The following is a 54,564-nucleotide window of genomic DNA, read 5'->3' on the forward strand; positions in this document are numbered from 1 at the left end:
AGGCACGGTTATGCGCATCGAACAGCATCTCGTGGGTCTGCAGCGGGTATGCCCGCACGAGGAAGGCCCGGCTGTGGCTGAGCTTGAAGTGCGCCACCTGCAGCTTGGTGCGCTCCCCGCCGATGACCGCCCAGTCCTCGCTCCAGTCAAACTGGAACGCCTCGCCAGGGCCGAAGACCAAGGGGACGAAGGTGCCTCGCCCGGTGGTTTGCTCGACCTCGTGGCGACGTACCTGCCACGCCCGTGCGAAGGCTGCCACGCGGTTGTAGGACCCCTGATAGCCGAGCGCAGCCAAGTCGGAGTGCATCTGCTTGAGGGTGCGCCGCTGCTTGCGCGACCTCGATGCCTCGCTCTTGAGCCACGTGCCGAGCTTCTCGGCGAAGGCGTCGAGTTTGCTCGGGCTGACCCGCTTCGCGTAGCTGGGCGCCGCTTCGCCCTCGCGCAGGTACTTGCGGATGGTGTTGCGAGACAGGCCCGTGCGTCGGGCTATCTCCCGGATGGACAGTTGCTCACGCAATGCCCAACGTCTGATGACACTCAGTGTCGCCACGTCAATCACTCCTGTGCTCCTGCCGCAAAAGGCAGCAGGTTAGGGTTCTTACGTGGGTCAGATTTAGATGGAAATCGCCGGGGTTAGTGGGTCACTTCTAGATGGAAATCAACACCGGACTCGCCGCTTGGCCGGCTTGCGCGGGCCGCGGCGCGCGAAACCACCTTGTCGCGCCCGCTGGTGGCGCGGACCCAGGAGGAGGCCAGCTTCTTCGACAAGGCCACGGACCAGTTGAACAAGCAGGCGCGCGAACTGGGCAAGAACCTCGGCATCCGCCCCGAGGAGCGCATGGAAAGGCAGCTCGTCGACAACCAGTTCGCCGCCCTGCGTGAAGTCGTTACCGGGCAGCCGGACACGCCCACCGGCGGTGGCAGCAGCGCAAGCGCTGCGAGGCCCGGCCTGGAAAACATCTCGGGGCTGATCAACGAGTTCTATACCGCGCTCGTGGTGGCCGACACCGCCCTCGGAACCAACAGCCTGCCGCCGGCGGGCAACGAGATCGGCGCGCGGCTGAAACTGGAGGCCGGCAAGCTGCCGGCGCCATTTCGGGAAGTGCTGACTGCGCTGGCCACCAGCGGCGCCGAGAAGGTGGCACAGGCTTCGGCCGACATCCTGCACAAGCAGGCGCAGGTGCAGTTCGATCGAATCATGGGCCAACTGGCGCAGCAGGTCGGCGATCCGTGCCGGCGCGGCGTCGAGGGCCGTTACCCCTTCGCCGCCGTGGCGCAGGACGCCTCCATCGATGATTTCACCCAGGTCTTCGCCGTGGGAGGGGCGGCGGATGAATTCTTCGCCAAGTACCTGGCGCCTTACGTCGATACCAGCGCGCGCCCCTGGCGCTACAAGAGCGCCGATGCACCGGCCGACCCGGCCGACGGCGGCTCGCAAGCGCTGCAGCAACCCGTCGCCACCGGGCCGACGCTGCTCGGCGAACTGCTCAAGCTGCTGCAGCAGGGCGGCCCCGAACTCGAGACCTTCTACCGCGCGCGCCAGATCCGTGACCTGTTCTTTCGTGATGCGGCCGGCAAGAAATTCGCATGGAAGCTCGATCTCAAGGTGATCGAGCTGGACCCCACCATCACCGACCTGCTCATCGACATCGACGGGCAGGGGCTGCGCTACGTTCACGGACCGGTCCAGCCCTTCCTGGTGACCTGGCCGGGCCCTCGCGGAGGCACCACCGCAGAGCTGACGGCGAACCCGCGCATCTCGCCCGCCACCTCGACGCTGATCGCCAACGGACCCTGGGCGTTTTTGCGATTGCTGGACAAGGGCCGCATCGTCGCCAGCGCGATGTCGGGGCGGGTGAACGTGGAGTTCCTGTTCGACGGGCGCAGGGCGCTGGTCGAGTTGAGCTCGGGCAGCCAGCCCAGCCCGCTCAACAGCGATGTGCTCAAGGGCTTTCGCTGCCCTGGCCGTGCCGCCTGAGGCAAGAGGTCGATACCCATGGTGACGCCAATGCATCGAACTGAACCCGAATGGGCGTTGGAAGTCGAGGCCCAGGCGCGGCTGCACCGGCCGTTGCCCGAATTCGACTTGCGCGAATTGGCCTCGAGGGATGAGGTGCCGAGCAGCGTGCCTTCACTTCGGGCGGGTGGTGGTGACAGCCCTTTCGATGTGCTCGACTCGTCTGCGATCGGCATCGTGGGTTCGCAGGCCACCGCTCCCTTTGCCGTCCTGGGCATCCAGGCGGCAACCGTTCAGCAGGCCGATGTTCCTGCGTCGGGGAGTTCCGATCCCGCCGGTGCGCTGATGGACGAACTGCACGACGAGTTCATTCGCGTGCTGCAAGACCCCGCCGAACTGGCGTCGAGGTCGCAATGGGCCGAGGGATTCGCCGGCACGGAAGGCGAACCGGCCCCTTCGCTGGACGCGCTGAGCCGTGAAGCCGCCACATTCGCGATGGCTCGCGACATCCTCATCCCCCCACAGACCATCGGCCAGGTCATCGATGGCTTCGATCCGGCCGGACCTTGCGACCCGCCTGGGCTGGACGCACCGGAAGACGTGCTGCGGCTCTTCGCGCCCGAGTCCAGCGCGAGCGGCAAGGGCAGGCTGCCCAGCCTCACCCTTCGCGAACACCACGCGCTGTCGCCGGACAGCCACCTCCACGTTGGCCAGGCAACGCAGTCCATGAAAGGGAAGCCGGAATGAACGAACCCAGATTGCCGCAATCGTTTCGGCGATGGTCCGACACCCAGCCGCTGGGCGTGCTTCTGTCACGTGCGGAAGCCGGCGTTCGCTCGCAGCCGCAGGACGCGCAGGCGCGTTGGCTGCTCTTCGAACTGCTGTGTGTGCTCGGGCAATGGGAGCGCGGATTGAGGCAGCTCCAGGTGTGGGCAACACTGTCTCGCGAGCACGAGGGCACGGCCCATGTCATGCGCGGGCTGCTTCGTGCCGAGGTGCAGCGGGCGCAGGTGCTGGCAGGCCTGGAGGCGCCTGCGCTGCTGCTCTCGAGCGCGTCGCAGGCCGCGCCCTGGATGAAGCAGCAGGCCGAGGCCCTGGAAGTCGGCGCGCAGGACGATCTGCTGGCCAGGGAAACCAGCGACATGCTGCGCGATGCCGCCCTGGCCCAGGCGCCCGATGTCCAAGGCGTGGTCGATGGCCGGGCCTTCGACTGGGTCACCGATTCGGACACCCGCATCGGCCCGGTGTGCGAACTGATCGCCTCGGGAGCCTACCGGTGGGTGGCCTTTGCCGACGTGGCGCGCATCGACAAGACCGAGCCCGCACGCCTGCTGGACCTCGTGTGGGCCCAGGTGGATGTGCTGCTGAGCGACCGCACCCCCATCAAGGCCTACATGCCCATGCGCTATCCCGTGCTTGCCAACGACCGCGATGCCCTGCTGCTGGGTCGCGAGACGATCTGGGACGAGACCAGCAGGACCTGCATCAGTGCCCGCGGCCAGAAGGTGTGGGCGACCGACAGCGGCGATGTGTCCTTGCTCGACCTCAGGCACTGTGAATTCGACAGGGGTTCGGCCAATGGCGCGGCCTGAAGCTGCCGTGGGCGATGACGGACATGGCGCGTCAGGTCCCGTGGCAACACATCCCGTCCATCCCGGCGTGCGCTCGCCCAGGCCGGGCGACGATCGTCTGGCGCGCGCGAACGCGCAACTGCTGCCCACGCTCTTCGACCGCCTGCGCGACGACGCGCCCGGCTGCAAGACCGAATCACCGACAGACTACGCGGTCTCCGTCGGCCAGCTTCGCGACGTCTTGCAGCGAGACCTGGGGTTTCTGCTCAACACCACGAACATCGAGGAGCAGATCGATCGCCTCCGGCATCCCGAGGCCGCGGCTTCGACCATCAATTTCGGCGTGCGGCCGTTGGCGGGCAACTACCTGTCCGAGCGCCGCTGGGAAGACATCGAGCGCCTCATCCGCGGTGCCATCGCCGACTACGAGCCTCGCCTGCTGCCCGACACCGTCACTGTGCGTCCTTTGGACAAGGACGGCGCGCCCGACCAATACAACGTGCTGCTCTTCGAGATCCGCGCCCTGATCGACGCAAGGCCCTATCCGCTGGAGCTGATGGTCCAAAGCTCGGTCGACCTCGAAAGCAACCGCATGACCATGTCTCGCGCAACGCGCGGGCCGCTGCGGCGGCAACGCTGACCCCAGGAAATCCATGGACCCCCTCCTGCTCGACTACTACAACAGGGAACTCGTCTACATGCGGGAGATGGCGAGCGAGTTCGCCGCCTCGCACCCGAAGATCGCCCGCCGGCTGGGCATGCATGGCGTGGAGGTCGACGACCCTTACGTGGAACGGCTGATCGAATCGTTCTGCTTCCTGTCCGCGCGCATGCAGATCAAGCTGGACGCAGAGTTCCCCCGCTTCACGCAGCGCCTGCTGGAGGTGCTGTATCCCAACTACCTGAGCCCGACGCCGTCCATGGCCGTGGCGCGCCTGCAGCCCAGCGTGCACGCGGGCGACTTCAGGCGCGGCATCGTGGTGCCGCGCGGCACGGCCTTCCATGCCCGGGTGCCGGCCGGCGAGCAGACGCCCTGCGAGTTCCGATCCGGCCAGGACGTGACCTTGTGGCCGGTCGAGATCGTGGATGCGAGGCTCACCGGCGCACCTCCCGACATCCCCGCGCTGGAGCGCTACGTTCCACCCCATGTGCAGGTCACCGGCGCCTTGCGGCTGCGGTTGCGAAGCGTCGGCGAGCTGCCCTTCGATGCGCTGGAGGGGCTGGACCGGCTGCCGGTGTACCTGGCGGGCAACGAGCAGGTGGCATCGCACCTGTTCGAACTGCTCCACACCTCGGCCGTGGCCACGTTCACCGGCGAGCCCGGCAAGCTGGCGCAGCGCCCGCACGTGGTCACCGATGCACCGCTGGTCCATGAAGGCCTCGCGCCGGGGCAGGGGCTGCTGCCGCTGGACTGGAACGCCTTTCACGGCCACAACCTGCTGCACGAGTACTTCGCGTGCCCGGAGCGTTTCTACTTCTTCACGCTCACGCAACTGGCACCCGGCCTGTCGCGCATCGCGGGCATGGAGGCTGAAGTGCTGGTGCTGCTGGGCCGCCCGCCTGGTGCCCTGGCTGGCCTGGTCGACGCCAGGCAGTTCGCGCTGTACTGCACGCCACTGGTCAACCTGTTCGAGCGCCGCACCGATCGTGTCGAAATGGACACGGCCCAGCCGGAATTCCACCTGGTGCCCGATCGATCGCGGCCGCTGGATTTCGAGGTCCATGCCGTCAAGGCCATCGCGGGGCAGGAGTTCAAGACCACGGCGCCGCTGGATTTCCGGCCGCTCTACCAGACCCTCAACCAGGACGAGGGAAACCACGGCCGCTACTTCTCCGTCAGGCGCGAGGGCCGGCTGGCCTCCAGCGCCGCCCGCAAATACGGCACCCGCACGCCCTACATCGGAACCGAAGTCTTCCTGTCGCTGGTCGACCAGCACGAATCACCTTATGCGGACACCATCCGCTACCTGTCGGTGACCGCCTTGCTCACCAACCGGGACCTGCCCTGCCTGGTTCCGCGGGATGGCGTGAACGACCTGGCGCTGGCCGACTCGATTCCGGTGACCAGCGTGGGCCTCATCCGCCCACCCAGCCGCCCGCGCCCGCCCTTCGCGCAAAGGGAGATTGCCTGGCGACTTGTGCGCCAACTCAATTTCAACCACCTGCCCCTGGCCGACATGCCCCACCGCGAGGGAGCCCAGGCGCTGCGCGACATGCTGCGGCTGTTCGTGGCGGCGGACAACGACGCGCAGCGCCGGCAGATCGAGAGCCTGGTGGGTTCGCGCATCGAGCCGGTCACTCGGCGCCTGCCGGGCGGCGGCCCGCTGGTCTACGGCAGGGGCGTGCTGTGCACGTTGAGCGTGGACGAGGAAGGGTTCTCCGGCACCAGCCCCTACCTGTTCGGCCTCGTTCTGGAGCACTACCTGGCACGCCACGTGAGCATCAACGTGTTCACGCAGACGGCGCTGGAATCCATGCAGCGCGGAACCGTGGCGCGCTGGCCGGTGCGCATGGGCGCCCGGGGAATCGTCTGATGCAGCGCACGCGCGACCATGCGGCGGCGGCGCTGACCGATGTGCTTGCGCGCATGCGCCGTGCGCCCTGGCTGTTCAGCTTTACGGCCTTGATGCGGCGCATCGGCGCACAGCATCCGGAATTGCCTCGCATCGGAACGGCGGCGCGTCCGCAACAAGAGCCCTTTCGCCTGGGGCAGAAGGCCGCATTGAGCTTTGCTCCGCGCGAGATTGCAGAAGTGGTGCTTCCCGCCAACGGCGTGGACGCGCTGCACGACCCTTTGCCTCCAGCACCCACGGGCAACAACCCCGCACTGCCGCTGGTCCGCCTGTATGGCCTGGGCATGCTGGGGCCCAACGGTCCGCTGCCCCTGCATTTCACCGAGATCGTCCGCGACCGCAGCGAGAACCACCACGACGGAACGCTCGCGGACTTTCTGGACCTGTTCCATCACCGCTATCTCACGCTGCTTTATCGGGCCTCGGCGCAAGGGCAAGCGGCGGCCGGCCTGGACCGGCCGGAAGAGGAGGTCTTCAGCGCCTACGTGGCAAGGCTCACGGGCCACGACCCGCAGGAGATCCGGCCGAGCGCCTGGCCGGCCCATGCGCGGCTTGCGGCATCCGCGCACCTGTGCCGCGATGCCCGCCATCCGGACGGTCTGGCAGCCACCCTGGCGCGATTCTTCTCCGTGCCGGTGCAACTGCTGGAGTTCCAGATGCATTGGATCGAACTCGACGAAGTCGACCAGACCCGCCTGGGCCAGCCCAGTGCTTCCAGCGTGCTGGGCAGCGGAGCGATTGCGGGCGAAGTGGTGCCGGACAGGCAGAGCCGGTTCCGCCTGGTCCTCGGGCCGTTGAGCCTGGAGCAGTACCTGCGCTTCACCCCGCAAGGGCGTGACTTGCCGCTGCTGGTCGAGGCCGTGCGAGCCTTCATCGGCTTCGAATTCCTCTGGGACGTCGAACTGCGGGTGCTCGTCGACGACACGCCGCCTGCGCGGCTGGAGGAGGGGCAGAAGCTGGGCTGGTCCACATGGCTCGGCCGGGCCCCGGATGCGCCCCTTCGCCAGGTTCGCGAGAGTCCTTCGGAGGTGCGGCATGCCGTTGGCATGGTGTTCGAGCCGGAGCGCTACGTGGGCGCGAGATTGGCCGTTGCCGCTGCGCCGTGAGATTCGAAAAGCTTTGCCTCCCCATCGACAGGATCCTCCAGAGCCATGCACCAAGCCCAGCCCATCGACAAGGACGCCCCCTGCGGTCCGAGCCTGGAGTACGACGCCGAATACGCCATGCTCCAATCCCGCCTCATGCCGCGCGCCGAGGCGCAGTATGGCAACTTCGTCAGCACGCCGGACCCGGTCAACTGGGCAGAGGTGGAGCGCGACTGCCGGCGCCTTCTCCTGCGCACGCAGGACATCAACGTTCACGTGTGGCTGTGCCGGGCGCGCACACGGCTCGCCCAGTCGAGGGGGCTGGCCGAATCGCTCGCCGCGCTCGCGGCGGCGTTGGCGGCCTGGCCGGACGCGATCCATCCGCAACTCGTCATTGACGGCCATGCGGAACCTTCCTTGCGAGCCAACGCGCTGGCGGCGCTGGCCGACCCTGAGGGGCTGGCCGGCGACGTGCGCGAGATTGCCGTGGCGACCAGCACCGCCTTGCGCCTCACGGTGGGAGAGGTGGAGCGTGCCCTGTCGGTTCCTCGCTCGATGGATGCCTTGCCTGCGGACTCGGTGCGGCGGCAACTGGCAGCCCTGCAAGGCGCGGCTGGCGACGATTCCGCCGTCGCCTTACTGGCACAGGCGGGGCGATCCCTCAGGGAGATTCAAGCCTGGGCCACGACCTCGCTGGGCGAGGCGGCGCCTTCCTTGCAGGGCACGGCGCGCTTGCTCGAGCCCTTCGCCGGTGCTTCGCACGGCCGTATGGAAGGGGGGAGGGCACTGTCAGGCGAGCGGGACGGCACGCAACCTGCATCGGCTTCGGAAGCAGCGGACGTCAGGACGCCTGCTCATTGCAACGACGCGCTGGAAACGCGCGGCGACGTACTGCAATCGATCCGTGCGGCCCGCACCTGGTTCGAGCTTCACGAGCCCAGCAGTCCCGTCGCCGTGCTGCTCTTGCAAGCCGAACGCATGGTGGGCAAGCGCTTCTCCCAGGTGGCCGACTCGATCCCCCTGGAACTGCTTCGCAAATGGGAGGCGGAGGCGCAAGCCGAGGCAGAAGGTTTGCCCGCATGAGCGCGGACGCGATCTACCTCGCGCTCGCCGGCGGCGCGCTCGTTGCGTTGGTTGCGGTGCTCAGCATCCGTTTCCTTGTCGAGCGGACGCGCGCCGATCTGCGCTCGCAAGCGTCGGCGCTTGCATCCGGGCTTCAGACCACGATCGATGCGCGCGTGCTGGCGGCGGTCCGAGACATCGTCGATAGCGAGATGACTACGCTGAGGCAGGAGCATGCAGCAGATGCTCGAAGCCTTCGCCAGGAACTCGACAGCCGCCAGCTTGCATGGCGGACTCAGCTGGACGCCGAGCTTCTTTCAATGCGTCTGGCAGTGGAGCGACAGCCCCCAAAGAACGCCCCACCGACGTACTCGCAAACCCTGCCGACACCGACACCGACACCGACACCGACACCGACACCGACACCGACACCGACACCGACACCGACACCGACACCGACACCGACACCTATGGCGCGGTCGGATGTTCATGCGACTACCGCACGACCGACCGCGCCGCCGCGTTCCACACTGTCGGCAAGGCCCCCAGAAATGCTGCACGCACCGCTGCCTCGGGCGCAAGCGTCGGTCGATCCGCCGGCGGCGCGGCGCGAACTCAGCGACGAGGAACTGGATGCGCTGCCGCCAGAGCTGCCCGCACCAACGCGCCCGCGTCGGGCATTGCCAGCACCGAAGAAGCCGCCATTCCGAAGCCTCTAGCGTCCTCGTTCCGTTGGCGCCGTCAACAGAAGTGCCGGAAGGCGCTCAGCAGGTCACCCCACCGTCGATCACCATGCTCTGCCCGGTCATGAAGGCCCCCGCCTTCGACGCGAGGAAGACCGCTGCCCCGGCGATCTCGTCCGGATCGCCGATGCGGCGCAGCGGCGTGTTCTCGGTGCGCTTGCGCAAGATCTCCGGGTCTTCCCACAAGGCGCGCGCGAAGTCGGTCTTGATGAGTCCCGGGGCGATGCAGTTGACCCGCACGTTGTGCGGACCGTATTCCACCGCAAGATTGCGCGCGAGCTGGAAGTCGGCGGCCTTGGACACGTTGTAGGCACCGATCACCGGCGAGCCGCGCAGGCCGCCGATGGAGGACACGATGATGATCGAGCCCTCCTTGCGCTCGATCATCTGCGGCGCCGCGGAACCGATCAGCCAATGGTTGGCGATCACGTTGTTCTCGAGGATCTTGCGGAACTGGTCGTCCTCGATGCCGCTCATGGGCCCGAAGTAGGGATTGCTGGCGGCGTTGCAGACGAGGATGTCGATGCGCCCGAGCTGCCGGGTGGTCTCGTCGACCAGGTGCCGCAACTCCTCCTTGGACGAGATGTTGGCGGGAATCGAAATGGCCCGCCCGGGGCCGTGGGCGGCGTTGATGGCGTCGCGTACCTCGGCGCAAGGCTCGGGCTTGCGGGACGAAATCACCACCTGCGCGCCGTGCTCGGCGAGCCGCTGCGCGATCGCACGGCCGATGCCGCGCGACGATCCGGTCACAATGGCGACCTTGCCTTCTACTGAAAATAGCGACATGGCGGGTGGCTCCTGAGTGATGGCGTTTCGAAGCAGACCGGAACGATAGCAAACGGCGCCGCACGGCGCCTCAAGCATCCGCGAAGGTATCGAACAGCAGCTTGCGCAGCCACTGGTTCCCCGGCTCGCGATGAAAGCGCGCATGCCAGAAGGAGTTGATGGCCACCTGCGGCAATTCGGCGGGATGCGTGCGCCACACCAGCCCGAAAGGCTCGGCCAGGCTCTGCGCCAGCTTCTCCGGCACGGTGGCGATCATGGGCGTGGAGCGCAGGATATGCCCCACGGCCACGAAGTGCGGCACCGTCAGCCGCACCCGGCGCACGATGCCCTGGGACGCGAGCAGTTCATCCACCTGGCCATGCCCGGTGCCCGCGGCCTGGATCAGCACGTGCTCGGCCGCCGCGAAGTCCTTCAGCGTGAGCCGGCTCTTGGCCGCGAGTGGGTGCGCGGCGCTCAGCAGGCACACGTAGCGCTGCATGAATAGGCGCCGCTGGAAGAAGCCCGCCTTGAGCTGCGGCAGCAGGCCGATGGCCAGGTCCACCTGCCCGGCCTCCATGGCATCGCGCAGGTTCACCGAGGTGTTGCGCACGGTGCTGATGGTCACGCCAGGCGCCGCGCGCCACAGCACATCCATCAGTTGAGGCGTGAAGTAGATCTCGCCGATGTCGGTCATCGCCAGCGTGAAGCTGCGGCGGCTGGTCGCGGGGTCGAAGGCGGTGTGCTGGTTGAGCGCGCCGTGCAGCGCGCTCATGGCCGAAGCCACTGGTTCGGCCAGCTGCAAGGCCAGGGGCGTGGGCTCCATGCCGCGCGCCGTGCGAAGAAAGAGCTCGTCGCCCAGCAGCCGGCGCAGCCGCGCCAGTGCGTTGCTCACCGCCGGCTGAGACAGGCCCAGCGTCTGTGCCACCGCCGACACGCGCTTCTCGGCCAGCATGCGGTCGAACACCAGGAGCAGGTTGAGATCGATCTCGCGCAGTTCCATTTGCACATTCACCCGAGTGATCTTGGTAATTCACAAAATTCTATTGGCAAATGTGCATGCGATCTCCAAGATGCGCCGCAGGAGACAGCACGATGAACGAAGACAGAACGACGAGGGCGCCGATCCAGGTGTTCCCCGAGCACATCCGCTGGGAATCGGAGCAGACCAGCCGCATTCCCTTCATGGCCTACCAGGGCCAGGCGCAGCACGAGAAAGAGCTCGAGCGCTTCTTCTACCGCAAGCACTGGTGCTACGTGGGTCTGGAGGCGGAGATTCCCAACCCTGGCGACTTCAAGCGCACCAGCATCGGCGAGCGCTCGGTGATCCTCACGCGCGACATGCAGGGCGAAGTCCACGTGATCGAGAACGTGTGCGCGCACCGGGGCATGCGCTTTTGCCGCGAGCGCAGCGGCAACCGCAAGGACTTCACCTGCCCCTATCACCAGTGGAACTACTCGCTCTCGGGCGACCTGCAGGGCGTGCCCTTCCGGCGCGGCGTGAAGCAGGACGGCCAGGTGCACGGCGGCATGCCCGCCGACTTCAGGAACGAGGACAACGGCCTGACCAAGCTCAAGGTGGCGCGGCGCGGCGGCGTGGTGTTCGCCAGCTTCGACCACGACATCGAATCGCTGGAGGACTTCATCGGCCCGGTGGTGCTGCAGTACTTCGACCGCCTCTTCAACGGCCGGCAGCTGAAGATCCTGGGCTACAACCGCCAGCGCATCCCGGGCAACTGGAAGCTGATGCAGGAGAACATCAAGGACCCCTACCACCCGGGCCTGCTGCACACCTGGTTCGTCACCTTCGGCCTCTGGCGCGCGGACAACAAGTCGCAACTGCGCATGGATTCGCACGGCCGGCACGCCGCAATGATCTCCACGCGTGGTGCGTCGGGCAAGGCGGCGCAGGTCACGCAGGTCTCCAGCTTCAAGGAGAGCATGCAGCTGAAGGACCCGCGCTTCCTGGACATCGTGCCTGAGCCCTGGTGGGACGGGCCCACGGCGGTGATGACCACGCTGTTCCCCAGCGTGATCCTGCAGCAGCAGGTGAACAGCGTCTCCACCCGCCACATCCAGCCGGTGGGCCCCGACGCCTTCGATTTCGTGTGGACGCACTTCGGCTTCGAGGACGACAGCGAGGAGATGGCGCAGCGCCGCCTGCGCCAGGCCAACCTGTTCGGGCCGGCTGGCTTCGTGTCGGCGGACGACGGCGAGGTCATCGAGTTCTCGCAGCAGGGCTTCCGGCAGAAGCCCTTCCACCGCACCATGGCCGAGCTGGGCGGACGCGAGGTGGAGGACACCGAGCACATGGTCACCGAGACGCTCATCCGCGGCATGTACCGCTACTGGCGCGAGGTGATGGAGGCGCCGCAATGAGCAGCAACCCCAGCAGCGACACCGACTACCTGCAGCTCGCGCGCCTGTACGCCGACTACGCGCACGCGGTGGACTCGGGCGATTGGGACCTGTGGCCCACCTTCTTCATCGACGATTGCAGCTACCGCCTGCAGCCGCGCGAGAACCACGAGCGCGGCCTGCCGCTGGCCACCCTGTCCTTCGAGAGCCGGGGCATGCTGGAAGACCGCGTCTACGGCATCCGCGAGACGCTGTTCCACGACCCGTACTACCAGCGGCACGTGGTGGGGCTGCCGATCGTGCACAAGGTGGAGGCCGACGGCACGATGCACAGCGAGGCCAACTACGCGGTGTTCCGAACCAAGCTCAGCGAACCCAGCACGGTGTTCAACGTGGGCCGCTACATCGACCGCGTGGCGCGCACCGACGCAGGGCTGAAGTTCGCGTCACGCCTGGTGGTGTACGACAGCGAGCTGATTCCGAACTCGATCATCTATCCCATCTGAAGCAAAAGAACATGAGCACCCACGATTCCTGGGTCGAGGCCGCGGCGCTCGACGAACTGCCCGATGACGATGTGAAGGGCGTGCAGGTGCAAGGCCTGGACCTGGCCCTGTACCGCGTGCAGGGCGAGGTCTTCGCCACCGACGACATGTGTACCCATGCGCAGGCCCGCCTGTGCGAAGGCTTCCTGGAGGGCCACGAGATCGAGTGCCCGCTGCACCAGGGCCGCTTCGACATCCGCAGCGGCAAGGCGATGTGCGCGCCGCTCACCGAAGACCTGCGGGTCTATCCGGTGAAGATCGAAGCAGGGCGGGTGTTCATCGCGCTCGACTGACTCGGCAATCGCTTCTACATGCCCCAGCGCAATGCCGCCGTGTGGACTGGCGCATCCCACAGCGCCAGCTGTGCACCGTCGAGGGCGCTCACCGTCACGGAGCAGCCCGCCATCTCCAGCGACGTGACGTAGGAGCCGGTCAGGTGCCGCGCCACCTTGACCTGGTGGCCGGCCAGCACCTTGTGCACCGCGTTGACCATCAGGTACAGCTCCAGCATCGGCGTGCCGCCAAAGCCGTTGACCAGCAGCAGAACCTCCTGGCCCGGCTTGAGCGACAGGTCCTTCAGGATGGCTCCGGTGAGTTCCTGCGCGATGTCGTCGGCGCTGGCCAGCTTGATGCGCCGCCGGCCCGGCTCGCCGTGGATGCCCACGCCCATTTCCATTTCGTCCGCGCCGATCTGGAACGTGGGCTTTCCGGCCGCCGGCACGGTGCAGGACGTGAGCGCGACACCCATCGAGGCGGTCGCCTTGTTCACTGCATCGCCCAGCTGCTTGAGCCTGCGCAGCGGGTCGCCGCGTTCGGCGGCGGCGCCGAGGACCTTCTCGACCACCAGCGTGCCGGCCACGCCGCGCCGCCCGGTGGTGTAGGTGGAGTTCTCCACCGCCACGTCGTCGTTGACCAGCACTGTCTCGTTGTCGCAGTCGACCATTTCGGCGGCCATCTGGAAGTTCATCATGTCGCCGGAGTAGTTCTTCACGATGAAGAGCACGCCGGCGCCGGTGTCGACCGACTGGGCCGCCGCCAGCATCTGGTCGGGCGTGGGCGAGGTGAAGACCTGCCCGGGGCAGGCCGCATCGAGCATGCCGTGGCCGACAAAGCCGGTGTGCAGCGGCTCGTGCCCGGAGCCGCCGCCGGAGATGAGCGCGACCTTCCCGGGCTTGGCTGTGCGGCGCCGCACGAACTGGCTGGCCTCTCCCAGCATGACGATGTCGGCGTGTGCCGCAGCGAAGCCGTCCAGGGATTCGGACAGCATGGCTTCGACGTCGTTGATGAGCTTTTTCATGGTGCGTGGGCCTTCGGCAATGGGAGGGCTTCGATCAGGCGGACAGCGAAGATGGTCGGGCGCTCGCGGGGGCATCAAGGCTTTCACAGATCGCGCCGATGATCAATGCCGTCGAACGCGAACCCGGATCCACGTGGCCCAGCGCCCGGTCACCGAGAAAGGATGCGCGCCCCTTGATGGCTTCCAGCGCCGCGGTAGCCTCGGCCGCGGCGAAGGCGCAAGTGCGTACTCGCTCGGTGAGGTGGTCGCCGCCTTCGGCCAGCAGCCTCTGCACGGGGTCGAGCACGTCCAGCAATGTCTTCTGGCCGACCTGCGCCTTGCCCAGGCGCGTCAGTGCCTGGATCGCGGCGTCGAGCGCGCTAGCCAGGCCCGCCGCGGTGGGCGGGGCGGGCAGCTCCTTGCCCAGCGTCACGAGCAGGGTGCCGAACACCGGCCCCGACGAGCCGCCGATGGTGGACATGCAGGTCATGCCCATCGTGCGCAGGGCATCGTTGAGCGGCTGCCCGGCCAGCTCGGCGAGCTTGCCCTGGATGGCGAGTGCTCCGCGCCGCATGTTCAGGCCATGGTCGCCGTCGCCGATGGCCTGGTCGAGGGCGGTGAGTTCGTCCACATGGTCGATGAGCGTCTGCGTGGCGCTGCGGATCAGGTCGTTGGCGTCGGCTTTCATTTGAATCTCCCGGATGTTGGACTCATGCTGCGGCGCCCACGCGCCGTCCTCCGGCGTCGAACCACAGCGGCTGCACGAGTTCAATGCGCACGGCGTCGTCGGGCTCGAAGCTTTCGCCGCCGGGGGCGGAGACGATCCATTCCTGGTCGCTGTCCTCGGGCGCCACGTGCACCAGGTGCAGGTCGCTCAGGCGCTCGATCCGGCGCACGCGGGCGGCGCGGTGCGCGTTGTCGTCCGAGCGCCGGTGGATGCGCAGGTGCTCCGCGCGAACGCCTACCGTCACCGCATCGGCCGGCGCGTTCACGGCGGGCACCAGGGCACGGGCGAACAGGTTGATGCGCGGCGAGCCCAGGCGCGTCGCGACCTGGCTGGTGCTGGGGTTCTCGTAGATCTGGCGCGGCGTCCCCACCTGCACCAGCCGGCCGCCTTCGAGCACGCCGATGCGGCTGGCCATGGTCATGGCCTCGATCTGGTCATGCGTCACGTAGAGCATGGTCGCCCCCATGTCCTGCTGGATGCGCTTGAGCTCCAGCCGCAGGTCGTTGCGCAGCCTGGCGTCCAGGGACGAGAGCGGCTCGTCCATCAGGTAGAGCCGCGGGTCGCGCACCAGCGCACGGCCGATGGCCACGCGCTGCATCTGTCCGCCCGACAGTCGGGTCGCGGGGTTCTTCAGCTTGTCCTCGATGCGCAGCAGGCGGGCCACCTCGTTCACCTTGGCGCGGATCTGCGCCTCCGGCGTGGGCCGCAAGGGCGAGCGCAGGGGAAAGGCCAGGTTGTCGTAGACGCTGAGGTGCGGATAGAGCGAGTACTGCTGGAACACGAAAGCCACGTCGCGCAGGGCCGGCGCGACTGCGCTCACGTCCTGCCCGCCGATGTAGACGTGGCCGGCGTCGGGCTGCTCCAGCCCTGCGACCAGGCGCAGGGTGGTGGTCTTGCCCGCGCCGCTCGGGCCCAGCAACACGAAGAACTCGCCGCTGGGCATGTCCAGGTGCAGGTCGGCCACCGCCTGCACTGCGCCGAAGCGCTTGCCGATGCCTGTGAGCCGGAGTTCAGCCATGGCGGGCTCCCGTGCGATGCGTGCCGCGCAGGGCGTCGTCGCGCGCCGTGCGCAGGGCGCGGCCGCTGGCAACGTCGAACAGGGACACGGCCTGTGCATCGAAGGCCAGCCCCATGTGGTCACCGCGCCGTGCGGGCGTGGAGGCCTCGACCTTGGCGCGCACCGTGGCCCCCTGGGCCGTGGCCAGCGTCACGACCGTGCGAGTGCCCAGGTACTCGGTGCCCAGCACCTCGGCCCTCAGCGCCGAGTCGTCGGAGAAGCGCACATGCTCGGGCCGAACGCCGGCCAGCAACGGGCGTGCCGACACGTCTTCGCGAACCTGTGGAACGCCAAGGCACGCGGGTCCAATCTGGATGGCGTCCTCGCCGGTTGTCAGCGCTGCCTCGAAGGGCAGGAAGTTCATGGCGGGCGCGCCGATGAAGTCGGCCACGAACACGCTGGCGGGGCACTCGTAGACCTCGCGCGGCGCGCCCAGCTGCTCGATCACGCCCTCGTTCATGATGGCGATGACGTCGGCCATGGCCATGGCCTCCATCTGGTCGTGCGTCACGTACACCGTGGTGGCACCCAGGCGGTCGTGCAGGGCGCGCAACTCGCGGCACATCAGTTCGCGAAACTCCGCGTCGAGGGCGCCCAGCGGCTCATCCATCAGGAAGGCCTTGGGCTGGCGAACGATGGCCCGCCCCAGCGCCACGCGCTGGCGGTCGCCGCTGGACAATTGCGACACCGGCTTGTCCAGCAGGTGCGTGATGCGCAGCGTGCGCGCTGCCGACTCGACCTGGCGCGCGATCTCGTCCTTCGCCATGCCCTGGGACAGCAGCGGAAAGGCGATGTTGCGTCGCACATTCATGTGCGGGTAGAGCGCGAACATCTGGAACACGAAGGCGATGTCGCGCTCCGAGGCGCGCTTGAAGCTCACGTCCTCGTCGGCGAGGAAGATCTGGCCCGAGGTGGGAAGCTCCAGCCCGGCGATCATGCGCAGGGTGGTGGTCTTGCCGCAGCCCGAGGGGCCCAGCAGGCAGAAGAACTCGCCGTCGTGCACCGCGAAGCTGGAGTCGCGGACCGCGGTGAAGTCCGCGAATGCCTTGTGCAGGTGATGGACGCGGATCTCGGCCATGTTAGCCCTCCCGCCGGCCCGCCCCTGGCGCGGGCTGCGCCCCCTTAAGGGGCAGGAGCGAAGCGAAGTTGGGGGTCATTGTTCAATCCGGAAACTTCGAGACGACCATGAACATCGCCGTGCCCGCCAAGGTCGTCAGGAACGACCAGGTGAACAGCGCCATCGCGAGCGGCTGCAGCATCATCAGCAGCCCGGCGGCGATCACCGCGCAGGCCAGCATCTCCATGGGGCCGCGCCGCAGCCATCGGGGCCAGCGGCGCGAGATGTCGTAGGCAGGCCGGCTCATTTGCGCACCGCCCCGAAGGTGATGCCGCGCAGCAGGTGCTTTCGCAGCAGCACGGTGAACACCAGGATGGGGATCAGGAACAGCGTGGTGCCGGCGGCCACCGCCGGCCAGTCCTGCCCGCCCTCGCCGATGATGATCGGGATGAAGGGTGGCGCCGTCTGCGCCGTGCCCGAGGTGAGCAGCACGGCGAAGGCGTATTCGTTCCACGCGAAGATCAGGCAGAAGATGGAGGTGGCCACGATGCCGGTGGTGGCTTGCGGCAGCACCACCTTGCGGAAGGCCTGCAGCCGCGTGTAGCCGTCGACCATGGCCGCCTCTTCGTACTCGCGCGGGATCTCGTCGATGAAGCCCTTGAGCAGCCACACCGCCAGAGACACGTTCACCGCGCTGTACAAGAGGATCATGCCCAGGCGCGTGTCCGACAGCCCCAGCTCGCGGTACATCAGGTAGATGGGAATGGCCACCGCGATGGGCGGCATCATGCGCGTAGAGAGGATGAAGAAAAGCAGGTCGTCCTTGAGCGGCACCTTGAAGCGCGAGAAGGCATAGGCCGCCATCACGCCGAAGCCCACCGACAGGATGGTGGAGCCGAAGGCGATGATCAGCGAGTTGACGAAGCGCGGCACGTAGTTCGACGGCCCCGCGATCACCATGTTGTCGGCGCGCGCGACCTTGTCGCAGGTATCGGTGGCCGGCGGCAGGGCGGCGATGTATTCGGGCGTCTGGCGCGAGCGCGTGGTGAAGAGGTTGCAGTAGCCCTGCGGCGAAGGCGTGAACAGGACCTTGGGCGGGTAGCTGATCGAATCCGGCGGCGTCTTGAAGCCGGTGAGGATGATCCACACCAGCGGGATCATGGTGAGCAGCGCATACAGCACGACCACCGTGCCCGCGAACCACCGCGTGCCGGCGCGCGGCTCGACCACCGAATGCGCGGTGCTGATGCCGTGGCTTGTCATGCTGGGCCTCCCGGTTTCACCGGTTCTTCACGTGGTTGAGGGCCTTCACGTAGATGTTGGCGAGGCCGAACACCGCTACGAAAAGGATGATGGCGAAGGCGCAGGAGTAGCCCGTGCGCCATTTCTCGAAGGCCTCGCGCTTGAGCGTGATCGACGCCAGCTCGGTGGCCGAACCGGGCCCGCCTGAGGTCAGCAGGTTGACCATGTCGAACATCTTGAAGTTCTCGATGCCGCGGAACAGCACCGCCAGCATGATGAAGGGCAGCACCATGGGCAGCGTGATCGACCAGAACTGCCGCCAGGGCGAGGCGCGGTCGACCTCGGCCGCCTCGTAGATGTAGTCGGGAATGGAGCGCAGGCCCGCCAGGCAGATCAGCATGACGTAGGGCGCCCACATCCAGGTGTCCACGATGATGATCGCCCAGGGCGCAAGCTTCACCGAGCCGATCATTTCGAAGGAGGAGGGCGGCACGCCCGCGAGGAAGGCCACCGCGTAGTTGAACAGGCCCGTCTGCGGCTGGTAGAGGAAGGCCCAGAAGTTGCCCACCACCGCCGGCGACAGCATCATCGGGATCAGGATCACCGTGGTCCAGAAGCCGTGTCCGCGGAACTTGCGGTCGATCAGGTAGGCCAGCGCGAAGCCGATGAGCGTCTGCAGCAGGATGGTCCAGAACAGGAAGTGAGCGGTGGCCTGCATCGCCGCCCAGATGTCCGGGTCGGTGAGCACCGACACGTAGTTGTCCAGCCCCACGTTCACCACGTTGGCGTTGGGCCGGTTTGCCCGGTAGTTGGTGAAGGACAGCTTGATCGTCCACGCCAGCGGGAAGATGTTGATGGCCAGCAGCAGCACCATCGTGGGCCCCACGAAGAGCCAGGCGAGCGCCTTGTCGGACAGCCCGCGCAGGCGCAGCGCCACGCCCGGCGGCGTTGCCTGCGCCGCGCGGGAGGCGAGCGCGGGCGGGCCTTTCATGATGGGCGGGCGGATGGCGCTCACGGGCTTCTCGCTTACTTGGCCGCCTTGCCGTCGTCCTTGAAGACCTTGCGCCAGTCCACCACCAGGGCGTCGAGCGCTTCCTTGGCGGTGCCCTTGTCGGCCACCACGTAGTCGTGCACGCGCTTTTGCATCGAGAGCATCAGCTGCGCATACGAAGGCTCGGCCCAGAAGTCGACCACCATGCCCATGGAGTCGAGGAAGGCCTGGGCGAAGGGCGAGCTCTTGGGGTAGGCCGGGTCGTCCAGCACCGCCTTGGCGGCCGACGAGCCGCCGATCGCCTGCCACTTCTTCTGCACATCAGGGCTGGCGAACCACTTGATGTATTGCAGCGACTCGTTGCGGTTGGCCGAGTAGGACACCACCGAGATGCCCTGGCCGCCCAGTTGCACGCCCTTGGTCTTGTCCGACGGGTTGGTGAAGAAGCCGATCTTGTCGCCTCCCACGTTCGGGTCCTTGTACAGGCCGGGGAAGAAGGCGAACCAGTTCATCATCATCGCCACCTGGCCCGACTTGAAGGCATCCAGGCCTTCGCTCATGTAGGCGTTGGTCATGCCCGGCGGCGTGCTGCCCTTGTAGAGCGCCTTGTAGAACTCCAGGCCGCGTACCGCGTCGGGCGAGTTGACGAAGCCGTCCATGGCGTAGGGCTTCTTGGGGTCCTCGTACTTGAAGCCGAAGGGATAGAGCACGTTGGTCACGCCCATGGTGATGCCCTCGGACCCGCGCTCGGTGAAGATGTAGGCGCCGTAGACCTTCTTGCCGTCGATGGTCTTGCCCTGGAAGAACTCCGACACCTGCTTGAACTCGACCCAGGTCTTGGGCGGCGCCAGGTCGCGGTTGTGCAGCTTCTTGAACTCGGCCTGCAACTCGGGTTTGGCGAACCAGTCCTTGCGGTAGGTCCAGCCCACGGCGTCGGCCATGGCCGGCAGCGCCCAGTAGTTGGGACTGTTCTTCGGCCACTCCGCGTAGCCCACCACGGTGGCGGGCGCGAAGTCGGTCATCTTGATGCCTTCCTTGGCGAAGAAGTCATTGAGCTTGACGTAGTGGCCCTGTTCGGCCGAGCCGCCGATCCACTGGCTGTCGCCGATGATCAGGTCGCACAGCTTGCCCTTGGAATTGAGCTCGTTGAGCATGCGGTCGGCGAAGTTCGTCCAGGGCACGAACTCGAACTTCATCTTCACGCCGGTCTTGGTGGTGAAGTCCTTCGACAACTCGACCAGCGCGTTGGCCGGGTCCCAGGCGGCCCAGCACAGCGTGATGGTCTTGTCCTGGGCATGCACCGAAGTGCTTGCCAGGCCCAGGGCGGTGACTGCGGCCAGGGCGACCATCCCCGGCAACAGCTTTTTCGGGAGCAGATTCATGAGAAGTCTCCAAAAGGTTCGGGTTCAGGGCACTTACCGGGCAGCCGCGCCTTCGTTTCCTCAGTGAAGGTTCTCGGCCGTCAGGATCTCGATTCGCGGCTGCACCACGTTGAGTGCGCCGCGCACGTTCTCGCAAAGGGCACGCAGCACGCGCGCCGCGGTCAGTACGCAGTAATGGATGTCCTGGTGCAGGACGTAGGAAAGGTGGTTCGCACCCAGCAGCGAGGCGTGGGCATCGGTGAAGTCGTGCGCGACCATGCCTGCGCTGGCCGTGAGCCCGGCCTGTGCCAGGGCGCGCGCGACGCCCTCGCTGCCTGAGCCCACGTTGTAGATGCCGGCCACGCGCGCGGGCTCGACGTCGTCGCGCAGCACCTGCAGCAGCGCCTCGCAAGCGCCCTCGTCGTCGGGCGGCAGGTCGGCGGTGCGATGCATTCTGATTTCAGGAAAGCGCTCCTCCAGCACCTGGGCGAAGCCGATGCGCCGCTCGATCTCGGAAGAAAGCCGCGTGGCCTGCGAGGACAGCAGCAGCACGTCGCGGTGCTTCTCCTGGCCGGCCATGCGCCCGAGCAGCAGGCCGGCGGTGCGGCCGGCCGCGCGGTTGTCCGCGCCGATGCAGGTCTCGCGCATGGAGCCGGCCACGTCGGAGAAGAGCGTGACCACGTGCACGCCGGCGCGCACCAGCTCGTTCACCGCCCGCTTGATGGGCGGCAGGTCGGGCGCCAGCAGCGCGATGCCCTCGCAATCGCCCACCTCGGCCAGCTGCTCGGCAAAGCGCGCCGGGTCGCTGGTGTCGATGCGATGGGTGACCTCGGTGATGTGGCCATGGCGGAAGTCGCTCGCGGCCTGGGCGATCTGCCGTTCGACCAGCCCGAAGAAGGGTGTCTCCTCGGCCGGCAGCACGAAGGCGAAACGTGCGTTGGCGCTCTTGCGCGGGCGCCCCGGCTGCTGCTGTGGAGCGCCCAGTTCCTCCACCACCTGCTGCACCCGCTGCACGGTCTCCGCGTTCACGCCGGCACGCCGGTTGAGGACGCGGTCCACCGTGGCGGTGCCCACCCCGGCCTTGCGGGCGATGTCGGCGATGGTGGGCGCGGAGGACATGGTTGATGGGGATTTGATGTAGGCCATGCTATTTACATCAATAATTAAATCAATCAGGGTTTTGGAGCATTGGCCTCTTCGCGCCGCGCAGCGGCCGCGAAGGGTGTGTCGTTGTCAGGAAGAAGAGGGCGCGGGGCGCTGGATCATTCGGCGGGCCAGGCCGCGCCGTCGCGCAAGACGTGCCAGCGGGCAGCATCCACGCCCGCGAAGGCGGCGGCGTAGCGCGGTGCGGCCTTGTCTTCGTCCGTTACATCGCGGATCACCACAGCCTCGATGCGCTGCGGATGCTGCCGGGCCACCGCGCCGTAGATCTCGGGATCGAGTTCGCCGGAGTCGCCCACCAACGCGAAGCGCCGCTGCGGAAAGTCCTCCATCAGACGCGCGATGCCCGAGAGCTTGTGTGCCCGCGATTCGCCTTCGCCGGGGATCAGGGAGCGCAGCGTCGTGCTCTCGCGCAGGTGCATGCTGCCCAGGGGATAGCCGGCCTCGCGCAGGAAGCCCTGCAGCGCAGGCAGCAACTGGATGGGGCTGGACGACAGGTAGTGGAAGCGCGTCTGCGGATTGCGCGCCATCCGCTGGTAGTGCTGTGCCATGCCGGGCGCGGCTTTGAAGCTGCGCGCGAAGGTGTTGAGCAGCATCTGCTGCTGGTCGCGCACCTGCGTGACCTTCACCGTGTCGTCGATGTCCGAGATGACGGAGAGGCCGGTGGCCGGCACCAGGAGCGCATGGCCATCGACATCGGCGCGCGGGCCCGGTGTGCGCGCCCGGAAGTTCAGCCATGGGGCGGTACGCGGGTCGGCCTGCATGTCGACCGTGGCGCGCAGGCTGGTGCGGCCGGCCGCGTCGCTCGAGGGCATCCGCACCAGCGGTGCGCCGTGGCCGAAGTCGATTTCCAGCACCGTGCCTTCCTCGGGCTCGGCATGGAAGAGCGCAGTACGCTGAGCGAAGCGTAGGCGCGCGGCCGGGCTCATGTTGCGCAGCTTCAGCCCCAGGTAGCGCGCCAGGCCCATGTCCAGGACCTTGAAGCGGTTCTTTTCGTGGATCCAGGCCTGCAGGTCGATTTCGATCTGCCCGTTGTCGAGTTCACGCGCGGTGCTGGGAAGGAAGAGCACGTCCTCGTCGGGCTCCAGCGGCTCGGCCTTCGCGTGCGCGGGTGCGGCGGGCAACGCGGCGGCAAGGAGCGCCCCGAGTGGCAGCGCCGTCAGAAGGCGACGGCGCGGAAGATCTGCCGTGTCCTCGGCTGGCTGTCGTGTGCGGCGTCCGTCCTCAGGCGTCCGCGCGCTCATAGGTGACGAAGCTGAAGGGCAGCCCGTCCTTGGCGGCGGTGTGCGCGCTGCGCGCCGTCTCGCGCCAGCCGTCGCCCAAGGTCGGGGCAAAGGTGTCGCCCTCGAAGTCGCGCTCGATCTCAGTGACCTCCGCGCGCTGCGCCAGCGGCACGGCCTGCGCGTAGATTTCGCCGCCACCGATGACCCAGAGCTCGGGCGCGCCGGCGCACAGCGCGATGGCCTCGTGCAGGCCGGCGGCGCATTCCGCGCCTTCGGCCTGCCAACCGGCCTGGCGGGAAATCACGATGTTGCGGCGGCCCGGCAGCGGACGGAAGCGCGGGGGCAGCGACTCCCAGGTCTTGCGGCCCATCAGCACCGGCGAGCCGCTGGTCTGCTGCCGGAAGTGCGCCAGGTCCTCCGGCAGGTGCCAGGGCATATGGCCGTCCTTGCCGATCACGCCGTTGCGGGCGCGCGCAAAGATGATGTTGATGCGCGGCATGGGCGTCACACCGCGACCGGCGCCTTGATGGGGGGATGCGGGTCGTAGCCCTCGATCTCGAAGTCCTCGAACTGGTAGTCGAAGATCGACGCGGGCTTGCGCTTGATCTTGAGCGTGGGGTAGGCCCGCGGCTCGCGCGAGAGCTGCAGCGCCACCTGCTCGGCGTGGTTGCTGTAGATGTGGCAGTCGCCGCCGGTCCAGATGAAGTCGCCCACGTCCAGGTCGCACTGCTGCGCGATCATGTGGGTCAGCAGCGCGTAGCTGGCGATGTTGAAGGGCACGCCCAGGAAGATGTCGGCGCTGCGCTGGTAGAGCTGGCAGCTGAGCTTGCCGCGCTCGCCGGGCGCCTGTGGCGGCGCGACATAGAACTGGAAGAAGGCGTGGCAGGGCATCAGCGCCATCTTCGACAGGTCCGCCACGTTCCATGCGCTCACGATGATGCGGCGCGAGTCGGGGTTGCTCTTGAGCGTGTCGATGACCTGCTGGATCTGGTCGATGTGGCCGCCATCGGGCGTGGGCCAGCTGCGCCACTGCACGCCGTACACGGGACCCAGGTCGCCGTTCTCGCGCGCCCACTCGTCCCAGATGGTGACGCCGCGCTCCTTGAGCCAGTTGTTGTCCGACGAACCCGTGAGGAACCACAGCAGCTCGACGATGATGGACTTCAGGTGCACCTTCTTGGTGGTGACCAGCGGAAAGCCCTCGTTGAGGTCGAAGCGCATCTGGTGGCCGAACACGCTCTTGGTGCCGGTGCCGGTGCGGTCCGCCTTGAACACGCCCGTCTGGTCGACGTGGCGCATGAAGTCTTCGTATTGGTGGCGGATGGGGCGGGTGGTCATGTTCTTCTTCAGTAGGAACCGAACAGGGTGTCGAGTGCGTCCTGGATGTCGAGTTGCCTGCCGGCCAGGCTGGCGATGGGCCGCCGAAGCTCGCCCGTGGGCACCGCACCGATCGATGCCGTGTCCATGACGACCGGCTTGCCGGCCACCTCGAACTCCGGGTTCAGGTTGCGCACCCTGGAGTTGAAGCGCTGGCTCGCGTAGAGCGGCACCACGACGCGGGTCTCGAGGATGCTCAGGAAATCGTTCTGCACATCCAGCATGTAGGGAACGGTGTTCCGGTCGGAGGCATCGGGATTGGCGTAGACGTCGAAGCGCGCCATCTCAGCCCTTCTTGCCGTCGCCCAGCCCGCGCGCGAAGTTGCGGTACTTGGCCAGGGGCAGGCCTTCCCTGGCGATGCGGGCGTTGTAGGCCTGCATGGCTTCCTTGTTCTCCTCGGCCCACTTTTCCCAGTAGCGACGCTTGACCTCTTCGGCCAGCAGTTCGTCGACCGTCTGCGACACGTTCATGCCCAGCTCGCGTGCCATTTCCAGCACCTTGCTGTTGAGCGAGAGATTGGTCGCCTTCTTGGGCGCGTTGTCGAAGCGGAGCATGGCGGCGTCCTGGGGATGGATCGTGCGCATATTTTACGCGCATGCCCCATGCCTGCGGTCTCAGTCCTGCAGCACCCGCCCCGGATTCAAGGTGTTCTTCGGGTCCAGCGCGCCCTTGATGGCGCGCATCATCGACAGGGCCACCGGCGACTTGTGCTTGACGAGCTTGTGCGCCTTGAGCGAGCCGATGCCGTGCTCGGCAGAAATAGACCCGCCGAAGCGCTCGACCGAGTCGTAGACCAGCGTATTCACCCGCTCTTCCTCGTTGACGAGGAAGGCGCGGGCATCGCCGTCGGCCGGTGCCTGCACGTTGTAGTGCAGGTTGCCGTCCCCCAGGTGGCCGAAGTTGACCAGGCGCACGCCCGGGATCTCCTTTTGCAGCAGCGCGTCGGTCTCGGCCACGAAGGCCGGGATGCGCGAGACGGAGATGGAGATGTCGTGCTTGATGTTCAAGCCCTCTTCGGCCTGCGCCAGCGGAATGCTTTCGCGCACATGCCACAGGGCCTTGGCCTGCGAGAGGTTCTCGGCCACCACGGCATCGCTGACGCAGCCGTCCTCGAAGGCCTTTTCCAGCAGGGCCTCGAAGCGGCCTCGCGCGTGGTCTTCGGATTCGTTGTCGGAGTTCTCCAGCAGCACGCACCAGGGCGACGCGCCTTCGCCTTCGGCGACGAAGGGCACGCGCTGCGCCGGGAAGTGCTTCGTCACCAGGCTCAGCGCAAAGTTGCCCATCACCTCGAAGCCGGTGAGGCCGGCGCCCAGGTACTGGTGCGCCAGGCCCAGCAGCTTCGTGGCCTGCTCCAGCGAGGGCACCGCGGCCCAGGCCGTGAGGCGCGCTGCCGGCAGCGGGTAGAGCTTCATCGTGGCGGCGGTGATCACGCCCAGCGTCCCTTCGCTGCCGATCAGCAGGTCGCGCAGGTCGTAGCCGGTGTTGTCCTTGCGCAGGCCGCTGGTGCCTTCCCAGATCTCGCCCTGCGGCGTGACCACTTCCAGGCCCAGGCACAGCTCGCGCGCATTGCCGTAGCGCAGCACCTGCGTGCCGCCGGCGTTGGTCGCCAGGTTGCCGCCGAGGGTGCAGCTGCCTTCGGCCGCCAGGCTGAGGGGGAACAGGAAGCCCGCGTTGCGCGCGGTGTCCTGCAGGCTCTGCAGCACGCAGCCGGCTTCCACCGTCACCGTGAGGTTGGCGGCGTCGATCTCGCGCACCGCGTTCATGCGCGTCAGGCTCAGCAGCACCTGCTGGCCGCTCGCATCCGGGATGGAGCCCACCGCCAGGCCGGTGTTGCCGCCCTGGGGCACGATGGAGACGCCCGCTGCCGCGCATGCCTTGACGACCTCCGCCACCTGCTGCGTGCTGCCCGGCCGCACCACGGCCAGCGCCTTGCCGCGCTCGCGCTTGCGCCAGTCCTGCTCCCAGGCCGTGAGATCGCCTTCGGTCAGCACGTTGTGCTCGCCGGCGATGCGGCGCAGTTGCTCGATCAGCTCGGTGTGCTTGTTCGTCGTCGTCATGAGGAAGTGACTGCCGCGTTGTTCCGTTCTGTGTCCTGTCGAAGCTGCGCGTCGGCATGGGCGAGCCGCGTGCGAACGTGCCACGCGCAGGCGACGAAGAGCAGCAGGCACAGCACGATCTCGATGCCGGCCAGCACGCGCCCGGCGGGTTGCATGTCGCTCCAGGCGCGCACCACGCCTTCGGTGAAGTAGATCCAAACCAGCAGGCTCACCCAGCGGTAGGTGTACATGCGGCGCTTGATGAGCCCGGCCAGCGGCAGCACCAGCGGCAGCACCTTCAGGGCCAGGAGCGATCCGCCCGGACGCAGCGGCGCGAGCCACAGCTCCCAGGCCAGGCCCAGCACGATCAGCCCGGCCAGGCTGCCGACCGCCAGCGCCCGCGTGGCCGCGACCGCGCGCTCGTTCGACGCCGGTGATGCCGGTGTTGCCGGCTTGCCGGAGGTGGATTTGCGGGGGAGGGGAGCGGTTGGCAGAGGCATGGCAGGAAAGACCCGGTGGCATGATAGCGACCCATGAATCGCCACTCGCTCTGGAGGGAGCTGTCTCACTTTCCGTGGCGCAACACCGCCGCCGTGCTGGGCGAGCGCTTCCGCGAAGACCGGCTGGGTCTTTCGGCCAGCAGCCTGACCTTCACCACCACCATCGCGATGGTGCCCTTCTTCACGGTGGCACTGGCGCTGTTCACCGCCTTCCCGATCTTCGCCAAGATGCAGGGCCGCGTGCAGCGCTGGCTGGTCGACAGCCTCATCCCCGAGAACATCAGCCGGCAGGTGCAGGGCTACCTCACCCAGTTCGCCAGCAAGGCGGGCGGCCTGGGGGTCCTGGGCCTGGTGGTGCTGCTGCTCACGGCCTTTGCGCTCATCCTCACCATCGACCGCACGCTGAACAACATCTGGCGCGTGCGCGAGCCGCGGCCGCTCGCGCAGCGGGTGCTGGTGTACTGGGCGGCCGCGACGCTGGGGCCGGTGGTGCTGGCGCTGAGTCTTTCCACCACCTCCTACGTGTTCGCGGCCTCGCGCGGGCTGGTGGATGACGCCGGGCTCAAGCTGGCATTCGATTTCCTGGAGTTCCTGTTGCTGGCCGGCGGCATGGCGGCGCTCTACCACTACGTGCCCAACACCGAGGTCAAGTGGGCCCACGCATGGGCCGGCGGCTTCTTCGTGGCCGTGGCCATCGAGATCGCCAAGCGGCTGCTGGCCCTGTACTTCGGCCTGGTGCCCACCTACTCGGTGCTGTATGGCGCCTTCGCCACCTTCCCGATCCTGCTGGTGTGGATCTACATCGCCTGGCTCATCGTGCTCTTCGGCGCCGTGATCGCGGCCTACATGCCCAGCCTGCTGGCCGGCGTGGCACGGCGCGGTGGCACGCCGGGCTGGTCGCTGCAGCTGGCCATCGAGGCACTGCAGCACCTGGCCTCCGAACGCGACACGCCGCGCAAGGGCCTGGGCGCCGCGCGGCTGGGCGAACGCATGCAGGTGGACGCCCTGCAACTGGCGCCGGTGATCGAGACCCTGGTCGAGCTCGATTGGATCGGCCGCATGGCGGAAGAGCGGCTGGACGAGGACCCGCGGCTGGTGCTGCTGATCAACCCCGAGACCACGCCCATGGAGCCCCTGCTGCGCGAGTTGCTGCTGGTTCGCTCCGACGTCCTCACGGCCCTGTGGGACAAGGCCCCGCTGGGCAAGCTGTTCGTGGGCGAGGTGCTGTCGATGCCGCGCGCGCTGCTGCCCGCGCCGAAGACAAACTAGGGCCTGTTAACACTAATTGCCAAGGCTCGGATCTTCCTTGAAACTGAGCTCATGGAGATCACACCAGCGCAGTTTGCCCAGATAGAAGACTGCTTGCCGACGCAGCGCGGCAACGTGAGTTTGACGAACCTTCAGGTGTTGAACGCGATCCTGTACGTGGCTGAACACGGCTGCAAATGGCGCGGCTTGCCCAAGCGGTTCGGCAACTGGCACACGATCTACACGCGCATGAGTCGCTGGGCAAAGTCCGGTGTGCTCGCTCGTGCCTTCGAGCAGTTGCAGCAGGCCCAAGTGGTGCGGATCAAGATCGAGGCGGTGTCGTTGGACAGCACCAGCATCAAGGTGCATCCGGACGGCACGGGCGCTCGAAAAAAAACGGTCCACAAGCTATCGGCAAGTCCCGTGGTGGATGGAACACGAAGATCCACCTCATCGCCGCGGACGCGCGCACGACTGTGAAATTTTCGCTGTCGCCTGGCCAAGCCCACGATGCCACCGAAGCCGGGCATTGCTCGAGCGACTTGAGCCGCCCAATCGGCCATTGCACCTGCTGATGGGATCGCGCTTATGAGGGCAACGAGACGCGTCAACTCGCACTCGACCTGGGATTCATCCCCGTCGTACCGCCCAAGAGCACGCGCATAGAGCCCTGGGAATACGACCGCGCTATGTACAAGCGCCGCAACGAGGTCGAACGCCTGTTCCGTCGGCTCAAGGGCTACCGCCGCATCTTCTCTCGCTTCGAGAAGCTCGACATCATGTTCACCGCGTTCATCAACTTTGCACTCATCGCTGATGGATTGCGTTTGTGTTAGCAGGCGCTAGACCGATCGCGATACGGCTGCCGCCGACCGGGCTTTGCGCCGAGAGTCAAGCTCGCGCGCGCGGCCGGCCCCACGCACGCGCGACCTGCCTCGCCAAGGCGTCGCACTCCGCCTCGAGCGCGGCTTCGAAGCGGGCGACCAGCGCATTGCCCGGCCGGTGCGCCGGCCGCACGACATACACGCGAAACGGCTGCGACAGCGTCAGCGGCCGCACAACGAGCCCGTGCGCGGGCATCGCCCCGGCGCCGGCCACCGCCAGCGCCGTCAACGGGTTGACGATGGCTACGCCGAGGCCGTGGCGCACCATCGCACAGACGGCGACCGCGTTGTCCGTCTCCATCGCGAGCTGGCGCTCGACGCCGGCGTCGGCGAACCAGCGGTCCACGCCCTGCCGGTAGCGGTCGCGCGGATGGAAGCTGACGAACGGCTCCCCCGCGAAATCCCTAGCCTCCAGCCGCCGCCGGGCCGCGAGGGGATGGCCGGCCGGCAGCACGGCAACCTCGTCGAGTTCCAGCAGCCGCCTCGCGTGCGCGCCCGCGAGCGCGCCGTCGTGCTCGACCAGGCCGAGGTCATGCGCCTGCGCGGCGAGCCGTTCCTCGAGCGACGGCGACTCCACCGGATCGACCGACACGCTCACCCCGGGATGCGCCTTCTGGAACCGCGCGCAGGCGCCCGGCAGCAGCGCATGCGCGAACGCCGGCAGGCAGGCGAGCGAGAGCTGGCCCTGCGCGAACTGGCGCAGCCGCACGGCCGTGTCGGCCACGCGCTCGAGGCCGGCATACGAGCGCTGCACCTCGTCGAACAGCGCGTACGCCTGGGCGGTCGGTTGCAGCCGGCCGCGCACGCGGTCGAAGAGGGTCAGCCGCAGCAGGTGCTCCATGCGCGCGAGCTCGCGGCTGACCGTGGGCTGGGACGTGTAGAGCGCGGCCGCGGCACCGGTGACGCTGCCCGCCGTCATCACCGCGCGGAACACCTCGACGTGGCGATGGGTCAGCGCGGGCAAGGTCGGGCTCATCTAGCAACCATATCAAAAATGAATGATGCGGACAATTCAAAGCACTGGCCTGAATCCCCTCGAGAAGGCACCATCGCGGAATGACCAAGCTCCAGCACCCCGCTCCCGCCGCGATGACGCCCGCGCTGCTGCAAGGCCTCGCCGAGACGCACGCCACGCCGCTGTGGGTCTACGACGCCGAGACAATCCGCGCCCGCGCGGCCCGGCTCACGATGTTCGACACCGTGCGCTTCGCGCAGAAGGCATGCTCGAACACGCACGTGCTGCGCCTGCTGCGCGGCCTCGGCGTGCAGGTGGACGCGGTCTCCGCCGGCGAGATCGAGCGCGCGCTGCACGCCGGCTACGACGCGCGCGATGAACATGCGGGCATCGTCTTCACCGCCGACGAGATCGACGCCGTGACGCTCGCCCTCGTGGCCGAGCACGGCATCCCAGTCAACGCCGGCTCGGCCGACATGCTGGACCAGCTCGGCCGAGCCCTCGGCGACCGCGCGCGGGGCCACCGCGTCTGGCTGCGCATCAACCCGGGCTTCGGCCACGGCCATAGCCGCAAGACGAACACGGGCGGCCAGCACAGCAAGCACGGCATCTGGCCCGCCGACATCCCCGCCGCGCTCGAGGCCATCGCTTGCCATGGCCTGCGGCTGGTCGGGCTGCACATGCATATCGGGTCGGGGGTGGACTACGGCCACCTCTCGCAGGTCTGCGACGCGATGGTGCGGCACGTCCAGGCAGTCGTCGCGCTCGGCCACGAAGTGACGGCGATCTCGGCCGGCGGCGGCCTGTCGGTCCCCTACCGGGTCGGCGACCCGACGGTCGACACCGCGCACTACTTCAGCCTGTGGGACGAGGCGCGCCAGCGCATCGTCGCCCAGCTGGGCCACCCCGTGCGGCTCGAGATCGAGCCGGGCTGCTTCCTGGTCGCCGAGTCCGGCGTGCTGCTCGCGCAAGTGCTGTCGGTCAAGGACATGGGCGCCAATCACTTCGTGCTGTGCGACGCCGGCTTCAACGACCTCGTGCGGCCCGCGATGTATGGCAGCCATCACGCCATCAGTGTGCTCGCGCATGCCGGCGTGGACGCGCGGCGCGACCCCGGCATCGCCCACAAGGCGCGGCCCACGGTGGTCGCCGGCCCGTTGTGCGAGTCGGGCGACGTGTTCACGCAGGACTCCGGCGGCGTGGTCGAGCCGCGCGCGCTGGCACCGGCCGAGGTGGGCGACCTGCTGGTATTCCACGACACCGGCGCCTACGGCGCGTCGATGAGCTCGAACTACAACACGCGGCCGCTGGCGCCGGAGGTGCTGGTGGACGGCGGCCGCGGCCGGCTCATTCGCCGGCGGCAGACCGTGCGCGAGCTAATCGCGCTTGAGGACTGACGCGTTGACCTGTCCCGCCAAACCCCACTAGGGCCGGTTTTTAGTATTAACAGGCCCTAGAGCTTGACGCGGCCGCGCAGGATGTCGCGGTACATCGCCCAGTCGCCCATGAAGCTGTAGAGCGGGCGCTTGAAAGAGGCGGGCTTGTTCTTCTCGAAGCCGAAGTGGCCGATCCAGGCGAAGGCGTAGCCCACCACGACGGTCGGGATCAGCCACCAGGCGTTGCCCGTCAGGACGAAAGTGGCCAAGCACACCAGCGACAGCGTCGAACCCACGAAATGCAGTTGCCGGCAGGTGCGGTTGCTGTGCTCGCTCAGGTAGAAGGGATAGAACTCGGCAAAGTTCCTGAAGCTGCGGGGATCGACTTCGGCGCCGGCGGCGGCATGCGCGCTGGTGGATGTGCTCGTGGCGGTATTCATCGTTGTCTCCTGTGGCTCGCGTGGGCTTTGCCCATAATAGTGATGCGGCCCTCAGGTCGCCAAGCCCGCAAACCCTTCCATCGTCCCATTGCAACCTGTGAGCGCATTGCCAAACACCGGAGCCGCCGCCGCTGCCGACGACAACGCCCTGTGGGTGGTGTGCCTGTGCGCCGAATGGTGCGGCACTTGCCGCGACTACCGGCCGCTGCTGCAGGAGGTGGCCCGCAAGCACCCGCAGATGCGCTTCGCCTGGGTCGACATCGAGGACCATTCGGACATCTCCGACGAGTTCGAGGTCGAGACCTTCCCGACCTTGCTCATCGCCGGTCGCGACGGGACGCGCTTTCTCGGGCCGCTGCTCCCGCATGCGGAGACCTTGTCGCGCATGCTCTCGTCAGCGCAGCCGGTGCAGCCTTCCTCGCCGGAAGTGGCGCAACTGCTGGCGGCCATCGAGCGCTCGCCGGCGGACTTCGAAGTTCGATAGTCTGCGGTTGGGCGAGGTCGTCCTGCGACCTTGCCCCAGCTACCGCTAGTCGACGGAAAACTTGTAGACGTTCGCAGGCTCCACGAAGTTCGCTTCGCGAAGCGCCCCGGTGGGCGCGAAGGCGTTGTTCGCCTTGATTGCGTATTCCCTGAAGCTGACGCCTGCCGGCACGTCCTGGCCGTCGACAAGGTGGAGTACCGCTACAACGGCGACGCATGCCCATCCCGCTGCAAAGTAGGCCGTGGTTCCCCTGCCCAGGTCTTCTCTGTTGGCCGCTTCGCCCGGGAATGCATGCGTCGCCTTGAAGCGAACGCGCCGACCGTCCACGGACAGGACGCCGGGCCGGACTTCTACGCGATGTTTGCGCCCAGCCGTCTCGCCCGCCCCGGCAAAGCCGAGGGTTTCCGTACCAGGCACTGCGTAAGGCTCGAGTTGAACGGCCGTGTGGAGCTTGAACAGCGTGCTTTCCAGCGTCGAGTAGTACGCCTCGTATCCGTCGAACGGTGCCTGGCCGGCCATGGCCATGCCCGGGAGGCAGAGCAAAAGTGCAGTAATTCTTACCGACACGGTTCACCGGAGCGCGCGACGGGCTACCGCGCGCCCAGGAATTCCGCCAGCGCAAACAGCACCCCGTCCGGCGCCTCGGCCATCAGCGCATGCCCAGCCTGCACCGTCACCACCTTCGCATCCCGTGCCCGCGAGATCAACGGCTTGGCCGCGGACGCCAGCGTCATCTGGTCGCCCTTGCCCAACAGGAACAACACCGGGCATTTGAGCGCGTCGATGGCTGCCTCGCCGTTCGCGTAGTTGTTGCAGGCGTTGAAGCCGACGTGGAACACGTTGGCCTCGCGGTTGCTGTTCAGCACGCGGCGCATCAGCGCACGCGAACTGCCGTACAGCCAGGTGCCCGGGCCCAGGGAGGAGGGCGGCGGCGCCAGCATCGAGTGCGAGAAGGTGTTGACCATGGCGATCGCCTTCTGCGGCTCGTTCAGCGAAGCCTCCAGCAGCGCCGGCGACACCTTCATCGGATAGGCCGTGCCCACCATCGCCAGGTGGCTCACCCGCTCGGGCGCACGCGCAGCGGTCTCCAGCGCGATCAGCGAGCCGAAGCTGTGGCCCACCAGCGCCGCGCGCTTCACGCCGGCCGCGTCCAGCAGGCCGATCACGGTCTGCGCAGCCTCTTCCACGCTGGCCGGCGGCTTGCCGCCGCTCTTGCAATGGCCCGGCAGGTCGATGGCCAGCACGTTCCAGCCGTGGTGCGCGAACCAGCGGCTCTGCAGGATCCACACGCTGTGGTCGTTGAGCACACCGTGAATGAACACGACGGTGGGTCTGGCCGCGTCGAAGGGCTTGCCGCCGGTATAGGCGTAGAGGCTGTTGCCGTTGACGGTGATGTTCATGCCGCCTTCTCCGCCGCCTTCAGGGCGCGCTTGAGGTCCTCGATGAGGTCGGCCGGGTCTTCCAGCCCGATCGACAGTCGGATCGTGCCCTGCGTGATGCCGGCGCCGGCCAGCGCCTCGTCGCTCATGCGGAAGTGGGTGGTCGAAGCCGGGTGGATCACCAGGCTGCGGCAATCGCCCACGTTGGCCAGGTGGCTGAACAGGCGCAGCGCCTCGATGAACTTCTTGCCCTGCTCGCGGTTGCCCTTGAGGTTGAAGCTGAACACCGAGCCCGCGCCCTTGGCGCCGTGGCGCAGCAGCTTGCCGGCCAGCGCGTGGCTGGGATGCGAGGGCAGCAGCGGATGCCCCACGTGCTCCACGAAGGGATGGGTGGCCAGGAACTCGACCACCTTCTGCGTGTTGTCGATGTGCCGCTCCATGCGCAGCGGCAGGGTCTCTATGCCCTGCAGGATCAGCCAGGCGGTGTGCGGGCTCATGCTGGCGCCGAAGTCGCGCAGGCCCTCGCGCCGCGCGCGCAGCAGGAAGGCGCCCACCGTGCTCTCTTCGGAGAACACCATGTTGTGGAAGCCCTCGTAGGCCTGCGTCAGCTCGGCGAAGCGGCCCGAGCCTTCCCAGTCGAAGCTGCCGCTGTCCACCACGATGCCGCCGATCACCGTGCCGTGGCCCGACAGGAACTTGGTGGCCGAGTGGTAGACCAAGTCCGCGCCCCAGTCGAAGGGCTTGATCAGGTAGGGCGAGGTGAGGGTCGAATCCACCAGCAGCGGCACGCCGGCCGCGTGCGCGATGTCGCTGACTGCCGGGATGTCCAGCACGTCCAGCCCGGGATTGCCCACCGTCTCGCCGAATAGCAGCTTCGTGTTGGGCCGGATGGCGGCCCGCCAGCCGTCCAGGTCGCCCGGCTTGACGAAGGTGGTCTCGATGCCAAAGCGGCGCATCGTGTAGTGCAGAAGGTTCTGCGAGCCGCCGTACAAGGCCGTGCTGGCCACGATGTGCGAACCCGCGCCCATCAGCGTGGCCACCGACAGGTGCAGCGCGGCCTGCCCGCTGGCCGTCGCGATGGCGCCGATGCCACCTTCCAGCGCCGACACCCGCTGCTCCAGCACCGCGTTGGTCGGGTTGCTGATGCGCGAATACACATGGCCGGCGCGCTCCAGGTTGAACAGCGAGGCCGCGTGGTCGCTGGACTCGAAGACGAAGGAGGTGGTCAGGTGGATCGGGACCGCGCGAGCGCCGGTGGTGGGGTCGGGTGCGGCGCCCGCGTGCAGCGCGAGCGTGTCGAAGCCGGGGTCGGAATAACCGGGCATGGGAGCCTTTCAGGAAAAGGGAATGCGCGAACGACCCGTTACGTCTGCAAGACTGCACCGGTGTCGTGGACGTGCCAATGTGCGGACATTGTGTGGGATTTGTGGGCTATATTTGAATCGGCATCAGCCCACAAGAGAGGAGCACTCCCCATGAAAGTCAGCGACATCCTGCGCGTGAAGGGCAACACGCTCTTCACCATCACGCCCGACGAACCTCTGGCGGATGCCGTCAATATCATGGCCGACAAGGACATCGGTTCGCTGGTGGTGATGGACCATGGCGACCTGGTGGGCATGCTCACCTTCCGCGAGGTGATCCTCGCCGTCGTGGCCAACGGCGGCTCGGTGGGCACCACCCTCGTGCGCAAGGCCATGGACGACCATCCGGTCACCTGCACGCTGGAGACGGACCTCGACGAGATCCGCCGCATCATGCTGGAGCGCCATGCCCGCTACATGCCGGTCATGGACAAGCGCATGCTGATGGGCGTGGTGAGCTTCTACGACGTGGCCAAGGCCGTGGTGGACAGCCAGAACTTCGAGAACAAGATGCTCAAGGCCTACATCCGCGACTGGCCCGCGGAAGAAGAAGACGAGAAGAACTGAGGCCGCCGCACGGGCGGCCCCGTCCGTCCGTCATTCCTTGATGTTGGCCGCCTGGACGATCTTCTGGTTGCGGGCGTACTCCGCCTGCACGAAGCGGCCCAGGTCCTCCGCCGAGCCACTGCCCGGCACCGCCCCCTGCTCCTGCAGCTTGGCACGCACTTCCGGGTCCTTCAGCACCGCATTGAGCTCCTCGTTCAGCCGCTTCACGGTGGCCGGCGGCGTGGCCGCGGGCGCGAAGATGCCGGTCCAGCTGACCATCGAATAGCCCTTCAGGCCGGGCATCTCGTCGAAGGCCGGCACGTTGGGCAACGCCTCCAGCCGCTTGCTGCCGGTCACGCCCAGCGCCTTGACGCGGCCGCCGGTGATGTGAGGAATGGCGCTAGTGCTCACCAGCATGGCCAGGTCGACCTGGTTGCCGATCACGTCGGAAGCGATCTGCGCGCCGCCATGGTACGGGATGTGGGTGACGTAGATGCCGCTCTTTTCCTTGAGCAGTTCCATCGCCAGCTGCAGCACCGTGCCCACGCCCGAGGTGGCGTAGTTGAGCTTGCCCGGCGAGGCCTTGGCCAGCTTGACCAGGTCGCCGTAGTTCTGCACCGGCAGGCCCGGGCGCGCCACCAGCACCATGGGCGCGGTGTTGAGCATGCCCACCGGCGCCAGGTCCTTGAGCGGGTCGAACTTGAAGGCCGCCGGGTTGATGAGCTTGCCGATGGCGATGGCGCTGTCGGGCCCCGCCACCAGGGTGTAGCCGTCGGGCGCGGCGTTGATCGCCTTGGCCACGCCGATGGCGCCGCCGGCGCCGGTCACGTTCTCGATCACCACCGACTGCTTGAGCCGCTCGCCCAGCCTGGTGGCGACCAGGCGGGCGTTGAAGTCGACGCTGCCGCCGGCCGAGTAAGGCACGATCAGCGTGATGGGCTTGGCCGCCGGCCAGGCTGGCTGTGCGAACGCGGCCCCGGGGAGGGCAGCGGCGACCAGCAGGGCGGCCAGGGCAATGGGTTGCTTGATCGAAGGCATGGTGTGGCTCAGGTTCCGGACATGGACGGGGTGGGGGTGTCGAGCGAGGAGCCATCGCGCAGGGCGTCGAATTCGGCGGCCCACTCGTCGCGCCATTTGCGGCGCCGGCTGTCGGCAATCCAGGCGCCGTCCAGGCCGTTGAGCATGAAGCCGCGCAGGTCGTCGAGGCCAAAGCCGAAGTCCCGCACCATCATCGCCCAAGCCTGGGTAGGCGTGACCTTGTGCAGGGTCGGGTCGTCGGTGTTGGGATGGATGCGCAGGCCCAGGCCGGGCATCTTGCGGATGGGATGGTCCAGCGCCCAGCGTTCCGGCGGCAGGGTGCGCAGGTAGTAGGAATTGGTGGGCACCACGGTGAAGAGCACGCCGCGCTCGGCACACTCGCGCGCGAATTCGGGCTGGTCGACCACCGTGTAGCCATGATCGATCCGGTCCACCTCGAGCAGTTCGACGGCGGTGCGCACGTTGGTCCAGGGCATGCCGAACTCGCCGGCGTGCGCCGTCGTCTTCAGGCCACCCTGGCGGGCTCGGCGGTAGGCCTCGAGGAACATCTCCGGCGGCCGGTCGTTCTCGCGGTAGTCGATGCCGATGCCCACAACTTCCTCCTCGCGACGGTGCGTGAGCACCCAGTCGACCATCTCGACGGCCGCCTCGGGGCTGGCCTCGCGGTCGATGGCGGCGATCAGCCTGCCGCTGATGCCCAGGTCGTGCCGTGCGTCCTGGATGGCGCGCACGATGGCATCCTGGGCCACCGGGTAGGCGATTCCCGAGGCATGCACCGTGCCGGTCGGGTTCCAGGAGAACTCGGCATGGCGAACGCTGTGGCTGGCGGCATCTTCCAGGTATTCGTAGGTGAGCTGGTACAGGTCGTCCGGCGACCGCACCAGTTCCGCGTCGAGCGCGCGCAGCACCCGCAGCACGCCCACCGGCTTCTCGCCACGCGTGTAGAAGCCCTCGATTTCCTCCTGCGCCAGGGGCGAGCCGGCGCGCGCGTTGAGCGCCTCGAAGGTGGCCTTGCGCACGGTGCCGAAGAGGTGGCAGTGCAGCTCCACCTTGGGAATGGCGCGCAGGAATTCGTCGAGTGCAGCAGGGGGCATGTCCAAAGTCTAGGCAGCGGGTCGGTTCAGGAGAAGTTTTGAATTTCTATAATTTCATTCATTCGACTGATAACCACCAGCCATGCCCGCCCAGCCACTACGAGCCCTCACGCTGCGCCAACTGCAGTGCTTCTCGGTGCTGGTGCAGGAGGGGCACTTTGGCCGCGCGGCGCAGCGCCTGTCCATCACCCAGCCGGCGCTGAGCAACGCAATCAAGCAGATGGAAAAGCTGCTGGGCGCCGAACTGCTCACGCGCACCACCCACAGCCTGGCGCTGACTCCCGTCGGCGCCGAGGTGCTGGCCCGCACCGACTTCCTGGTCAACACGGTGGATGTGGCGCTGCGCGACATCGAGAGCACCGTGCGCCGTGGCCGCGCCTTCGTGGGGATCGGCGTGATCCCTTCGGCCAGCGACGGCGTGGCCACTGCGGTGGCCGAGTTCCTGCGCGAGAGCGGGCGCGAGCTGGAACTGGCCTGGCGTGACGCTCCCTCGACCACCCTGCTGGCCGAGGTGCGCAGCGGCCAGCTGGACTTCGCGGTGGCCGCGATCACCGAGGCACCAGGCGGCGGGCTGGCCAGCGTGGAGCTGTTCCGCGATCCGCTGGTGCTGGTTCTGCGGCGCGACCATGCCTTGGCCGATCTGGAGGAGGTCGCCTGGGAGGCGGTGGGCAATGAGCGCCTGGTGCTGTTCGAAAGCGGCAGCATGCCGGCGCTGGGCATCCCCGCGCGGGCGCAGTTCGCGCAGGGCGCAGAGCCGTATCGGGTGGGTTATTCCGAAACCCTCTACGCCCTGGTGCGCGGCGGGCTGGCGCTGGGGCTGATGCCGCGCCTGTACACCGCCTCGCTGCGCGATCCGCAACTGGTGGTGCGGCCGCTGGCCCGGCCACGCGTGGAGCGGCGGGTGGTGCTGGTGCATCCCTCGGGCGCCACGCGCAACGAGGTGGCGAAGGAACTCATCGACTTTCTGCGCGAGCGGCTGCCTCTGGCGCCTGGCGCGCCAGCACGGCGGGTGGCTGCGAAGAAGAAGCCGGGCCGCCGGCGCGCGGCGGCTGGCTAGCGGCTCAGGCCGCTTCGGCCAGCGAACTGGCCCGCCCGCCGCCGTACAGCTCGGTGGCCGCGTGGATGGTCTCGCGAACCCGCGGGTAGATCTGCTGGTTCCACTTGCTGCCGCTGAACACCCCGTAGTGGCCCACGCCCGCCTGCAGGTGATGGGTCTTGAGGTAGGGGCGGATGCCGGTGCACAGGTCTTGCGCGGCCACCGTCTGGCCCACCGCACAGATGTCGTCGCGCTCGCCCTCCACTGTCAGCAGAACAGTGCGGCGGATGGCGGCCGGGTTGACGGTGCGATCGCCCACGGTGAGCACGCCGCGCGGCAGGTCGTAGGTCTGGAAGACGCGCTCCACCGTCTCCAGGTAGAACTCCGCCGGCAGGTCGTTGACCGCGAAGTACTCGTCGTAGAAGTTGCGGATGGCATCGGCTTGCACCGTCTCGCCGTCCACCAGGTGCTGGTAGAGCATCTCGAACTGCTTGCGGTGGCGCTGGGCGTTCATGCTCATGAAGGCCGTCAGCTGCAGGAAGCCCGGGTACACGCGCCGCATCGCGCCGGCATGCGGCCAGGGCACGCGGCTGATGAGGTTGCGGCGGAACCAGTCGATGGGCCGGTCGGTGGCCAGTTTGTTCACTGCCGTCGGGTTGACGCGGCAATCCACCGGGCCGGCCATCAGCGTCAGGCTGCACGGCGTGGCGGGGTGGTCGTCCTCCGCCATCAGCGCGGTGGCGGCCAGTGCCGCCACGCAGGGCTGGCACACCGCCACCAGGTTCGTCCCGGGGCCCATGGCCTCGATGAACTCGACGAGTTGGCGGGTGTAATCGTCCAGGCCGAAGGCGCCGTGCCACAGCGGCACGTCGCGGGCGTTGTGCCAGTCGGTGATGTAGACGTCGTGGTCGCGCAGCAGCGTGCGCACCGTTTCGCGCAGCAGCGTGGCGAAATGGCCCGAAAGTGGTGCGGCGAGCAGTACCTTGGGCTGCTCGGCCTGTACATCCTTGCGAAAGTGCAGCAGCGTGCCGAAGGGCGCGACCAGCGCCGCTTCCTCGTGCACAGCCACTTCCTGGCCGTCGACCGTCACCTGCCCGATGCCGTAGTCGGGCCGGGTGTGGGTCAGGCGCATGCGCGAGACCACATCGAAGTAAGCGGCCATGCGCCGGTTGGGCGTGCGTTCGTCCTTGTCGAACCACATGGCGCTGCCCAGCGCCTGGGCGGCCAGCCGCATCGGCGAGGTGGAATCCATCGAGGACTGGTAGAGCCGGTACAGCATGCAGGCGCCGCAGGCAAGTTGCGGGCCAAGCGCGCGCATGCTTTTTGCGCGCGCCGCACCGTTCTGGCACAGGGCTTGCACTTGGAGGCCCAACTCCAAGGAGCAGCGCGCATGGCCAAACCCGTTCTCACCATCAGCAGCAAGAACTACGGCGCCTGGGCGCTGCGCGGCTGGCTGATGTGCAAGCTGGCCGGGTTGGACTTCGTGGAGAAGGTGATCCCGCCCGACGACCCGGCCATGAAGGCGGAGATGCTGCTGCTGTCGTCCTCCATGCTGGTGCCTTCGCTGCAGCACGGCGGCATCAAGGTCTGGGACACCCTGGCCATCGGCGAGTACCTGCACGAGATCAAGCCCAAGGCCGGCCTGCTGCCGGCCGACGCCAAGGCGCGCGCCCATTGCCGGGCCATCTGCGGCGAGATGCACTCGGGCTTCTCCTCGCTGCGCAGTTCGCTGCCGATGAACATCAAGGCGCGCTTTCCCGGCTTCAAGGTGTGGTCGCGGGCGCAAGCCGACGTGGACCGCATCGTGGCCATCTGGCGCGAGTGCCTGGGCAGCTACGGTGGGCCCTACCTTTTCGGCGACACGCCCTGCATGGCCGACGCGATGTACGCGCCGGTGGTGACCCGCTTCATCAGCTACGACGTGGCCCTGGACAAGACCTGCACCGCCTACTGCAAGCGCATCATGGAACTGCCGGCCATGCAGGAATGGGTGAAGGCGGCCAAGGCCGAGCCGGAGGAAATCGACGAGCTGGACGCGGAGTTCTAGCGCGGCTCCAGCGCGACCTCAAGCCGGGCGCGTGAACATGCCCAGGTCCAGCGTGGCCTCGTTGCCCAGCCACATGGCGTGGGCGGTGTGGTCGGCGTAATCGTCGCCCGTGTCGCCGTGCACCAGCACGTCCAGGCCCTGGCGCTGGGCGTCCAGCCAGCCGATCACGCGGTCGTAGTCGGCGGCGTCGAAGGCCAGCTGATAGCTCCAGTGCGGATGCGGACCCACGTTCTTCTCGTGGAAGCGGCCGATGGAGGCCGGCAATCCGGTTGAGATGGCCTGCTCGCGCATGGCGCGCGCCTGCTCGACGGTGTCGGGGCCGAAGTACACGTGCGCGTGGTAGCGCGGGTAGACGTTTTCGGGGCGGCGGGGCATGGGGCGATTGTGAGCGCGGCACTAATTTCCGCCCAGCCCCGGGGACATCGCCGCCGCGACGGCGGCCTCGCTGCGCCCCTTGTAGAAACGCAGGATGTGCTCGGAGAAGTCGCCCAGCAGGAAGCGCGCGACGGGGTCGGCGTACCAGTTGAAGCGTGTGCTCACGCGCCAGCTGACGTCCAGGCGCAACTCGGTGCCGCCATCCCGAGGGCTGAGGGTATAGGCCGAGTCGCGAAGGTCGAAGTAGTGTCCGCCGATGACCACATGGTCGTCCAGCGCACCGGCCGGGAAGGAATCGGGCGAGAAGCGGTAGCGCCAGCGGATGCGCCGGGCCGGCTCCCACTCGGTGATCAGTTCCTCGAAGTGCACCTGCTTCTGCCACTGCACCCGGCGCACCAGGCCTTCGCCCGTGGACTCGGTCACGCCGGCCACCGGCATGGGTACGCCGATGCGGTAGGCCCAGGCGTCGCCCACTTCGCCCGGCTGGATGTCCGTCGCCTGGTTGATCTCCTGCCACACGCGCTCGGGCGGCGCGGCAATGAACACGGTGCGCGTGGTGGCGGACAGCTGCTCGGGGTTGGGAAACTGCGGTTCGATCGCCCCCAGGGCGAGCGGAAGCACCGCGAAGCTGTAGAGCGCGCGCCTGGGCCATTGGGTGACGCGGCACACGATGCCCATCACCAGGCCACCGAGGCCGCCCAGGAGCGCGAACATCGGGATGATGATCACGGCGCAGATCAGCCCTTCGATGTACACGAGCAGCGTGCCCACGACGAAGAGCGAGGTCGACAGCAGGGGCGCGGAAAAGTAGTAGCTCCAACTGCGCCGCTGCGTCCGCTCGGCGACATAGACCGTGACGGCGCCGCACAGCGCGGGCGCCAGGTAGATGAAGGAGCCGAGCATGGCCGAGAAGCGCTGGCCCGGCATGCCGGAGAAAGCCACCCGCAGCACCAGCGCGATGGCCGCGCCGGCGAGCACCGGCCAGAACTTGCTGAAGGGCAGGGTGCGGACCGGCTCGGCTGTCTGCCCGGCTTCGGGCGTGAGTGCGGCGGCGCGCGAAGCGCCATCCTCGTGTTCGGATTGCATCGTCTCTCTTCTCCTCGTCACTTTCTCTTGTTGTTGTGATCAGTTGGCGCGGCGCGTCGCCGTCACCATGCAGTAGTCGAAGTCGCGCCAGAACATGCCCAGCAGCAGTGCGCAGTAGCTGGCCACGATGTGCTTGCGCCGCCAGGAGCTGAGTCGCCCGCGTGCCTTCCAGAGCTCGGCCAGCGTGAAGCGGGTGGCCAGCACCGGGATGTGCAGTGCACTGGGCGCCACGCGCCAGCGCAGCGAACGCACCTGGATGTCCTCGAAACCGCTGGCGGCGAGTGCCTTCACGAAGTCGTCGCGCACCGCGAGCGTCGGCACCGCCCAACTGTCGGCCCAGAGCCGATGCAGCCGTCCGCCGAGGCGGCTGGTCTCGCGGCGAAGCAGGAAGCCGTCCACCACCGCCAGGCGCGCGCCGGGCTTGAGCAGCCGCGCGGCCTCGCGCGCGAAGTCCGCCTTGGCTGTGCCCTGGGCGTAGCAGGCGCTTTCCACTGCCCAGGCGCCATCGGCCTTTGCGGCAGGCAATCCGGTGCGGGTGTAGTCGGCTTCCACATGCGCCATCCGGTCGGCCACGCCGGCCTGCACATCCAGCCGGGCGGCGATGCGGTTCTGCACCGGCACGTTGGTCACCGTCACGGCGTACAGCGAGGCATGGTCGCCGACCAGCGTGCGGGCGGTGGCGCCCGCGCCGCAGCCCAGGTCGATGACGCAGCGCCGGCCCGACTCGCAGTCCGGACGGTCCAGCTGCAGCGCGCGCCCCACCACCCGGTTCATCTCCACGAGCATGCCTTCCCGGCGCAGCGGATTCAGGCCCAGGCGCCAGAAGCCGAAGTGCATGTTGTAGCTGGGGCTCCAGGCGCGGTAGTCCTCGGCCACTTCGGTGAAGTAGTCGCGTGTCTCGGCACGGGTAACCGGCGGGGCGCCTTCTTGGGCAAGCGGGAGGTCGGAACGGAGCACGCTGGGCATCTGGCTCTCCTTTATTTCGATATTTCAGTCAAAACAGAAATTCTCGGTCAAAAAAAAAGCCCACCATTCAGATCATGGGCAGGCCGGATTGATTCGGGTCGGGGCGGTCGTCGGGAGCGCTGCTAGTGCCCCCACGCACGAAGCGCTGGATGCTGGCCCCTAGGCTCAGCACCTTCTCCAGCGTGCCGGGCGACAGCCGCAGCATCTCGTCGGCCCAGGTGGCCAGTCGGGTCATCAGTTCCAGGGTGGAGCGGATTCGGTCCTGGCTGTCGGCCGGCTCCTTCTGGAAGTCGGGGCTGGCCACCAGTTCGCGCAGCAGGCGGATGGTGGGGTCGAACTCGCGCTCCTTGCGCTCGCGCACTACGGTGCGGAACAGCTCCCACACGTCGACGCTGGTCTCGAAGTAGTCGCGGCGGTCGCCCAGCACGTGGGTCACGCGCACCAGGTTCCAGGCCTGCAGATCCTTCAGGCTGTTGCTCACGTTGGAGCGCGCCACGTTCAAGGTCTCGGACAGCTCCTCGGCATGCATGGGCTTGCCGTTGCAAAAGAGCAGGGCGTGGATCTGCGACACCGTGCGGTTGACACCCCACATGGAGCCCATCTCGCCCCAGTGCAGGACGAACTTGCGTTGGATGTCGGTCAGTTCCATGGCTCGGAGTCTAGGCCTTCCGAAATTTCTGTCAAGAAAGAAATAAAAGAAGCGATGCACGCAGTTGCCGGGCGTGATACTGTATGAATTAACAGTCTTTGTGATTCGTCGCCATGCCCACCGAAGTCAAGATCCCCTTGCACGCCATCAAGGGCCGTGGCGCGGCCAGCCATCTGCCGCACCGCTTCTCCAGCGAGGAGCGCGACACCTACGACGACGGCTGGGGCACCCTGGACGACGCCCAGGCCGAGCAGGCCGAAGCCCAGCCGCTGCAAACCGAGGTGCGCTTCGAGGACGCGAAATCGGTGCTGGGCGCCAACGATTCGCCGGACGTGCCTTTCGACCGCTCGCTCAATCCGTACCGCGGCTGCGAGCACGGATGCATCTACTGTTTCGCACGGCCCACACACAGCTACCTCAATCTCTCGCCGGGCCTGGACTTCGAGACCAAGCTCATCGCCAAGCGCAACATCGTCGAAGTGCTGCGCGCCGAGTTGTCCAGGCGCGGCTACCGGCCCAGCCAGATCGCCATCGGCACCGCCACCGATTGCTACCAGCCCATCGAGCGCGAGCTGCGGCTGACGCGATCGGTGATCGAGCTGCTGGCCGAATGCAACCACCCCTTCGCCCTGGTCACCAAGTCCAGCGCGGTGGAGTTGGACCTCGACCTGATCGCCCCCATGGCCGCGAAGAAGCTGGCGGCCGTCTACGTCACGATCACCACGCTGGACGGCGACCTGGCCCGCAGGCTAGAGCCCCGTGCCGCCGCGCCGCACCGGCGGCTGCGCACCATCCGCACGCTGGCCGAAGCGGGCGTGCCGGTGGGCGTAAGCGCCTCGCCGCAGATTCCCTTCATCAACGAGGACATGGAGCAGGTGCTCGAAGCCGCCTGGGAGGCGGGCGCGCGCAGCGCCTTCTACAACGTGGTGCGCCTGCCCTGGGAGGTGGCGCCGCTGTTCAAGGAATGGCTGCAGGTGCACTACCCGCAGCGCGCCGACCGGGTGATGAGCCGCATCCGCGAGATGCGCGGCGGCAAGGACTACGACGCCAGCTTCGAGAGCCGCATGAAGGGCACCGGCACCTGGTCCGAGCTGATCGCACAGCGCTTCGAGAAGGCGACGCGGCGCATCGGCTTCAACCACGAGCGCATCGCGATGGACCTCAGCGCGTTCCGACCACCTGCGGCACAGGGGCAGGGCAGTCTGTTCTAGCGGCGTTGGCGGCGCCGTCGCCGCACCAGTCGCCGCCCAGCGCCTTGATGAGGAAGACCGACACCGCCAGCTGCTGCCCGCGCAGCTGCGCGGATTGCCGCTCGATGTTGAGCAGGGCCTGCTGCGCGGTGATCACGTCCAGGAAGTTGGCCGCGCCGCCTTCGTAGCGGGCCGCCGACATCTCCAGCACGCGGCGCGCCGCCGCCACCGCGTTGAGCGACTGCGCACTCGCGCGGTCCAGCGCGGCCAGTCCGGTGATGCCGTCCTGCGCTTCCTGCATGGCCTGCAGCACCACGCGGCGGTAGTTGGCCACCGTGGCCTCGTAGCCGGCCTGGGTGAAGTCCACGTTGGCGCGGATGCGGCCGCCGTCGAAGAGCACCTGCGTGGCCGACACGCCCAGCGACCACAGCAGGCTGTTGGCATCGAAGATCGCGCCGATGCGGTTGCTGTCCAGGCCCACGGTGGGCAGCAGGGAGATGCTGGGATAGAAGGCCGCGGTCGCCACGCCGATCTGCGCATTGGCCGCGGCCATGGCGCGCTCGGCGGAGGCCACGTCGGGACGGCGCTCCAGCAGGTCCGAGGGCAGGCCCAGCGGAATGGGAGGCGGCGCCAAAGGCGTGATGTCCGCCGCCAGTTCGAAAGCCGGCGCGGGCGTGCCCACCAGCGTGGCGATCGCGTCCTGGTACAGGCCGCGCTGGCGCTTGAGCACATCGACCTGCGTGAGGGTGTTGTCCAGCAGCGCCTGCTGCTGCGCCACGTCCAGGCCCGACACCGCGCCCAGCTCATGCCGCGCGCTCACCAGGTCCAGCGCGCGGCGCTGCAGGGCGATGGAGCGGCTCACCACGTCCAGCTCGATGTCGGTGGCGCGCAATGCGAAGTAGGCGGCCGCCAGGTCGGCGCCGAGGATGAGCCGGGTGTTCTGGTAGTCGGCCTCGGCCTGCTGCGCGGTGGCGTTCGCCGCCTCGACGCTGCGGCGCACGCGGCCGACCAGGTCGATCTCGTAGCTCGCGACGAGCGAGAGCGCGAAGTCGTCCTGCACCGTCGCCTGGTTGGTCACCGCGTAGTTGGTGAGCGGGCGATTGGCCGAGATCTTCAGGCGCGTGGCGCGGCCGCCCGCGGACAGCTGCGGGTACTGCGCGGCGCCAGCGGCATCGAGCGAGGCACGCGCCTGGGCCACACGGGCCGTGGCCACCGCCAGCGTGGCGTTGTTGGCCTGCGCCTGCTGCATGAGGCCGTCCAGCCGCTTGTCGCCGTAGCGCTGCCACCAGGCGCTCTTGTCGTCTGTGTCGCGCGGTGCGCTCTCGCGCCAGGGCGCTTCCAGCTTCCAGCTCACCGGCAGGTCGGCCGGCGGAGCGGGCTTCTGGTAGTCGGGGCCCACGGCGCAGGCGGCCAGCAGGGCGCTCACGCCCAGCGCAACGGCAGCGCGAAGCAGGCGCGCGGCGGCAGGGGTCACGCCGCCTCCTTGGCGATGCTCACCGCGTCGCCGTCGGACAGCGAATCGGGCGGGTTGAGCACCACGCGGTCGCTGGCGGCCAGGCCGTCGACCACTTCCACTGCCTCGCCCAGGTAGCGGCCCAGGGTCACGGGGCGCAGCTTGACCTTGCCTTGGCCATCCACCACCGCGACACGCGTGCCTTCGGCGCGGAAGATCAGCGCATTGCCCGGCACGGTGAGCGTCTGGCTGGCCGCGAGCGGCAGCGACACCTGCACGTAGGCGCCGGGCAGCAGGACGCCTTCGCGGTTGGGCAGGTTCACTTCCACCTGCATCATGCGGGTGGTGGTGTCGATGGCGCCCGAGGTGCGCGCCACCTCGCCCTGGAAGTTCTGGCCGCGCAGTTCGGCCTGCGTCACCACCACCTGCTGGCCGGCCTTGACCAGCTGGGCGTAGGACTGCGGCACGTTGATGTACACGCGCAGCGTATCGGTCTGCGCCAGCTGGAAAAGCGCGCGTCCGCCGCCGCCCGAGCCGGCATCGATCAGGTCGCCCACGTCCACGTTGCGCCGCGTGATCACGCCCGAGAAGGGCGCCACCACGCGCTTGAAGCCTTCGGTCTGCTTGAGGCGCTGCACGTTGGCGTCTGCGGCGGCCAGGTTGGCGGTGGCCGAGGCGACGGCACTGCGGCGTTCGTCCAGTTCCTGCTGCGAGACCACGTCCTTCTTGCGCAGCGCTTCCCAGCGCGCCACGGTGCTCCTGGCCAGCTCCAGCGTGGCGGCGGCCTGGTTGCGCGCCGCCACGGCCTGCGACAGCTGCTCGTCGATTTCCGGCGTCTCGATCTCGGCCAGCAGCTCGCCCTTCTGCACGCGGCTGCCGATGTCCTTGGTCCAGCGCTTGAGGTAGCCGCTGGCGCGCGCCGCGATGGGCGACTGCACGTAGCCCTGCAGCGTGCCGGGCAGCGTCAGCGTCTGGCCGGCCTTGGCGGCCTGGGGCGAGGCCACACGCACGTAGAGCACCGCATGCTCGGCCGAGGCCGCATCGAGGGTGCGCGCGTTGGCCATGCGGGTGACGACGATGCGCGCGCTGCCCAGCGCCAGCACCACCAGCACGACGACGGCGGCGATGCGCGCGCGGCGCAGCACCTGGCGGCGTCGCACCAGGTCTTCGGGCGGCGTTCCGTCCTCGACGTCGACGGCGCCGATGGGATGGATGCCCAAGGCCTCGTGGCGTTGCGACATGGTGATCAACTCTCCTGGGGAAGGGCCGCGGCGGGTCCGCCGGCCGAGGGATGGGTGGAGCGGGCCGCATGGCGGCGCGCCAGGGCACTGTGGATGCCGGCGAAAACAACCGGCACGAACAGCAGCGTGGACACGGTGGCGAGGATCAGGCCGCCGATCACCGCGCGGCCCAGCGGCGCGTTCTGCTCGGCGCCTTCGCCCAGGCCCAGGGCCATGGGAATCATGCCGATGATCATGGCAAGCGCCGTCATCAGCACTGGACGGATGCGGGTGGCGCCGGCTTCCAGCGCGGCCGACAGCGGCGGTGCGCCCGCATGCAGGCGCTCGCGAGCGAAGGACACCAGCAAGATGCTGTTGGCCGTGGCCACGCCCATGGTCATGATCGCGCCGGTGAGCGCCGGCACGCTCAGCGTGGTGCCGGTGAGGAAGAGCATCCAGGCGATGCCCGCCAGCGCTGCCGGCAGCGCGGTGATGATGATGGCCGCGTCCAGCCAGGACTGGAAGGTGACCACGATCAGCAGGTACACCAGCACGATCGCCATCGCCAGGCCCACGCCCAGTCCGATGAAAGAGGACTGCATGGTCTCCACCTGGCCGCGCAGCGTCACGCTGTTGCCGCGTGCGAGCTTGGGCTTGACCGCCTCGATCTCCGCGCGCACCTTCGAGGCCACGCTGGCCAGGTCGGTGCCGTGCACGCTCACGTACACGTCGATCACCGGCTGTATGTTGTAGCGCGACACCACCTGCGGCAGCCGGCCTGCGCCGGCCTCCACCAGGTTGCCCAGCAGCTGCGGCGCCTGCGTGCCGGCCGCCGCGCCGCCGGCACCGACCGGAATGCCCAGCAGTGAATCGAGCGAATCGACGCGGTACTGCGGCGTCTGCACCGCCACGCTGTAGACCACGCCGTTGGCCGGGTTCAGCCAGAAGGCCGGCTGCGTCTGCGAACTGCCCGAGAGCGCGATGAGGACGTTCTGCCCCACGTTCTGCGCCGACAGCCCCAGCTGCTGCAAGCGCGTTCGATCCATGTTGAGGTTGAGCGCAGGACCGTCCAGGCGCTGATGCACGTGCACGTCCACCGCGCCGGGGATCTTGCGGATCGCCTTGGCCAGCTCGGCTGCGCGGGCCGCATTGCCCTGGATGTCGTTGCCGGCGAACTGCACGTCGATGGCGGCCGGCAGGCCGAAGTTGAGGATCTGCGTGACGATGTCCGCCGGCTGGAAGAAGAACTCCACACCCGGGAAGCGCTTGGGCAGCTCGGCCCGCAGCATGGACACCAGCTCCTCGGTCGGCCGGTGGCCGTCCTTGAGCGACATCAGGATCTCGCCGTCCAGCGTGCCGATGGTGCCGGCGTTGCTGTACGAGAGGTTGATGCCGCTGTTGGGCACGCCCAGGTTGTCGAGGATGGTTTCCAGTTCCTCCTTGGGGATCATCTCGCGGATGGCCGCTTCCACCTTGTCCGCCAGGCGCGCGGTCTCCTCGATGCGGGTGCCGGTGGCGGCGCGCATGTGCAGCCGGATCTGGCCCGAATCCACGCTGGGGAAGAAGTCGCGCCCCAGCACCGGGAAGAGCAGGGTGGACAGCAGGCAGAAGCCCAGGAAGAGGGCGATGAAGGGCCCGCGCCGCGCCAGCAGCGCTGACAGCAGCAGGGTGTAGGCACGGCGTACGAGTTCGAAGCGGCGGTCGAAGCTGCGGTAGACGCGCTGCAGCGCACTCGGACGGGCGTTCGGGTCTTCCTTGGCGTGCGGGTCCTTGCGCATGAGCAGCATGACCAGCGTGGGCACCAACGTGCGCGAGAGGATGTAGGAGGCCAGCATCGCGAAGATCACCGCCTCGGCCATGGGCACGAAGAGGAAGCGCGCCACGCCCGAGAGGAAGAGCATGGGCACGAACACGATGCAGATGCACAGCGTGGAGACGAAGGCGGCCGGCCCGATCTCGCCCGCGCCCACCAGGATGGCTTCTTCCAGCGGCGTGCCCATGTGCAGGTGCCGCTCGATGTTCTCGATGGTCACGATGGCCTGGTCCACCAATATGCCCACCGAGAGCGCCAGCCCGCCCAGCGTCATGAGGTTGAGCGTCTCGCCCAGCGAGTAAAGCGCCAGCACCGAGGCCAGGATCGACAACGGGATGGTCAGGCCGATGATCAGCGTGCTGCGCCAATTGCCAAGGAAGAGCAGCACCATCGCCGCGGTAAGCGCGGCGGCGAGGATGGCTTCGAGCACCACGCCCTTCACGGCGGCCTTCACGAACAGCGACTGGTCGAACAGCGGCGTGATCTTGATGTCCGGCGGCATCGACTGCGCCGCGCGCGGCAGCAGATCGAGGATGTTGGAGACGATGTCCAGCGTCGAGGCGCCGCCGTTCTTCAGCACCGAGATCAGCACGCCGCGCACGCCGTCCTGGCGCACGATGTTGGTCTGCGGCGAGAAGCCGTCGCGCACGTAGGCCACGTCGCGCAGGTAGACGGTGGCGCCGTTCACCGTGCGCACCGGCAGGTCGTTCAGGCCGGCCAGCTCGTCGGGCGAGCCGTTCATGCGCACGTTGTATTCCAGCGCGCCCAGCTTGGCCGTGCCCGAGGGCAGGATCAGGTTCTGCGCGTTGATGGCGTTGACCACCTCCGCCGGCGACAGGCCGCGCGCCTGCAGCGCCTGCACGTCCAGGTCCACCGAGATCAGCCGGTTCTTGCCGCCGTAGGGAAAGGGCACCGCCGCGCCAGGCACCGTGATGAGCTGCGGCCGCAGCTGGTTCACCGCCGCGTCGAAGAGCGAGTTCTCCGCCCGCGTCGGGCTGGACAGCGCCAGCTGCACCACCGGGATGCTCGATGCCGAGTACTTGATGACCAGCGGCGGCGTGATGCCCGGCGGCAGTTGGCGCACCTGCGTCTGCATGGAGGCCACCACCTGCGCCAGCGCCGTCTCGATATTCGCATTGGGCTGGAAGAAGACCTTGATGATGCTGATGCCCGCCAGCGACTGCGACTCGATGTGCTCGATGTCGCTCACCGTGGTGGTCAGGCCCCGCTCGGACTGGCCGGAGATGCGCTGCCCCATCTCCTGGGCCGGCAGGCCGCCGTAGTTCCAGATGATGCTGATCACCGGAATGTTGATTTCCGGGAAGATGTCCGTCGCCATCCGCATCAGCACGAAGGGCGTCGCCAGGACGATCAGCATCGCCATGACGATGAAGGTGTACGGGCGCTTCAGCGCCAGCTGAACCATTGACACGAAATGTTACCTTCGGTGAGAGCGCGCCATCATAGGGAGTCTCGAGGCAAGCAAGCCGGGTGCCGGGGTCAGCTTTACTTTTCTTTGTAAACGGTTTCAGCGCAAAGCGCGAAATGTTGCCCGAATCTGGGTCGGCGTGCGCTCTCAGAGGCGCGAGGCCGCGCCTGGGTTCATTCTTTTACGTTTGGCGCGCGAGCTCGCGCGCATGGTGGGCCAGGTGGTCGGCCATGAAGCTCTGGATGAAGTAGTAGCCGTGGTCGTAGCCCTCGTGGCGGCGCAGCGTCAGCGGCTGGCCGACGGCGCGGCAGGCGGCCTCCAACCGATCGGGGTGCAACTGCGCGGCAAGGAACTGGTCGGCCAGGCCCTGGTCGACCAGGATGCCGCCAGGGTAGGGCGCAGCGGTCTGCGACTGCATCAGGGCGCTGGCGTCGTGCGGCAGCCAGTTCGCAGGGTCGGCGCCCAGGTAGTTGGTGAAGGCCTTGACGCCCCAGGGGCACTGGCTGGGCGCGCAGATCGGCGCCAGGGCCGACACCGAGCGGAAGCGGCCGGGGTGCCGCAGCGCGAGGGTGAGGGCGCCGTGGCCGCCCATCGAGTGGCCGAAGATGCCCAGGCGCTTCTCGTCCAGGCTGAACTGCTGCACCAGGCCGGGCAGCAGCTCGCCGACGATCCAGCTTTCCATGCGCCAGTGCGCGGCCCAGGGCGCCTCGGTGGCGTCGAGGTAGAAGCCGGCGCCAATGCCGAAGTCCCAGCTGTCCTTGGCGCCGGGCAGGCTCTCCACGGCCGGGCCGCGCGGGCTGGTGTCCGGGGCGATCAGCGCCAGGCCCAGCTCGGCCGCCAGGCGCTGGGCGCCCGCCTTGACCATGAAGGTCTCTTCGGTGCAGGTCAGGCCTGCGAGGTAGAGCAAGGCCGGCACCGGCTGGCCGGCGTCGGCCTGCGGCGGCATGAACACCGAGAAGCGCATCGGCAGGCCGATCTCGCGCGAGTCGTGCTCGTGGAAGCTCACCGTGCCGCCGAAGCAGCGGTGGGAAGAGAGGGTCTTGAAGTTCTGGAAGCTCATGCGGATCGTCCGGCCACCAGCTCCATCACCGCGTCGGCGAAGAGCTGCGGCTTTTCCTGCGGCAGGTTGTGGCCGGCGCCCGGCACGATCCGATGCGAGCGCGGGCCGGTGAATTTCGCGGCGTGCTGCGAGGCGTCGGCGGGCAGCCGCACGCCATCGTCCTCGCCGTCGAAGGTAATGGTGGGCACGCCGATGGTCGGCTGCCGTACCAGGCAAGCTTCGATCTCGGCATAGGCCGGGTCGCCAGGGACCAGGCCGAAACGATGCCGGTAGGAGTGGATCACTACCTCGACGAAGTCCGGGTGGTCGAAGGCCGCGGCGCTGCGCTGGAATGTGGCCTCGTCGAAGCGCCAGCTGGTGGACCACAGCTGCCACAGCAGCCGCGCGACCGCGCGCCGGTCCTTCTCCAGCGCCGCGCGGCCGCGCTCGCTGTGGAAGTAGTACTGGTACCAGAGGCGCCGCTCGTTCTCCGGCGTGTCCGGCTCCATGGCCCGCGCGATGTTCTGGATGTTGTAGCTGTTGTAGGAGACCAGCCCCGCGCATCGCTGCGGCCACATCGCCGCCACCACGCAGCAGGCGCGGCCGCCCCAGTCGTAGCCGGCCAGCACCGCCTTGTCGATCTCCAGCGCGTCCAGCAGGGCCAGCAGGTCGGCGCCGAAGGCCGCCTGCTCGCCCGAGCGCGGCGTCGCGTCGTCGAGGAAGCGGGTGCCGCCGTAGCCGCGCATGAAGGGCACGATGACGCGGCAGCCCTGGGCCGCCAGCAGCGGCGCCACCTCGGCATAGGCGTGGATGTCGTAGGGAAAGCCATGCATCAGCACCACCGGCGGGCCGTCCGCCGGCCCGGCCTCGTGATAGGCCACCTCGAGCACGCCGGCCTGGATGCGATGCGTGGCTTGCATGTCAGTAGATGACCACGCCGCGGATCGACTCGCCGCGCTTCATCAGGTCGAAGCCCTCGTTGATCTTCTCCAGCGGCATGGTGTGGGTGATCAGGTCGTCGATGTTGATCTTGTTTTCCATGTACCAGTCGACGATCCTGGGCACGTCGGTGCGGCCGCGCGCGCCGCCGAAGGCCGAGCCTTCCCACTTGCGGCCGGTCACCAGCTGGAAGGGGCGGGTGCTGATCTCGGCGCCGGCCTCGGCCACGCCGATGATGATGCTGCGGCCCCAGCCCTTGTGCGTGCATTCCAGCGCCTGGCGCATCACCTGCGTGTTGCCGATGCACTCGAAGCTGTAGTCGGCACCGCCGTCGGTCAGCTGCACGATGGCATCGACCACGTTGGGCACGTCCTTGGGGTTGATGAAGTGCGTCATGCCGAACTTGCGGGCCATGGCCTCGCGCGCCGGGTTCAGGTCGACGCCGATGATCTTGTCGGCGCCCACCATCTTCGCGCCCTGGATCACGTTCAGGCCGATGCCGCCCAGGCCGAACACCACCACGTTGGCGCCGGCCTCCACCTTGGCCGTGAAGATCACGGCGCCGATGCCGGTGGTCACGCCGCAGCCGATGTAGCAGACCTTGTCGAAGGGCGCGTCCTCGCGGATCTTGGCCAGCGAGATCTCCGGCGCCACCGTGTAGTTGCTGAAGGTGGACGTGCCCATGTAGTGGAAGATGGGCTTGCCGTCGATGCTGAAGCGACTGCTGCCGTCGGGCATGAGGCCCTTGCCCTGCGTGCCGCGGATCTTCTGGCACAGGTTGGTCTTGCGCGAGAGGCAGAACTTGCAGGTGCGGCACTCGGGCGTGTAGAGCGGAATGACGTGGTCGCCCTTCTTGAGCGTGGTCACGCCCGGGCCCACGTCCACGACGATGCCGGCGCCCTCGTGGCCCAGGATCGCCGGGAAGATGCCTTCGGGGTCGGCGCCCGAGAGGGTGTAGTAGTCGGTGTGGCAGATGCCGGTGGCCTTCACTTCCACCAGCACTTCGCCCTCGCGCGGGCCCTCCAGGTCGACGGTCTCGATGGTCAGGGGGGCGGCGGATTTCCAGGCGACGGCGGCGCGAGTCTTCATGACGGTGGATTCAAAGGTTGATGAATGTGGCGGGCACTATACGGCGCCAGGGTGGCTTCTTGCGACGGCCCGCTCCAATGGCCCGGCGGCGCCAGGTTGCTAGCGATGCACAACTTTAGTTTCCAAACGTGTCTGATTGCACATAAGATTGGCGACCAGTGATGGCAGGATGCTCTGCTTCCCGCAGACCGCCTCGCTTGTTGACTTTGCCGATGAATACCCTGTCCGACCGTGCCATGCTCGAGCGTGCCCTCATCGCCATCGAACAGGTGATGGGCAAGCGTGACGCGGTCCTGGGCTGGGGCGTGCCTGCCGGCACGCCGGCGCACGAGGCCACCAGCCTGTGCCTGGCCGCCGCATCGGCGCTGGTGGACGTGGCGCAGACGCTGCTTCGCCAGCCCACCGAGTCCTCGCGCGAGGTGCTCAGCGCCGAGTGGCAGGCAGTCATCGCGCACACGAAGAACGCAGGCCGCACGGCGCACCAGGCCGTGCTTCTGCTGGCCACGCAGCAGAACCTGGTTGCCGCGCAGGGCGGCGTGCTCCTCACGGGCAACGGCAAGCCCTGATGGCCATCGTCTGCCCGGCCTGCGGTACGGAGAACCGGTCGATCGCGAAGTTCTGCATCGAGTGCATCGAGCCCCTGCCCACCGGCTTCGCGCGCACCAGGCAGATGCCCGCTGCGCCGTCGGAACCGCCAGAGGATGAAATGCCCTCGGCATTGGCTGCCTTTGCTTCTGCAGGACCACCGTCGCCACTGATG

At 67.9% G+C, this 54,564-nt stretch carries 57 protein-coding genes and 1 pseudogene (1 of these 58 only partly in view); 21 read left to right on the forward strand and 37 right to left on the reverse strand.

The annotated features are described in order from the left end of the window. Positions 1–559: IS21 family transposase (gene istA, locus BM345_RS26420; protein ID WP_139237622.1), on the reverse strand; the 559-nt coding region annotated here is incomplete at its 3' end. A 156-nt stretch (positions 560–715) separates the two neighbouring features. On the opposite strand from istA, the gene BM345_RS26425 reads away from it, so the two are divergent. The 8 genes from BM345_RS26425 to BM345_RS29900 all read left to right on the forward strand — a co-directional run bounded on the left by BM345_RS26425 (position 716) and on the right by BM345_RS29900 (position 8,967). Continuing rightward, entirely contained in the window at positions 716–1,978 is a 1,263-nt protein-coding gene (locus BM345_RS26425) for a type VI secretion IcmF C-terminal domain-containing protein (RefSeq protein ID WP_093385909.1), read from the forward strand. 18 nt (positions 1,979–1,996) lie between these two features. Further along, a complete protein-coding gene (locus tag BM345_RS26430; RefSeq protein ID WP_139237624.1) occupies positions 1,997–2,704 on the forward strand; it encodes a TagK domain-containing protein in 708 nt (235 codons plus the stop codon). Continuing rightward, positions 2,701–3,549 carry a type VI secretion system accessory protein TagJ gene (locus BM345_RS26435; protein ID WP_093385915.1) on the forward strand — a complete coding sequence of 283 codons (849 nt, stop codon included), beginning with the start codon at positions 2,701–2,703 and terminating at the stop codon, positions 3,547–3,549. The genes BM345_RS26430 and BM345_RS26435 overlap by 4 nt, the downstream gene beginning before the upstream one ends. A 67-nt stretch (positions 3,550–3,616) precedes the next feature. After that, positions 3,617–4,168 (forward strand): type VI secretion system baseplate subunit TssE, encoded by a 552-nt coding sequence (gene tssE, locus BM345_RS26440; protein ID WP_254790021.1) that lies wholly within the window; start codon positions 3,617–3,619, stop codon positions 4,166–4,168. Between the two features lie 13 nt (positions 4,169–4,181). Continuing rightward, entirely contained in the window at positions 4,182–6,062 is a 1,881-nt protein-coding gene (gene tssF / locus BM345_RS26445) for a type VI secretion system baseplate subunit TssF (RefSeq protein WP_093385921.1), read from the forward strand. Further along, positions 6,062–7,207, forward strand: a complete 1,146-nt coding sequence (tssG, locus tag BM345_RS26450) for a type VI secretion system baseplate subunit TssG (protein ID WP_093385923.1) — start codon at positions 6,062–6,064, stop codon at positions 7,205–7,207. The genes tssF and tssG overlap by 1 nt, the downstream gene beginning before the upstream one ends. A 45-nt stretch (positions 7,208–7,252) precedes the next feature. After that, positions 7,253–8,269, forward strand: coding sequence for a type VI secretion system protein TssA (locus tag BM345_RS26455; protein WP_093385926.1), 1,017 nt, complete (start codon positions 7,253–7,255; stop codon positions 8,267–8,269). Next, positions 8,266–8,967 (forward strand): hypothetical protein, encoded by a 702-nt coding sequence (locus BM345_RS29900; RefSeq protein WP_139237626.1) that lies wholly within the window; start codon positions 8,266–8,268, stop codon positions 8,965–8,967. The genes BM345_RS26455 and BM345_RS29900 overlap by 4 nt, the downstream gene beginning before the upstream one ends. 45 nt (positions 8,968–9,012) lie before the next feature. Here the strand turns inward: BM345_RS29900 and BM345_RS26460 are convergent, their stop codons facing one another. Continuing rightward, positions 9,013–9,777, reverse strand: a complete 765-nt coding sequence (locus tag BM345_RS26460) for an SDR family NAD(P)-dependent oxidoreductase (RefSeq protein WP_093385929.1) — start codon at positions 9,775–9,777, stop codon at positions 9,013–9,015. Positions 9,778–9,847: 70 nt separating this feature from the next. Then, complete coding sequence (locus tag BM345_RS26465; protein ID WP_093385931.1) at positions 9,848–10,756, reverse strand: LysR family transcriptional regulator; 909 nt, start codon at positions 10,754–10,756, stop codon at positions 9,848–9,850. 92 nt (positions 10,757–10,848) lie between these two features. Here BM345_RS26465 and BM345_RS26470 point away from each other — a divergent pair, with 92 nt between their 5' ends. The 3 genes from BM345_RS26470 to BM345_RS26480 are packed head-to-tail and all read left to right on the forward strand — an operon-like array spanning position 10,849 to position 12,949. Next, entirely contained in the window at positions 10,849–12,132 is a 1,284-nt protein-coding gene (locus tag BM345_RS26470) for an aromatic ring-hydroxylating dioxygenase subunit alpha (protein WP_093385935.1), read from the forward strand. Next, positions 12,129–12,617 (forward strand): aromatic-ring-hydroxylating dioxygenase subunit beta, encoded by a 489-nt coding sequence (locus BM345_RS26475; protein ID WP_093385937.1) that lies wholly within the window; start codon positions 12,129–12,131, stop codon positions 12,615–12,617. Before BM345_RS26470 ends, BM345_RS26475 begins: the two co-directional genes overlap by 4 nt. 11 nt (positions 12,618–12,628) lie before the next feature. Then, positions 12,629–12,949, forward strand: coding sequence for a non-heme iron oxygenase ferredoxin subunit (locus tag BM345_RS26480; RefSeq protein ID WP_093385940.1), 321 nt, complete (start codon positions 12,629–12,631; stop codon positions 12,947–12,949). A gap of 14 nt (positions 12,950–12,963) precedes the next feature. Here BM345_RS26480 and dhaK read toward each other — a convergent pair whose 3' ends face one another. From dhaK to BM345_RS26560, 16 genes are all read right to left on the reverse strand, one after another. Continuing rightward, positions 12,964–13,953: a dihydroxyacetone kinase subunit DhaK gene (dhaK, locus tag BM345_RS26485; RefSeq protein WP_093385942.1), complete on the reverse strand. Its 990-nt coding sequence runs from the start codon at positions 13,951–13,953 to the stop codon at positions 12,964–12,966. 34 nt (positions 13,954–13,987) lie between these two features. After that, a complete protein-coding gene (gene dhaL / locus BM345_RS26490; protein WP_093385945.1) occupies positions 13,988–14,620 on the reverse strand; it encodes a dihydroxyacetone kinase subunit DhaL in 633 nt (210 codons plus the stop codon). A 22-nt stretch (positions 14,621–14,642) separates the two neighbouring features. Further along, on the reverse strand, positions 14,643–15,677 hold the full coding sequence (locus BM345_RS26495) for an ABC transporter ATP-binding protein (RefSeq protein WP_093385947.1): 1,035 nt from the start codon (positions 15,675–15,677) through the stop codon (positions 14,643–14,645). Then, positions 15,670–16,794: an ABC transporter ATP-binding protein gene (locus BM345_RS26500; protein WP_093385950.1), complete on the reverse strand. Its 1,125-nt coding sequence runs from the start codon at positions 16,792–16,794 to the stop codon at positions 15,670–15,672. Before BM345_RS26500 ends, BM345_RS26495 begins: the two co-directional genes overlap by 8 nt. 82 nt (positions 16,795–16,876) lie before the next feature. Further along, a complete protein-coding gene (locus BM345_RS26505) occupies positions 16,877–17,080 on the reverse strand; it encodes a hypothetical protein (protein WP_093385952.1) in 204 nt (67 codons plus the stop codon). Then, positions 17,077–18,036, reverse strand: a complete 960-nt coding sequence (locus BM345_RS26510; RefSeq protein WP_093385955.1) for a carbohydrate ABC transporter permease — start codon at positions 18,034–18,036, stop codon at positions 17,077–17,079. The genes BM345_RS26505 and BM345_RS26510 overlap by 4 nt, the downstream gene beginning before the upstream one ends. A 16-nt stretch (positions 18,037–18,052) precedes the next feature. Continuing rightward, positions 18,053–19,006, reverse strand: coding sequence for a carbohydrate ABC transporter permease (locus BM345_RS26515; RefSeq protein WP_093386086.1), 954 nt, complete (start codon positions 19,004–19,006; stop codon positions 18,053–18,055). Between the two features lie 35 nt (positions 19,007–19,041). Further along, complete coding sequence (locus BM345_RS26520; protein ID WP_093385957.1) at positions 19,042–20,355, reverse strand: ABC transporter substrate-binding protein; 1,314 nt, start codon at positions 20,353–20,355, stop codon at positions 19,042–19,044. Between the two features lie 93 nt (positions 20,356–20,448). After that, the gene (locus tag BM345_RS26525) at positions 20,449–21,486 is read right to left on the reverse strand and encodes a LacI family DNA-binding transcriptional regulator (RefSeq protein ID WP_175545161.1); all 1,038 of its coding nucleotides are present in this window, start codon (positions 21,484–21,486) and stop codon (positions 20,449–20,451) included. 143 nt (positions 21,487–21,629) lie between these two features. Further along, entirely contained in the window at positions 21,630–22,652 is a 1,023-nt protein-coding gene (locus BM345_RS26530; protein WP_254790018.1) for a phosphatidate phosphatase App1 family protein, read from the reverse strand. A 100-nt stretch (positions 22,653–22,752) separates the two neighbouring features. Further along, positions 22,753–23,250: a dihydrofolate reductase gene (locus BM345_RS26535; protein WP_093386088.1), complete on the reverse strand. Its 498-nt coding sequence runs from the start codon at positions 23,248–23,250 to the stop codon at positions 22,753–22,755. Positions 23,251–23,255: 5 nt separating this feature from the next. Next, the gene (locus BM345_RS26540) at positions 23,256–24,089 is read right to left on the reverse strand and encodes a thymidylate synthase (protein WP_093385963.1); all 834 of its coding nucleotides are present in this window, start codon (positions 24,087–24,089) and stop codon (positions 23,256–23,258) included. Positions 24,090–24,097: 8 nt separating this feature from the next. Continuing rightward, positions 24,098–24,412, reverse strand: a complete 315-nt coding sequence (locus tag BM345_RS26545; protein ID WP_093385965.1) for a CcdB family protein — start codon at positions 24,410–24,412, stop codon at positions 24,098–24,100. Position 24,413: 1 nt separating this feature from the next. Continuing rightward, positions 24,414–24,683, reverse strand: a complete 270-nt coding sequence (locus tag BM345_RS26550; protein ID WP_093386091.1) for a type II toxin-antitoxin system CcdA family antitoxin — start codon at positions 24,681–24,683, stop codon at positions 24,414–24,416. A 60-nt stretch (positions 24,684–24,743) separates the two neighbouring features. Then, positions 24,744–26,186, reverse strand: coding sequence for an FAD-binding oxidoreductase (locus BM345_RS26555; protein WP_093385967.1), 1,443 nt, complete (start codon positions 26,184–26,186; stop codon positions 24,744–24,746). Then, positions 26,183–26,665 carry a DUF2069 domain-containing protein gene (locus BM345_RS26560; protein ID WP_093385970.1) on the reverse strand — a complete coding sequence of 161 codons (483 nt, stop codon included), beginning with the start codon at positions 26,663–26,665 and terminating at the stop codon, positions 26,183–26,185. Before BM345_RS26560 ends, BM345_RS26555 begins: the two co-directional genes overlap by 4 nt. Before the next feature lie 33 nt (positions 26,666–26,698). Here BM345_RS26560 and BM345_RS26565 point away from each other — a divergent pair, with 33 nt between their 5' ends. Both BM345_RS26565 and BM345_RS29905 read left to right on the forward strand, forming a co-directional pair. Continuing rightward, positions 26,699–27,934, forward strand: coding sequence for a YihY family inner membrane protein (locus tag BM345_RS26565; protein ID WP_093385972.1), 1,236 nt, complete (start codon positions 26,699–26,701; stop codon positions 27,932–27,934). A gap of 51 nt (positions 27,935–27,985) precedes the next feature. After that, positions 27,986–28,749 (forward strand): annotated as a pseudogene (locus BM345_RS29905) (IS5 family transposase). A 55-nt stretch (positions 28,750–28,804) separates the two neighbouring features. Here the strand turns inward: BM345_RS29905 and BM345_RS26580 are convergent. Next, entirely contained in the window at positions 28,805–29,773 is a 969-nt protein-coding gene (locus tag BM345_RS26580) for a LysR family transcriptional regulator (protein ID WP_093385980.1), read from the reverse strand. An 80-nt stretch (positions 29,774–29,853) separates the two neighbouring features. Here BM345_RS26580 and lysA point away from each other — a divergent pair, with 80 nt between their 5' ends. After that, positions 29,854–31,149 carry a diaminopimelate decarboxylase gene (gene lysA / locus BM345_RS26585; RefSeq protein WP_254790019.1) on the forward strand — a complete coding sequence of 432 codons (1,296 nt, stop codon included), beginning with the start codon at positions 29,854–29,856 and terminating at the stop codon, positions 31,147–31,149. A gap of 56 nt (positions 31,150–31,205) precedes the next feature. On the opposite strand, the gene BM345_RS26590 is transcribed toward lysA, so the two are convergent. Beyond that, positions 31,206–31,568: an Mpo1-like protein gene (locus BM345_RS26590; RefSeq protein WP_093385983.1), complete on the reverse strand. Its 363-nt coding sequence runs from the start codon at positions 31,566–31,568 to the stop codon at positions 31,206–31,208. A gap of 97 nt (positions 31,569–31,665) precedes the next feature. Between BM345_RS26590 and BM345_RS26595 the strand changes: the two genes are divergently transcribed. Beyond that, positions 31,666–32,052, forward strand: coding sequence for a thioredoxin family protein (locus tag BM345_RS26595; protein ID WP_093385985.1), 387 nt, complete (start codon positions 31,666–31,668; stop codon positions 32,050–32,052). Positions 32,053–32,097: 45 nt separating this feature from the next. Here BM345_RS26595 and BM345_RS26600 read toward each other — a convergent pair whose 3' ends face one another. From BM345_RS26600 to BM345_RS26610, 3 genes are all read right to left on the reverse strand, one after another. Next, a complete protein-coding gene (locus BM345_RS26600) occupies positions 32,098–32,577 on the reverse strand; it encodes a hypothetical protein (protein WP_093385988.1) in 480 nt (159 codons plus the stop codon). Between the two features lie 65 nt (positions 32,578–32,642). Continuing rightward, the gene (locus BM345_RS26605) at positions 32,643–33,452 is read right to left on the reverse strand and encodes an alpha/beta fold hydrolase (RefSeq protein ID WP_093385991.1); all 810 of its coding nucleotides are present in this window, start codon (positions 33,450–33,452) and stop codon (positions 32,643–32,645) included. Continuing rightward, positions 33,449–34,756, reverse strand: a complete 1,308-nt coding sequence (locus tag BM345_RS26610; RefSeq protein WP_093385995.1) for an O-acetylhomoserine aminocarboxypropyltransferase — start codon at positions 34,754–34,756, stop codon at positions 33,449–33,451. Before BM345_RS26610 ends, BM345_RS26605 begins: the two co-directional genes overlap by 4 nt. Positions 34,757–34,906: 150 nt before the next feature. Between BM345_RS26610 and BM345_RS26615 the strand changes: the two genes are divergently transcribed. Beyond that, positions 34,907–35,362, forward strand: coding sequence for a CBS domain-containing protein (locus BM345_RS26615; protein WP_093385997.1), 456 nt, complete (start codon positions 34,907–34,909; stop codon positions 35,360–35,362). A gap of 30 nt (positions 35,363–35,392) precedes the next feature. Here the strand turns inward: BM345_RS26615 and BM345_RS26620 are convergent, their stop codons facing one another. Both BM345_RS26620 and BM345_RS26625 read right to left on the reverse strand, forming a co-directional pair. Then, a complete protein-coding gene (locus BM345_RS26620) occupies positions 35,393–36,379 on the reverse strand; it encodes a Bug family tripartite tricarboxylate transporter substrate binding protein (RefSeq protein ID WP_093386000.1) in 987 nt (328 codons plus the stop codon). Positions 36,380–36,387: 8 nt separating this feature from the next. Continuing rightward, positions 36,388–37,473 carry an adenosine deaminase family protein gene (locus tag BM345_RS26625; RefSeq protein WP_093386002.1) on the reverse strand — a complete coding sequence of 362 codons (1,086 nt, stop codon included), beginning with the start codon at positions 37,471–37,473 and terminating at the stop codon, positions 36,388–36,390. A gap of 82 nt (positions 37,474–37,555) precedes the next feature. Between BM345_RS26625 and BM345_RS26630 the strand changes: the two genes are divergently transcribed. Next, entirely contained in the window at positions 37,556–38,530 is a 975-nt protein-coding gene (locus tag BM345_RS26630; RefSeq protein WP_093386005.1) for a LysR family transcriptional regulator, read from the forward strand. Between the two features lie 4 nt (positions 38,531–38,534). On the opposite strand, the gene BM345_RS26635 is transcribed toward BM345_RS26630, so the two are convergent. Further along, entirely contained in the window at positions 38,535–39,788 is a 1,254-nt protein-coding gene (locus tag BM345_RS26635) for a polyhydroxyalkanoate depolymerase (RefSeq protein WP_093386096.1), read from the reverse strand. A 111-nt stretch (positions 39,789–39,899) separates the two neighbouring features. Here BM345_RS26635 and BM345_RS26640 point away from each other — a divergent pair, with 111 nt between their 5' ends. Further along, the gene (locus BM345_RS26640; protein WP_093386007.1) at positions 39,900–40,556 is read left to right on the forward strand and encodes a glutathione S-transferase; all 657 of its coding nucleotides are present in this window, start codon (positions 39,900–39,902) and stop codon (positions 40,554–40,556) included. A gap of 18 nt (positions 40,557–40,574) precedes the next feature. Here the strand turns inward: BM345_RS26640 and BM345_RS26645 are convergent, their stop codons facing one another. The 4 genes from BM345_RS26645 to BM345_RS26660 all read right to left on the reverse strand — a co-directional run bounded on the left by BM345_RS26645 (position 40,575) and on the right by BM345_RS26660 (position 43,632). Further along, on the reverse strand, positions 40,575–40,931 hold the full coding sequence (locus tag BM345_RS26645; RefSeq protein WP_093386009.1) for a DOPA 4,5-dioxygenase family protein: 357 nt from the start codon (positions 40,929–40,931) through the stop codon (positions 40,575–40,577). Between the two features lie 21 nt (positions 40,932–40,952). After that, positions 40,953–42,017 carry an SRPBCC family protein gene (locus BM345_RS26650; protein ID WP_093386012.1) on the reverse strand — a complete coding sequence of 355 codons (1,065 nt, stop codon included), beginning with the start codon at positions 42,015–42,017 and terminating at the stop codon, positions 40,953–40,955. Positions 42,018–42,056: 39 nt separating this feature from the next. Continuing rightward, on the reverse strand, positions 42,057–42,983 hold the full coding sequence (locus BM345_RS26655; protein ID WP_093386014.1) for an SAM-dependent methyltransferase: 927 nt from the start codon (positions 42,981–42,983) through the stop codon (positions 42,057–42,059). Between the two features lie 67 nt (positions 42,984–43,050). Then, positions 43,051–43,632 carry a GbsR/MarR family transcriptional regulator gene (locus BM345_RS26660; protein ID WP_093386017.1) on the reverse strand — a complete coding sequence of 194 codons (582 nt, stop codon included), beginning with the start codon at positions 43,630–43,632 and terminating at the stop codon, positions 43,051–43,053. Positions 43,633–43,745: 113 nt separating this feature from the next. On the opposite strand from BM345_RS26660, the gene BM345_RS26665 reads away from it, so the two are divergent. Beyond that, on the forward strand, positions 43,746–44,843 hold the full coding sequence (locus BM345_RS26665) for a PA0069 family radical SAM protein (protein WP_093386019.1): 1,098 nt from the start codon (positions 43,746–43,748) through the stop codon (positions 44,841–44,843). On the opposite strand, the gene BM345_RS26670 is transcribed toward BM345_RS26665, so the two are convergent. The 6 genes from BM345_RS26670 to BM345_RS26695 form a co-directional block, all read right to left on the reverse strand. Next, positions 44,794–46,296, reverse strand: coding sequence for an efflux transporter outer membrane subunit (locus BM345_RS26670; RefSeq protein WP_254790020.1), 1,503 nt, complete (start codon positions 46,294–46,296; stop codon positions 44,794–44,796). The two genes, BM345_RS26665 and BM345_RS26670, sit on opposite strands and share 50 nt — an antisense overlap. Then, entirely contained in the window at positions 46,293–47,516 is a 1,224-nt protein-coding gene (locus BM345_RS26675; protein ID WP_093386101.1) for an efflux RND transporter periplasmic adaptor subunit, read from the reverse strand. The genes BM345_RS26670 and BM345_RS26675 overlap by 4 nt, the downstream gene beginning before the upstream one ends. Before the next feature lie 5 nt (positions 47,517–47,521). Further along, positions 47,522–50,740 carry an efflux RND transporter permease subunit gene (locus BM345_RS26680; protein WP_093386022.1) on the reverse strand — a complete coding sequence of 1,073 codons (3,219 nt, stop codon included), beginning with the start codon at positions 50,738–50,740 and terminating at the stop codon, positions 47,522–47,524. Positions 50,741–50,918: 178 nt separating this feature from the next. Continuing rightward, a complete protein-coding gene (fghA, locus tag BM345_RS26685) occupies positions 50,919–51,797 on the reverse strand; it encodes an S-formylglutathione hydrolase (protein ID WP_093386025.1) in 879 nt (292 codons plus the stop codon). Next, positions 51,794–52,696 carry an alpha/beta fold hydrolase gene (locus tag BM345_RS26690; RefSeq protein ID WP_093386027.1) on the reverse strand — a complete coding sequence of 301 codons (903 nt, stop codon included), beginning with the start codon at positions 52,694–52,696 and terminating at the stop codon, positions 51,794–51,796. The genes fghA and BM345_RS26690 overlap by 4 nt, the downstream gene beginning before the upstream one ends. Before the next feature lies 1 nt (position 52,697). After that, positions 52,698–53,804: an S-(hydroxymethyl)glutathione dehydrogenase/class III alcohol dehydrogenase gene (locus BM345_RS26695; RefSeq protein ID WP_093386030.1), complete on the reverse strand. Its 1,107-nt coding sequence runs from the start codon at positions 53,802–53,804 to the stop codon at positions 52,698–52,700. Positions 53,805–54,016: 212 nt separating this feature from the next. On the opposite strand from BM345_RS26695, the gene BM345_RS26700 reads away from it, so the two are divergent. Beyond that, positions 54,017–54,370: a hypothetical protein gene (locus tag BM345_RS26700; RefSeq protein ID WP_139237628.1), complete on the forward strand. Its 354-nt coding sequence runs from the start codon at positions 54,017–54,019 to the stop codon at positions 54,368–54,370. Then, positions 54,370–54,564 carry the 5' portion of a zinc ribbon domain-containing protein gene (locus tag BM345_RS26705; protein WP_093386035.1) on the forward strand. It continues 648 nt past the right edge of the window, so only the first 195 of its 843 coding nucleotides appear in the window; it begins with the start codon at positions 54,370–54,372; its stop codon lies beyond the right edge, outside the window. The genes BM345_RS26700 and BM345_RS26705 overlap by 1 nt, the downstream gene beginning before the upstream one ends.

It is taken from the genome of Variovorax sp. OV329, from assembly GCF_900114785.1.
In the GTDB taxonomy this organism is placed as follows: domain Bacteria; phylum Pseudomonadota; class Gammaproteobacteria; order Burkholderiales; family Burkholderiaceae_C; genus Variovorax.

Excerpts from the sequence above, each read along its gene's own strand:
- BM345_RS26430 (WP_139237624.1), top strand. The coding sequence starts at position 1,997 with ATGGTGACGCCAATGCATCGAACTGAACCCGAATGGGCGTTGGAAGTC.
- BM345_RS26435 (WP_093385915.1), top strand. The coding sequence starts at position 2,701 with ATGAACGAACCCAGATTGCCGCAATCGTTTCGGCGATGGTCCGACACC.
- tssF (WP_093385921.1), top strand. The coding sequence starts at position 4,182 with ATGGACCCCCTCCTGCTCGACTACTACAACAGGGAACTCGTCTACATG.
- tssG (WP_093385923.1), top strand. The coding sequence starts at position 6,062 with ATGCAGCGCACGCGCGACCATGCGGCGGCGGCGCTGACCGATGTGCTT.
- BM345_RS26455 (WP_093385926.1), top strand. The coding sequence starts at position 7,253 with ATGCACCAAGCCCAGCCCATCGACAAGGACGCCCCCTGCGGTCCGAGC.
- BM345_RS29900 (WP_139237626.1), top strand. The coding sequence starts at position 8,266 with ATGAGCGCGGACGCGATCTACCTCGCGCTCGCCGGCGGCGCGCTCGTT.
- BM345_RS26460 (WP_093385929.1), bottom strand. The coding sequence starts at position 9,777 with ATGTCGCTATTTTCAGTAGAAGGCAAGGTCGCCATTGTGACCGGATCG.
- BM345_RS26465 (WP_093385931.1), bottom strand. The coding sequence starts at position 10,756 with ATGGAACTGCGCGAGATCGATCTCAACCTGCTCCTGGTGTTCGACCGC.
- BM345_RS26470 (WP_093385935.1), top strand. The coding sequence starts at position 10,849 with ATGAACGAAGACAGAACGACGAGGGCGCCGATCCAGGTGTTCCCCGAG.
- BM345_RS26475 (WP_093385937.1), top strand. The coding sequence starts at position 12,129 with ATGAGCAGCAACCCCAGCAGCGACACCGACTACCTGCAGCTCGCGCGC.
- BM345_RS26480 (WP_093385940.1), top strand. The coding sequence starts at position 12,629 with ATGAGCACCCACGATTCCTGGGTCGAGGCCGCGGCGCTCGACGAACTG.
- dhaK (WP_093385942.1), bottom strand. The coding sequence starts at position 13,953 with ATGAAAAAGCTCATCAACGACGTCGAAGCCATGCTGTCCGAATCCCTG.
- dhaL (WP_093385945.1), bottom strand. The coding sequence starts at position 14,620 with ATGAAAGCCGACGCCAACGACCTGATCCGCAGCGCCACGCAGACGCTC.
- BM345_RS26495 (WP_093385947.1), bottom strand. The coding sequence starts at position 15,677 with ATGGCTGAACTCCGGCTCACAGGCATCGGCAAGCGCTTCGGCGCAGTG.
- BM345_RS26500 (WP_093385950.1), bottom strand. The coding sequence starts at position 16,794 with ATGGCCGAGATCCGCGTCCATCACCTGCACAAGGCATTCGCGGACTTC.
- BM345_RS26505 (WP_093385952.1), bottom strand. The coding sequence starts at position 17,080 with ATGAGCCGGCCTGCCTACGACATCTCGCGCCGCTGGCCCCGATGGCTG.
- BM345_RS26510 (WP_093385955.1), bottom strand. The coding sequence starts at position 18,036 with ATGACAAGCCACGGCATCAGCACCGCGCATTCGGTGGTCGAGCCGCGC.
- BM345_RS26515 (WP_093386086.1), bottom strand. The coding sequence starts at position 19,006 with ATGAAAGGCCCGCCCGCGCTCGCCTCCCGCGCGGCGCAGGCAACGCCG.
- BM345_RS26520 (WP_093385957.1), bottom strand. The coding sequence starts at position 20,355 with ATGGTCGCCCTGGCCGCAGTCACCGCCCTGGGCCTGGCAAGCACTTCG.
- BM345_RS26525 (WP_175545161.1), bottom strand. The coding sequence starts at position 21,486 with ATGTCCTCCGCGCCCACCATCGCCGACATCGCCCGCAAGGCCGGGGTG.
- BM345_RS26535 (WP_093386088.1), bottom strand. The coding sequence starts at position 23,250 with ATGCCGCGCATCAACATCATCTTTGCGCGCGCCCGCAACGGCGTGATC.
- BM345_RS26540 (WP_093385963.1), bottom strand. The coding sequence starts at position 24,089 with ATGACCACCCGCCCCATCCGCCACCAATACGAAGACTTCATGCGCCAC.
- BM345_RS26545 (WP_093385965.1), bottom strand. The coding sequence starts at position 24,412 with ATGGCGCGCTTCGACGTCTACGCCAATCCCGATGCCTCCGACCGGAAC.
- BM345_RS26550 (WP_093386091.1), bottom strand. The coding sequence starts at position 24,683 with ATGCTCCGCTTCGACAACGCGCCCAAGAAGGCGACCAATCTCTCGCTC.
- BM345_RS26555 (WP_093385967.1), bottom strand. The coding sequence starts at position 26,186 with ATGACGACGACGAACAAGCACACCGAGCTGATCGAGCAACTGCGCCGC.
- BM345_RS26560 (WP_093385970.1), bottom strand. The coding sequence starts at position 26,665 with ATGCCTCTGCCAACCGCTCCCCTCCCCCGCAAATCCACCTCCGGCAAG.
- BM345_RS26565 (WP_093385972.1), top strand. The coding sequence starts at position 26,699 with ATGAATCGCCACTCGCTCTGGAGGGAGCTGTCTCACTTTCCGTGGCGC.
- BM345_RS26580 (WP_093385980.1), bottom strand. The coding sequence starts at position 29,773 with ATGAGCCCGACCTTGCCCGCGCTGACCCATCGCCACGTCGAGGTGTTC.
- lysA (WP_254790019.1), top strand. The coding sequence starts at position 29,854 with ATGACCAAGCTCCAGCACCCCGCTCCCGCCGCGATGACGCCCGCGCTG.
- BM345_RS26590 (WP_093385983.1), bottom strand. The coding sequence starts at position 31,568 with ATGAATACCGCCACGAGCACATCCACCAGCGCGCATGCCGCCGCCGGC.
- BM345_RS26600 (WP_093385988.1), bottom strand. The coding sequence starts at position 32,577 with ATGGCCATGGCCGGCCAGGCACCGTTCGACGGATACGAGGCGTACTAC.
- BM345_RS26605 (WP_093385991.1), bottom strand. The coding sequence starts at position 33,452 with ATGAACATCACCGTCAACGGCAACAGCCTCTACGCCTATACCGGCGGC.
- BM345_RS26610 (WP_093385995.1), bottom strand. The coding sequence starts at position 34,756 with ATGCCCGGTTATTCCGACCCCGGCTTCGACACGCTCGCGCTGCACGCG.
- BM345_RS26615 (WP_093385997.1), top strand. The coding sequence starts at position 34,907 with ATGAAAGTCAGCGACATCCTGCGCGTGAAGGGCAACACGCTCTTCACC.
- BM345_RS26620 (WP_093386000.1), bottom strand. The coding sequence starts at position 36,379 with ATGCCTTCGATCAAGCAACCCATTGCCCTGGCCGCCCTGCTGGTCGCC.
- BM345_RS26625 (WP_093386002.1), bottom strand. The coding sequence starts at position 37,473 with ATGCCCCCTGCTGCACTCGACGAATTCCTGCGCGCCATTCCCAAGGTG.
- BM345_RS26630 (WP_093386005.1), top strand. The coding sequence starts at position 37,556 with ATGCCCGCCCAGCCACTACGAGCCCTCACGCTGCGCCAACTGCAGTGC.
- BM345_RS26635 (WP_093386096.1), bottom strand. The coding sequence starts at position 39,788 with ATGCTGTACCGGCTCTACCAGTCCTCGATGGATTCCACCTCGCCGATG.
- BM345_RS26640 (WP_093386007.1), top strand. The coding sequence starts at position 39,900 with ATGGCCAAACCCGTTCTCACCATCAGCAGCAAGAACTACGGCGCCTGG.
- BM345_RS26645 (WP_093386009.1), bottom strand. The coding sequence starts at position 40,931 with ATGCCCCGCCGCCCCGAAAACGTCTACCCGCGCTACCACGCGCACGTG.
- BM345_RS26650 (WP_093386012.1), bottom strand. The coding sequence starts at position 42,017 with ATGCAATCCGAACACGAGGATGGCGCTTCGCGCGCCGCCGCACTCACG.
- BM345_RS26655 (WP_093386014.1), bottom strand. The coding sequence starts at position 42,983 with ATGCCCAGCGTGCTCCGTTCCGACCTCCCGCTTGCCCAAGAAGGCGCC.
- BM345_RS26660 (WP_093386017.1), bottom strand. The coding sequence starts at position 43,632 with ATGGAACTGACCGACATCCAACGCAAGTTCGTCCTGCACTGGGGCGAG.
- BM345_RS26665 (WP_093386019.1), top strand. The coding sequence starts at position 43,746 with ATGCCCACCGAAGTCAAGATCCCCTTGCACGCCATCAAGGGCCGTGGC.
- BM345_RS26675 (WP_093386101.1), bottom strand. The coding sequence starts at position 47,516 with ATGTCGCAACGCCACGAGGCCTTGGGCATCCATCCCATCGGCGCCGTC.
- fghA (WP_093386025.1), bottom strand. The coding sequence starts at position 51,797 with ATGAGCTTCCAGAACTTCAAGACCCTCTCTTCCCACCGCTGCTTCGGC.
- BM345_RS26690 (WP_093386027.1), bottom strand. The coding sequence starts at position 52,696 with ATGCAAGCCACGCATCGCATCCAGGCCGGCGTGCTCGAGGTGGCCTAT.
- BM345_RS26695 (WP_093386030.1), bottom strand. The coding sequence starts at position 53,804 with ATGAAGACTCGCGCCGCCGTCGCCTGGAAATCCGCCGCCCCCCTGACC.
- BM345_RS26700 (WP_139237628.1), top strand. The coding sequence starts at position 54,017 with ATGAATACCCTGTCCGACCGTGCCATGCTCGAGCGTGCCCTCATCGCC.